The sequence below is a fragment of the Sphingomonas kyungheensis genome (assembly GCF_037120395.1).
Classification (GTDB): Bacteria; Pseudomonadota; Alphaproteobacteria; order Sphingomonadales; family Sphingomonadaceae; genus Sphingomonas; species Sphingomonas kyungheensis.
The window spans coordinates 1-56,372 of the sequence record NZ_JBBBDM010000003.1 but is presented as its reverse complement, the minus strand read 5'-3'; the positions used below and the strand labels follow the sequence as shown (position 1 = coordinate 56,372).

Genomic DNA, 56,372 nt, shown 5'->3' with positions numbered 1-56,372 from the left:
GCCTCGATCGGCCGCAGATAGGGATTGCGCGCCGACGCCTGGAAACCGTAACTGCCCGCGATGTTCGCGCCCGACGGCGTGACGCCGATATAGTTGCGCAGGTCGCCGAAATTGGGGCGCGAGATCGCCTTGGATGCGGCGAAGCGGAACAGCAGCTTGTCGTTGACCTGCAGCTTGGCGTTGAAGCTGGGCAACCAGTTGCCGAACTTCTGGCTGGCGACGTCCGGACGCGACCCGCCGTTGGAGAAGGCCTGGATGGCCGATTGCTGCGCCGGTGACAGCGTACAGATTACCGGAATGGTGCCCTGCTGCGTCGGATTGGCGATCGAATAGGCGCAGTAGCTTGCCAGATCCGTATAGCGCGCCGGGTTCTGCGTATCCGGCGTGAAGACGTTGTTCGGCGTCGGGAAGGTCAGCGCGCCGAACGATTCGTCCTTGGTGTGGACGTAGCGCACGCCGATATTGCCCGACAGGCTCATCCCGCCGCCGAAATCGTCGATACCGAAGTCGGCACGGGCGTAGGCGCTCCACGTCGCCTCGGTATTGCGGTAATATTCGTTGGGCAGGAAATAGCCGTCGGTGACGCCACTGCGATCCTCCAGCGGCGTGTAATTGCCTCCGCCCGCCTTGGTCACCGTGCGCAGCAGCGCGGTCAGCGCGTCGTGGTCGCGCATGATATTGTCGGGGATGTACCAGGTCGCCGGCGGCTGGACCGCTTGGTTGCGGTAGAAGTCCTTGTAGCCGAACAGCGAGGCCTGGTCGGTCGCCAGACTGTTGAAGCCGACCGGGCCGCCGCCCGTCCAGGTATCGGAAACCGCGCCCCAATTGTTGTAATCGTTGGTCCGCACGGTCTGGTCGCGCTTCGAATAGCGGCCGCCGACGCGCAGCTTGCGCAGGAAGCTTTCGTCGCTGACGTCATATTGCAGGTCGCCGCGGAAGGCCCATTCGTCGCCGTCATTGTCGGCGCGGTTGTTGAACGCGTCGCGGAAATAGGTCGACGCCTTGTCGCCGAAATAGCCGGCGGTGTCGCGTCCGTCCGGTCGCAGCGTGATCTGCGGCGTCTGGCCGCGCAGGTCGATATCGACGCCGGAGAAGGTCGCCATATCGACGATGTCGTCGACGTTCTTCGACTGCGACTTCACATATTGGCCGTCGAGGTTGACGTGCAGCCGGTCGGTCGGCTCGATCTTCGCGTTGAGCGAGAAATCCTGCGTCGTCGCCTTCTGGTAGAAATAGCGGTTGGAGAAGGTGGTGAAGATGCCGTTGGGGGCGAACTGGGTCAGCTCGCCATAGGTGCCGTCCGACCGATTGCCGAACACCGCGCCCGAACGCTTGACGATCGAGCCGCTGGTGAAGATGCCGTTATCGTCATAGGTGTTGGTGGTCCCGGCGCGCGGGAAGGTGGTGGTGACGTCGCCATAATAGACGTTCGGCTCGATCGTCTTCTCCAGCCAATTCTGTTCGCCGGTGGTGCGCAGATATTGCGCGGTGAGCAGGAACGTCTTGGCGGCATTTTCGAACTGCGCGGCGGCGGAGACGCCGATACGCTTGCGGTCGAAGGTCTGCGTCCGCGATCCGCCGCCGACCGGCGCGTAGACCGGGCCGGCGCCGCCATTGGGCACCGGATAGGTATCGAACAGGCTCGACGCATAGCCGGTGCCGGCGTTGATCGTCCGCCCCTCGCCCGCATCCTGGACGCCGTTGCCGTTGCGATCGTCATTGTAGCGCGGCAGCATCGAGGCGAGGAACACCGAATCCGATCGGCTGTATTGCTGCGAATAGCTGGCGCTGGCGAGTATTCCGAAGCGGCTGCCGCCGGCGGTATCCCATTGCTGGCTGTACAGGCCGACGACCGAGGGCGCGCCGCGCCGCTCGAGATCGCCCCAGTTCATGCTGCCCGACAGATAGACCAGCCGCTGGTCCTGATCGAAGGGCTTGCGCGTGTTGATGTTGACCGTGCCGGAGATGCCGCCTTCGATCAGGTCGGCGGTCAGGTTCTTGAACACCTCGACCGAGCCGATCAATTCGCTCGGCACGTCGTTGAAGCCGATCTCACGGCCGCCCGACACCGCGAAGGTGTCACGGCCGTTGAACTCGCCGCGCACGTAGCTCAGCCCGCGGATGACGACGCCCGAACCTTCGACCGAGAAATGCTGCGAATCGTTCGGCGCAGCGAAACGGCTGATCGCGACGCCGGGGACGCGCTGCAACGCTTCGTTGACCGACCGGTCGGGCAAGGCGCCGATGTCCTGCGCGGTGATCGCATCGACGACGGTGTCGCTGTTCTTCTTGATGTTCTGCGCGGTGGCGAGGCTCTGGCGGACGCCGGTGACGACGATTTCCTCGCGTTCGGTATCGGGCGGGGTGACCGAGCTGTCCTGCGACGCGCCGGAGGTGCCGGTGGTCGCCGCGGCCTGCCCCTCCGCGGTCGGCGCGGTGCCGGCAGCGACGGCGGGGGTGCCCGATGTCGTCCCCTGCGATCCATCCGTCACCGGCTTCGTCGGCGTTGCGGTATCCTGGGCGAAGGCAGGCTGCACCGCTCCGAACAGCGCGAACAATGACACACCGAGGCAAAGCTCATGCAGCGAGCTGCGAACCGCGCGACGCCTAGCACCAACCATCATCATGTCCCCTTTCAGTCCTCATCCCGCGACATTCCCACCGGTTTCGCCCGAGGTTTCCGGCTTGGCAAATGATCCGCCATTGTTGCCGATTATGTCTGACCTGGTGCGTATCGTGTCGGAAAAGCACCGACAAGACAAATATCGAAACTTGATATAAGAATTACAGCGTGTAGGTTTTGAGCAACAGGTATGGCCGATATCAATCTGTCGGCATCGCCTGAGCAGGGGGTGCGCTTGAGGCCCAACACGGAGACGCGGGCGCCATGCTCACCGCACGCATTGCGGCAGCCGGTGCATGTGTCGGATACGCCGCCTACCGCACACGCCGAACCGGTCCGTCCGTCGCGATGAAGGAGCAAGAGATGGCAAGGATCGACAGACGCACCGCACTGTTCGGCGGCGCCGCCGCGCTGGCCGGATGCACGACGGTAGCACGGCCAGGCGGCACGGCGGGCGCCTCGCGCTTCGTCACCGTCGACGGCCACCGCTTCCGGCGCGGGGGCAAGGCCTATCGCTATGCCGGCGCCAACATTTGGTATGGCGCGTGGCTCGGCGCGCCGACCGGTTACGGCGACCGGGCGCGGCTCGCGCGGGAGCTCGACCGGCTGCAGGCGCTCGGCATCCGCAACCTGCGCATCCTCGGCTCTGCGGAACTGTCGCCGCTCAGGAACTCGATCACGCCGGGATTCCGCGACCGCAGCGCGGTCTATAACGCCGATCTGCTGCACGGGCTCGACTGGACGCTGGCCGAGATGGCGCAGCGCGATATGACCGCGGTGATCTACCTGACCAACTTCTGGGAATGGTCGGGCGGGATGATGACCTATCTGTCATGGGTCAACGGCGACCGCTACATCGACATGAACGATCCGGCGCATCCCTGGCCGGCCTTCGCCGACTGGAACGCCGCCTTCTACGGCAATGCGCCGGCGCAGGCGCTCTATCGCGACTATGTCCGCGCGCTGGTGTCGCGGACCAACAGCGTCACCGGCGTCGCCTATTCCGACGATCCGACGATCATGGCCTGGCAGCTCGCCAACGAGCCGCGCCCGGCGGGATCGGCCGCCGTGGCGGTGGCGCATCTGCCGGACTTCTACCGCTGGGTCGACGAGACCGCGCGCTTCATCAAGACGCTCGATCGCCATCATCTCGTCTCGACCGGGTCGGAGGGGCTGAAGGGCGCGATCGAGCGCGAGGATATCGTGCTCGCGACGCACGGTCTCGCGTCGGTCGACTATCTCACCGCGCATATCTGGCCGAACAACTGGAGCTGGATGGATGCGGGCGATCTCGCCGGCACCTATGACGCCGGCGCCGCCAGGGTCGCCGATTATGTCGACGCGCATATCCGGATGGCGACCACGCTCGGCAAGCCGCTGGTGATCGAGGAGTTCGGCTATCCGCGCGACGGCGCGGCCGCCTATGATCCGGCGATCGGCACGACCTACAAGGATCGCTTCTACCGGCAGATCTATGCCGCGGTCGAGGCCGACGCCCGCCGCAGCGGGCCGCTCGCCGGGTCCAACTTCTGGGCGTGGAACGGCGAGGCGCGGGCACAGCATCCCGACCATCGCTTCCAGCGCGGCGACACCGCCTATATGGGCGATCCGCCCCACGAGCCGCAGGGCTGGTATGGCGTGTTCGACAGCGACCTCGCGACGCAGTCGGTCATCCGCGCCCATGCCGCGACGCTCGCCGCGCTGTGATACTGACTCGTCGAGCCGCGATCGCGCTGACCGCGGCTGCCGGTCTCGCGCCGGCGCTGCCCGCCCGGGGCGCTGCGCCCCGCACCCTGTCGAACCGGCGGGCGTCGCCCGCGGCGCGGCGGCTCTACGCCTATCTGTGGAGCCAATATGGCAGGCGGACGCTGACCGGCCAGCAGGAGCAGGGCGCGCTGCCGCCCAATCATAATCGCGAACTCGCCTATCTCGAGCAGATCACCGGCCGGCTGCCGGCGATCCTCGGGCTCGACTATATCAACCCGCGCGACAATGACGCGGTCAATGACCGTGCCACGGCCTGGGCGCGCGCCGGCGGCATCGTCACGCTCTGCTGGCATTGGGGCGCGCCCGACATCGGCACCGGCTACGAGAATGCCAAGCGCGATTTCGACGTCGCCGCGGCGCTTCGCCCCGGTACGCCGCAGCAGGAGGCGATGCTGCGCGATCTCGACGCCACCGCGGCGCGGCTCGCCGTGCTGCGCGACCGCGGCGTGCCGGTGCTGTGGCGCCCGTTCCACGAATTCAGCGGCGGCTGGTTCTGGTGGGGCAAACATGGCCCCGACGCCTTCAAGGCGCTCTGGGCGCTGATGTACGACCGCTATACCCGGCTGCACCGGCTCGACCATCTGATCTGGGTGCTCGGCTGGGCGGGCCAGAACGTCGATCCCGCTTATTATCCGGGCCGCGCCTCGGTCGATATCGCCGGAGCGGACATCTATGCGAAGGATCACGGCAATCTCGCGCCGATGTTCGCGCAGGTGAAGCGGATCGTCGGCGAGACGGTGCCGATCTGCCTGCATGAGAACGGCCCGGTGCCCGATCCGGCGTTACTCGGCCCGGACGCGGACTGGCTGTGGTTCATGACCTGGCATACGCGCTGGCTGATGGGCGACGACCAGAATCAGCCCGACCAGCTCCGCCGCGCTTTCGACTCGGCACGCTATGTGACGCGGGACGAGCTGCCCGCTTCGATCGGCTGGCGCCCTCCGAGGCGGCGCGATGCCGTCGCTCACCCGGCCAGATAGCGATCGCCGGGCAGAGCGTCGGGCACCGACACCGCCGGCGTCGGGAGCGCCGCTGCCGCCGCCAGCCACGCCGCGCCGCCGTCGCGATGCCGGGTCGAACCGTCGCCGCGGGTCGCCACCCGGCCATAGACGGGGCGGTCCCGATCGGACGGCGCCCCGCCGAACATCGCCGCGATATTGCCGTAGGTCGACGGGTCGCGCCCGTCGAGGCTCAGCCGGTCGTTGAGATAGCAGGCGGTCGCCCACGCCGTCTGCGGATCGGGCGTCATCGCGAGGATGCGCTTGCCCCAATACATGCGCAGATTGTTGTGCATCCAGCCGTGGACGAGGAACTGGCGCTGGCAGGCGTTCCACGTCTCGTCGCGCGTCTCCCCGCATAGCATCGCGGCGAGCGGCTCGAGTTCGGGTCGGGGATCACCCGCATGGTCGCTCAGGCTGTGCCGCGCCCAGTCGGCGACCCGGTCGTAATGCTCGGGCCGGGCAAGGCCGCGCGCCTGATAGTGGAACCATTCGCGCCAGCCGAGCAGCTCGTCGGCGAATTTGCGCTTGTGCTGCGCGCCGGCCCTGCTGGCGTCGACCGCCGCCATCACCTCGCGCGGTCCGAGCACGCCGAAGTGGAGATAGGGCGACAGGCCGCTCGCCCCGTCGGCGCGGGTCGCATCGTTGCGTGCGGAGGCATAGCCGGGGAGCACCTCCGTCGTCAGCCGCGCGAGCCGGATTAGCGCCGCCGCCCGCCCGGGCGCATGGCTGTCGCTCGCCGGCAGGCTGTGATCGATCGACAGGCGCGCGACCAGAGCGTCGAGATCCGCGTCGTCGAGCCGGTCGGCGACGAAGGGCAGTTCGCCCGCATACGGCGCGACCTCGCTGGGCTCGTCCGCCACCCCGCTCCAGCGCTCACGCTCGGGCTCGTGCCGCCGCAGGAAGCCCGACCGACCGCGAATCCCGTCGCCGATCACCGCGGGCGGGACGAGGCAGGCAGCCTCGACCAGATAGACCGGCGCGTCCGATCGTGCCGCGACCCGCTCCGCCTGCCAGCGCGCGACGAAGGTCGGCTGATCCTCGGCGACGATCGCCGCGGCGGCGGCGCCGAGCCGGTGAACGAGGCCAGGCTCGCGCCGCTCGGCACGGTCGACATGGCCGGCGAAGGCGAGCCCCCGCGCCGCGCAGCCGGCGCCCAGATCGCGGCCCGCACCGAGGATGAAGCGATGCAACCGGTCGGACGCATAGGGATAATCCTCGCGCACGCCGTGATAGACGAGCACCGGCAGGCGCAGCGCATTGCCGAGCCGCACCGCTGCGTCGATCACCGGATTGTCGCGGGCGCGCAAGGCCTGTTGCAGCCAGCACAATATGTACCGCCCGTCGTGTCGGACCGGCCGGTGATTCGCGGCGCGCACCCGTGGCGCCTCGCGCCAGTCGGCGAGTGCCGGCGGCAGATCCGGCGTCACCACCCCATGCTGCCCGGCGCGCCCTTGAACGGGCCGGCAAGGTCGCTGGTGATCCAGCCGCCGTAGAAGCCGCCCGGTTGCGGGCGTACCACCTCGCCGTCGACCGTGCATCGATCGAGCGGCGCGGCGTAGAAGGCGACGTGATCGCGTAGCATGGCGAAGGCGCGGGTCGGATCGGGATAGCTCCACGCGACGTCGCGCAGCAGCGTTCCGCCGACATCGAGATGCCAATAGACCGCCTCGCCCTTCCATTCGCACAGCGAGCGGCGATCGGAGGCGCGCAGCAGCCCCGGCGCGATCGACTCGGGCGGCAGATACCAGCTCGGCGGATGGCTGGTTTCCAGCGTGCGGACCGCGCGGCCTGTGTCGGCGACGCATTGGCCGCGATGCTCGATGCGGACGTGCCGGTCGCTGCGCTCGGCGACGGCGGGACGCGGGAAATCCCAGACGCTCTGCTGGCCTTCGCCGACCGGATCGCGATACGGCTTCATCGCCGTGGCGCCGCCTGCCCGGCGGAGTGCCCTGCCGCGCCCCAAAGTCTTCGCCCGATCGAACCCATGATCATCTCCTGCGAAACGTCGCGCCGCTACGGGTAAGCGCGAGGGACCCGCCGCGGTTCCCGATGCGACGGGCGAGCGGTGTGGCGGGCATATCGATGCCGCATTCGACCAAGGTCGGGATGGCCATATCCCGGCGGCGCCCCATCGTCGGCGCACCGTCCCCTCGCGCTGCCGACGAAGAGGAATGTCCGTGCGCTTTCTGCCCTCGATTGTCGCCCCGTTGCTTGCCCTCACCTCCGCCGCGGCGGCTGGGCCGACCTCGGGAGACGCCGCGGTCGCGATCTGGCCAGCCGGGGCGCCGGGGTCGGCGCGGCATGCGGACGAGCCGGAGCGGCTGGAGGCCGGCGTCTACGTCCACAACGTCCATCGCCCGTCGCTGACCGTGCTGCGGCCCGATCCGGCGCGCGCGAATGGCGTCGGCATCGTCATCCTGCCCGGTGGCGGGCACCGCATGCTGGTGTTCGAGAATGAAGGGCTCGTTCCGGCGCGCGCGCTCAACCGCTATGGCGTCACCGCATTCGTGCTCAAATACCGGCTCGCGCGCGAACCCGGCTCGCCCTACACGATCGAAGGTGATGCGGCTGCCGATGCGCGGCGGGCGATCCGCTGGGTGCGTGCCCACGCGCGCGACTATGGCGTCGACCCGCACCGGATCGGCGTGATGGGCTTTTCCGCGGGCGGCGAGCTGGTGTCGCTGGTCGCCGATCATCCGCCGCCGCCCGCGCGCACATCGGACGATGCGATCGATCGCGTCTCGGCACGGCCGGACTTTCAGGTGCTGGTCTATCCGGGGCCGCTCGGCATCCCGGCGAGCGCCGCCGCCGGCGCGCCGCCCGCGTTCATCGCCGGGGGATCGCGCGACGCCTGCTGCGCCGCGCCGGCCGTCGCCTTGTACACGCAATTGCGCGAGGCCGGCGTCTCCGCCGAGCTGCATATGTTCGCCGATACCGATCACGGCTTCAACCTTGCGGTCCATAACGACCGCATCTCGATCCTGCACTGGCCGGATCGCCTCGCCGACTGGCTCGCTGACGAAGGATGGCTGATCCCCCGACGGTGAGCCTGTCGCGATACCGGCGAAGGATGGACCGGTCCGCCGGCAGCGGGCATGATCGGGCGGCAATCGTGGCGGAGCCAGAGAGCGATGACGGGCATGGGATCCTTGCTGGCCTGCGCCGCGACCTTCGTCGGGACGCACCTTCTGCTGTCGCATCCGTTGCGACGACCCCTGGCCGGCAGGATCGGCGAGCGGGCGTTTCTCGCCGTCTATTCGCTGGTCGCGCTGGCGACGCTCGCGGCGATGGTCCACGCCTATCGCGCCGCGCCCGGCGATATGCCGCTCTGGCCGGTCGGCGACGGGCTTTGGGCGGTGGCGACCCTGGTGATGCTGATCGCGTCGATCCTGCTGATCGGCTCGCTGGTCGGCAATCCGGCGCTGGCCGGATCACCGCTCGCCCCCGCCGCCGCATCGGCGCGCGGCGTCTATGCCGTGACCCGCCACCCGATGCTCTGGTCTTTCGCCCTGTGGGGTGGGGCGCACGTCCTCGTCGACCCGATGACCAGGACGATCATCCTCGCGGGCGCGATCATCGGCCTGTCGCTGGTCGGCGCCGTCATGCAGGATCGCAAGAAGGCGGCGCGCGATCCGGACGGCTGGCCGGTCTGGCAGGCACGGACGAGCCTGCTGCCCTTCGCCGCGATCCTTACCGGACGCGCGCGGTTCGGCGGTTTCGGCGCGCCTGCGCTCCTGGGCGGGCCGATCCTGTGGCTCGCGGCGACCTGGGCGCATATCCCGCTCGCCGGCTGGCCTGCCGGCATCTGGCGCTGGATCGTCTGATCGCCCCCCGGCGCGGTGCGCTCAGCCGCCGACGCGGCTCGCCCGCTGTTCGAGGATGATGCGCAGGGCGCCCTTGGGCGTCGTCCCGGTGACGATCGCCTGCCCGGCGAACCCGGTCGCGTCATAGCTGCCGGTCCGGACGATACGGACCGGCGTGCCCTTCTTCTGCGGGCAGGCGAGCGTCTGCGCGTAGCGCCCGTCGGCGACGCTCTGGCTCTCGATCCGGCATTGCGCCTTGGGATCGGGTGCGAGCAGCGCCTCCACCCCCTGCCCCGCCGCCAGCTGCTTGCGCTCGGCCTTGGTCTTGCCGCGCGCCATGCGGATCAGGAAACCGGGGACGCCCGGCAGGGTGAGGTCGACGACCTTCGAGGAGACGTCCCACGCGCCGGGCTGTACCGCCGATGCGGCCGCCGCGACCGGTTGCAGGACGAGGGCGACGGCGAACAGGCTGATCATCCCCGGATGGTGAACCGCCAGCGCCATTGGCGCAACCGGCAATACCGGACAGATCAAGGCCTTGTCGACGATCCGCGCCATGCCTCGCCGAACCGGGTCGCGGCGCCGGTCCCCGACGGCAGCCTGCCTTGCCCGCCTCGGTCCGGTGCGGATAGATACGTGCCCCATCGACAGGAGTCGCCATGTCCCGCCCCTTCCGCCTCGTCGACGTCTTCGGCACCGAACCGCTGACCGGCAATCCGCTGGCGGTCGTCACCGATGCGGAGGGACTGACGACGGACGCGATGCAGGCCATCGCCGCCTGGCTCAACTTCTCCGAAACGGCCTTCCTGCTGCCGCCGACCGATCCGGCGGCCGACTATCGCGTCCGCATCTTCACCATGGCGCAGGAGCTGCCCTTTGCCGGCCACCCGACGCTGGGCAGCGCACACGCCTGGCTGGAAGCGGGGGGCGAGCCGAAGCGGGACGGCGTCATCGTGCAGCAATGCGGGGTCGGCCCGGTCACGCTGCGGCGCGACGGCGATCGGCTCGCCTTCGCCGCACCGCCGCTGCTGCGCGGCGGCCGGCCGGACGAGGCGGACATCGCCCGCGTCGCCGGCCTGTTGCGCATCGACCGCACGGCGATCGTCGATGCCGCCTGGGCGGACAATGGCCCCGGCTGGATCGCGGTGATGCTCGAATCGGCGGCGGCGGTGCTCGCGGTCGAGCCCGTGCGGCACCATCCCGAGCCGGTCGATATCGGCATCGTCGGCCCGCATCCGCCGGGCGCCGCCGTCGCGTTCGAGCTGCGCGGCCTCTTCACCGATGCCCACGGTGGCCTGATCGAGGATCCGGTGACCGGCAGCCTCAACGCTTCGGTCGGGCAGTGGCTGTTCGCCAGCGGCCGGGCACGCGGGAGCTATGTCGCCGCGCAGGGCACGCGGCTCGGGCGGACCGGACGCATCCATGTGTCGCAGGACGAGGCGGGACAGGTCTGGGTCGCCGGCGCGACGCGGACATTGTTCAGCGGCCGGACGCACGACTGAGGCGCGCCGCGGCCGTCGGCCGGCGCAACGTCATCCCCGCTCCGCCAGCAGCCGATCGAGCAGGGCGAGCCGCACCGCTATGTCGCGCCGATAGGAAGCCTGCGCCGGGGAGAGCGCCAGCGCGCGCGCCCAAGACCGCCGCGCCGCGACATAGTCGGCCGCCCGCACCTGTGCGAGGCCGAGAAAAAAGAGCGGCGCGGGATGCTCCGGCGCGAGGCGGATCGCCTGCTGGAAGGCGAACACGGCCGGCGGCGACAGCTGGTTGCCGTCATGCATCGCCAGCGTCGTGCCGAGCCCGGTCCACAGCATAAGGCTCTGCGGATAGCGGTTGAGCCCGCCGAGGATCGCGCGCGCCGCCGATCGCGTATCGCCGGCGCGGCTCATCGCATCCGCCGCGATCAGATAGGCGGCATCGGCGGTGAAGCGACCGAGCATCCGTTCGCGCAGATCGACCAGCGACGGGTCCTCGGCGACGCGCAGGCGATCGGGTTGCGCCGGGCTCGCCGCGAGCATCGGCGACCCCTGCCAGGCATAGCCCGCCGCGCCGAGCATCAGCGCCGCGCCGACCATCGACCAGAGCAGCCGGTCGACGCGCAGCAGCACCAACGCCGCCATCGCCGCCGCCGCAAGCAACAGGAGCGCGATCCAGCCCATCAGCGCCGCCGCCGGAAGCTGGACCGGGCGATCAGCGCGCCGACGACGAGCAGCGCCACCGGCGCCAGCCACAGCGGCCAGGTCGCCGGCCCCAGCGGCGGATCGTAGCTGACGTAATCGCCATAGCGTTCGACCAGCCAGGTGCGGATCGCCGCCGGCCGCTCGCCCGCAGCGATGCGGCTGCGCACCAGCGCGCGCATGTCGCCCGCCATGCTTGCATCGCTGTCGGCGATCGACTGGCCCTGACAGACGAGGCAGCGCAGCGTCGTCATCAGCGCGCGCGCCTGCGCCTCCTGCGCGGGATCGCGCAACTGCGTGTCGGCGAGCGCGGAGGGCGGCGTCGTCGGATCGGCGAGCGCGGGGGCGGCGAGCAGCGCCAGCGGAAGCAGCAGCCGCCTCATCGCGCGCTCCGCACCGCCGCCGCAATGGCCTCGACATCGTCGGCGCCAATGACGCCGACGTGCTGGAGCACGATCGTCCCGTTGCCGTCGATCACGAAGCTTTCCGGCACCCCCGCCGAGCCGAGCGCCAGTTGCACGCGGCTCTGCGCATCGTTGCCGATCGCGCGATAGGGATCGCCGTAGCGGGCGAGGAAGTCGCGCAGGTCGGGCGCCGTGTCGCGGATCGCGATACCGTCGATCGGCACGCCCATCGCCTTCAGCCGCAGCAATTGCGGCGTCTCGGCGGCGCAGGGGATGCACCAGCTGCCGAAGATGTTGAGCAGGCGTGGCCCCCCGTGGCGGAGGCTGGCGTTGGACAGGCCGGGCTTGCCGGGCGCGATCGCCGGCAGCGTCACGTCGGGGAGCGACTTGCCGATCAGCGCCGAGCGGACGGTGCGATCCGCCGGGCGGAACAGGCCGCTCGCCACCACCGCCAGTACGATCACGAACGCGACCAGCGGCGTCCACAGCAGCACGCGCCTCATGCCCAGGCCTCGCGCACCGCCGCGCGCCGCTCACGCCGCCAGCGTCCGACCAGCGACAGCAGCCCGCCCAGCGCGATCAACCCGCCGCCGAACCAGATCAGCGTCACGAACGGCTTCCACCACAGGCGCAGCTGCCAGCGCCCCTCCCCGTCCGGGCGGCCGAGCACGGTGTAGAGCTGGCCGTCGCGGAAGGTGGCGATCGCGCTCTCGCTCGTCGTCGTGACGGGGTCGGCGAAGAAGCGCGACTGCGGCCGCAGCACGATCGTGTCGTCGTCGCGCGTCGCGCTCAGCCGCGCCTCGAGCGCCGACCAATTGTCGCCGATCACCGGCTTGATCCCGTCGAGCCGCACGGTGAACGGCCCGACCCGCACCGGCTGGCCGACCCGCGCGGCGATCAGCGTCTCCGCGGTATAGGCGCTGTCGCACGCCATGCCGGCGAGGCTGACCGCGATGCCGAGATGTGCGACCACCATGCCCCAGGTGAACAGCGGCGTCCGCCACGGATTGCGCCCGATCACCGGCAGCACGCTCGCCACCGCCAGTCCCGCAGCGAGGCTCAGGCCGAGCAGCGGCATCACCCCCGGCGGCGCGAGCGCGACGAGCCCGGCGCCGGTGAAGCCCGCCGCGGCGATCGGCCAGATCATCCGGTCGAGCAGCGCCGCCGCATCGTCGCGTCGCCAGCGCAGCAGCGGTCCGACCGCCATCGCCACCACGAGTGCGAGCGCGATCGGCCCCGCCGCGGCGTTGAAGAACGGCGGTCCGACCGACAGCTGCACGCCGAACTCCGCCGCGACGAGCGGATAGAGCGTGCCGATCAGCACGACGCCGAGGATCACCGAAAGCAGCAGGTTGTTGAGCACCAGCCCGCCCTCGCGGCTGACGAGCGTGAAGGTGGTGCCGGCGCGCACCGTGCCGATCCGCGCCGCGAACAGGGCGAGCGCGCCGCCGGTATAGAGCGCGAGCAGGACGAGGATGAACCGGCCGCGCACCGGATCGACCGCAAAGGCGTGGACGCTGGTCAATATGCCCGAACGGACGAGGAAGGTGCCGATCATCGACATCGAGAAGGCGACCACCGCGAGCATCACCGTCCAGGCGCGCAGGCCGTCGCGCGTCGCCAGCACCGTCACCGAATGCAGGAGAGCGGTCGCGGCCAGCCACGGCATCAGCGAGGCATTCTCGACCGGGTCCCAGAACCACCAGCCGCCCCAGCCGAGTTCGTAATAGGCCCAATAGCTGCCCGCGGTGATGCCGAGCGTCAGGAAGATCCACGCCCCCAGGACCCACGGCCGCATCGCCTTGGCGAAGACCGGGCCGACGTCGCGCGTGATCAGCGCGCCGACCGCGAAGGAGAAAGCGACCGATATGCCGACATAGCCGATGTAGAGCGTCGGCGGATGGAAGGCGAGGCCGGGATCCTGCAACAGCGGATTGAGCCCGAGCCCGTCGCGCGCCGCGGGACTGACCCGCGCGAACGGGTTGGAGGCGGCGAGCAGGAAGGCGTAGAAGCCGAGCGCGATCACCGCCTGCGCGCCCAGCGTCGCGATCAGCGTCCGCTCGGGCAGCCGCCGCTCGAAGATCGCGACCGCGCCGCCGGCAAGACCGAGGATCGTCACCCACAGCAGCATCGATCCTTCGTGATTGCCCCAGGCGCCGGCGAATTTGTACAGCCACGGCTTGGCCGAATGGCTGTTCTCGACGACCAGTCGCACCGACATGTCGCTGGCGAGGAACAGCGCGATCAGCGCCGCCATCGCCAGCGCGGCGAGCCCGCCCTGGACGATCGCGATCGGCCGCACCGCCGCGGTCGGCGCCGCCTGCCCGCGCGCCAGCCCGAGCGCGGCCATCGCCACCTGCAGGGCGGCGAGCGCGGCGGCGAGCCACAGAGCGGCGAGACCGAGTTCGGCGGTCATCGTTCGAGCGTCCGCGTCTCGTGCATCTTGCCGGCGAGTTCGGGCGGCATGTATTTCTCGTCGTGCTTGGCGAGCAAATTGGTCGCGGTGAAACTGCCGTCGCGATTGAAATGCCCCTCGGCGACGACACCCGAGCGCTCGCGGAACAGGTCTGGGACGATGCCGGCGAAGGTCACTGGCGTCGTCGCGATCCCGTCGCCGACGACGAAATGCACCGTGACGCCGTCGCCGGCGCGGCGGATCGACCCCGCCTGCACCATCCCGCCGAGCCGCACCGCGCGCCCGAGCGGCAGGCCCTGTTTCGCCACGTCGGACGGCGCATAGAAGAAGCTTGCCTGATCCTTGAGCGCCGACATCGCCAGCAAGGCGGCGGCGACGATCGCCGCGACGCCGAGCAGCGCCAGCGTCAGCCGTTGATGCTTGGGGCTCATTTCTCGGCGCGCTTCATCGCCAGATAGCTCGCCAGCGCCAAAGCGGCGGCGGCGCCGAGCGCGATGGCATAAGCGGCGATGACGAAGGGCCAGGCGTTCACGACCGCGCCATCCGCCGCATCCGCGCCTCGCTGCGCAGCCGCGCCAGCGCCGCGCGCATCCGCATCAGCACGATGCCAGCGAACAACAGCGTAAAGCCGCTCATCGTGAAGCCGAGCGGCCAGAGAATGCTGCCGGCGATCGTCGAGCGGGTCAGGCCGATCGACGGCCCCTGGTGCAGCGTATTCCACCAGATCACCGAATAGCGGATGATCGGCAGCAGGGCGGTGCCGGCGATGCCGTAGAGCGCCGGGATCCGCCCGTCGCCGCCCCGTTCGGCATCGGCGCGGGCGAGCGCCATATAGCCGCAATAGACGAAGAACAGCAGCAGCATCGAGGTCAGCCGCCCGTCCCACTGCCACCACGTCCCCCAGGTCGGCCGCCCCCAGATCGAGCCGGTGACGAGGCACACCGCGGCGAACACCGCTCCCGGCAGCGCGATCGCGCGCGCGGCGACCGCGGCGAGCGGATGCCGCCAGACGAGGAAGGCGATGCTGCTCGCCGCCAGCCCGCTCCACCCGCCCATGCCGAGCCACGCCGCCGGCACATGGATATAGAGGATGCGGACGCTGTCGCCCTGCAGATAATCGGGCGGCGTCTGCGTCAGCCCGGCCCAGCAGCCGATGCCCAGCAGCAGCAATCCGGCGCAGGTCAGCAGCGGCGTCGCCGGTCGGGCGATCGCCAGAAAACGCGCGGGATTGGCAAGGGCATGAAGGCTCGGCACGGTTGCCGGCAGTCATAGAAAGCTTTGCGTGCCGCGTCACCCGTTATGGCAATGTCGGAGGAGGATGTCCGACGGACCCGACCGGCACGATCCGGCTCAGCCCATGTCGTGCGCCGTCCATCGCGCTGCGAAGGACAAGACGGCTTGGCTTAATCGCGCCGCTGTCCTCTTCGATTTCGGGTAGATCTGCTCCGGCAGAAGGGATCCGCCTCCCACGCCTCGTGTTTCCGCGAAAGTGGGACCCCAGTAGCCAAGCTGATCAACGACTTGCAACGGCGGGAACCGGGCGCGCGGCTTTCGCGAAACGCCTGCAGAAGCCGCGCCGTGATGCCGGACTTTGTCCGGCATCAACTGGTCAGGCGGCACGGTGGACCCCGGACCACGTCCGGGGTGACGGCAGGCGCTGGGCGGCGACGAAACGCAAGCACACGTCTCGCCTCGCCGCCCCACGCCTCACCCCCGCCCGATCAGCCGCTGCGCGATCGTGTCCGCGACCTCCGCCGCCGGGCGGCCGGTGCGCTCGCTCTCGTCCCACACCTCGTCGAGCCGCGCGGGGATTTTGGCGATCCGGGCCATCACCTCGGCCTCGTCGCCTTGGCCGAGATATTCGAGGCCGACGTTGATGATGCCGCCCGCGTTGATGACGTAATCGGGCGCGTAGAGGATGCCGCGCGCATGCAGCCGGTCGTAATCCTCGCGCGTGGCGAGCTGGTTGTTGGCGCCGCCCGCCACCACCTTGGCGACCAGCGTCGGGATCGTCGCCTCGGTGAGGATCGCACCCAGCGCATTGGGGCTGAAGATATCCGCCTCGACGCCGAGGATCGCGCCCGCCGCGACCGTCTCCGCGCCGAGTTCCGCCGCCAGCGCCTTGGCGCGCTCGGCATCGACATCGGCGAGCGTCAGCCGCGCGCCGTCCTTGGCGAGCAGCCGGGCAAGCCCGCCGCCGACCGAGCCGACGCCCTGGATCGCGACATGGACGCCGCGCATGTCGTCGCTGCCCAGCCCACGCTTGGCCGCCGCCTTGACGCCGAGATAGACGCCGTGCGCGGTGTAGGGACCGGGGTCGCCGCCCGCGGCGCCGCTCGCCACCGGCAGGCCGCTGACGAACTTGGTCTCGCTGGCGATCACCTTCATCCGCGCTTCGGACATGCCGACATCCTCGGCCGTGACATAGGTGCCGCCGAGCGATTCGACCGCGCGGCCGAAGGCGCGCAGCCGCTCGTCGCTGATCACCGCGCCGGGCTGGTCGGCGAGGATCACGCCCTTGCCGCCGCCGAGCGCGAGGCCCGCCATCGCATTCTTGAAGCTCATCCCGCGCGACAGGCGCAGCGCGTCGGTGACGGCGAGATCGCCCGCGGCATAATGCCAGAAGCGCGCGCCGCCCGCCGCCGGCCCGAGATGGGTCGAATGGACGGCGATGATGGCGCGCAGACCGGAGGCGCGATCGGTGAAGGTATGCACGCCCTCGTGCGAATCGAAGTCAGGAAGATCCCACACCGACGTCATAGCTTACTCCGCTGTCCGGCCCCACGACGGCTCGAGCCGTGCGATGGCACAAAATTGCTGCGTCTCGTAATATTGTTTCTCGACGCCGTTGACTAGCCCCGAAATGGACCGAGGGCGGAGAGATGGGGCGACCGACGGGACTTGAACCCGCAACTTCCGGCATCACAAGCCGGCGCTCTAACCAATTGAACTACGGTCGCCGCGAAGGATTGCGCCCCTAAGCGGACAGCACCGCGCCGTCAAGGCCGTCAGAAGCTGCCCTCGACCGAAAGTCGGTAACCGCCTTGCCCGGCGACGAACCCTGCCGCGGTCAGCCGCTCCCCCGCCGCCGGATCGGCCGGCACGAGGCGCAGCGCCGCGGTGTAGCGGCCGTTGCCGGTGATGCGCAGATCGATCGCCTCGTTCCCCGACTGGCTGGCGAGCGGCAGCAGCAGCGCGCCGCCGTCGCAGCGGGCATTGCCCGATACCTCGGCCGGCAGGGCGATCCCTGCCGCCTCGCCGATCAGCCGCGCGCGCACCCGCCCCTCCGCCGAATCGCACAGACCGTCGGTGAAGTGGACGGTGACCGCCTCGAGCGACAGCTGGCTCACCGGCAGCGGCGCGAAGGCGCCGCCGGTCGGCAAGGTCGCGGTCATCCCGTCGATTCCCTGGCCATGCCGGCTGAGCGTGATCGCGCCGTCGATCAGGCCGGGATCGCCATGGACCGACACGCGGGCGCGGCCGAGCAGCAGCGCGAAGGGCGACAGGCTGGCGTCGAGCGAGCCCAACGGCAGCGTGCCGAATCGCGCCTCGTTGAGCCGCCCGTCCCACACGCTGCCTTCGACGGTGCGGGCGGAAAATCCCTGCTGCCCCAGCCCGACGATGCCGAGCACCAGCCGCATCGGCAGGAAGATCAGCAGCGCGATCACCAGCGCCGCGCCGAACAGCGCGACCGGCCCGGTGCGCAGGCGGATGCGGGTCATGCCGCGCGCGCCCGCACGACGAAGTCGACCGCGACGCTGCCGTCCTGATTGTCGCGCCAGTTCGCCGATTCGATCAGGATGCCGCTCGCCTCAAGTCCGCCGAACCAGCGGGCGAGCGCGCCGGGCTTGGCCGCCTGGATCGTCGCATGGACGCGGCCCGCGCCCGATTCGTCGACGCTGGCGAGCGTCAGCCCGGCCGCATCGGCGCGCAGCCGCAGCGTGTCGGCGAGCGTTCCGCTCAGCGGCACGCGGCGCCCGGCGGCGCGCAGCAGGTCGATCTCGTCCTGCGTCGCGGCGAAGCGCACCGCCGCGTCGCCATAGCGTTCGCGCGCGCTCGACAGGCCGTCGCGCACCGGCAGGATGATCCCGCCCCACACGAGGGTGATCGCCAGCAGCGCGAGCATGACGAGGATCATCCGCCGTTCGCGCAGCGACCGTCCGGCGAACCAGGCGCGCATTCCCGTCATGGCCGGCTCACCGTCATCTCGCCCGTCACCCTTCCGTTGGCGGATTGGAACGTGCCCGCGGTGACGGTGAAACCCGCCGCCTCGAGCGCGCGCTTGAGGTCGGTCGGCAGCGATTCGCGCGCCGCGCCGACGCCGATCCGGACGCTACCGTTCGACTGGAAGTCGAGTGCGGTCAGCTCCGTCCCCGGTGTCGCGCGCACCGCCGCATAGATCGCCGCGACCGTCGTCGAAAAGCCGAGCCCCGGCCCGCGCACCGCCGACAGCCGCTCGGCGAGCTGGCGGTCGACATCGGTCACCGTCTCGCCGCGGGCGAGCCCGGTGCGGCCGAGCGCCTCGGTCCGCGCCTCGAGCGCATCCGCGCCGAAACTATATTTGGCGATGCGGACGAGATCGATGGCGAGCGTGACGAGCAGGATCGCCGCGCCGAGCAGCGCCAGCCGGCGCACCAGCGCCCAGTCGATGCCGATCCGCCGCCGCCGTCGCGCGAACGGCCCCTGCCGCAGGTCGAGCACCGGTGCCGCCGCCGCGGCGACCAGCGCCGACTCGACCATCCGCGCAGTCAGCGTCTCCTGCATCGTATCGCCGATCACCAGGTCGGCGAGCGGCGCTTCGTCGGCAAAGCCGGTGGTGCGGCTGCGCGCCACGCCGACACCGGCGATCGTGCCGCGGACATAGCCTTCGTCGGGACGCGGCAGCAGCAGCGGCGCCGGGACGATATGCTGCGGATCGATGCCGATCGCGGCGCAGTCGACCAGCCATTGCGCGATCACCGCATTGGCGACCACCGCGACCGGCCGCTCGGCGCTGCCCTCGACCTCGCCCTCATCGCCGACCGCGACATGCAATTCGCCGATCGGGGTGGCGCTCGCCTCGGCGACGAGCAGCCGTGCCGCCGCGATCGCCTGCGCCGGCGATCGGCTCGGCAGCTCCGCCCAGTGCAGCGCGACCGCGTCGGCGGGCGGCACGACGATAACCGGCGCCTCGCCCGCATCGGGGGGCACGCCCTCGCCCCAGCGCACCGCGCCTTGGTCGATGCGGCACCAGCGAAGGCCGAGGGTGCCGGCGGGAAGGAACAGGAGCGTCGTCATGAGTCGTCGCCCCATTGCCGTGCAACGAGCCGCGCGGGAAGCCGGCTTGCGTCGATCAGCGCGCTTTCCTGCAACCGCGCGGTGCCGTTGCTGACGTCGATCGCCAGCGCGAACCAGGTCGAGGTGAGGCTGAGGCCGCCGCGGTCATCGGGCGTCGCGCCGCTGCCGGCGGCGTTGAGGAAGGTGTCGACGCTGCTGAACCCCTGCGGCGGACGGCGCAGCAGCAGCGCCTGCGCCTGCGCGACCGACAGATTGCCGGGGAAGAGCATCGCGATCAGCGGCGCCTGTTCGGGGAGCAAGGTGTTGATGTTGATCGGCGCCGACACCGGCTTCGGCAAGGTGCACAGCCATGGACGCAGTGTCGCGTAGATCTCCGGCGTGACGCCGTCGACCGCGCGCAGCTCGCTGGGGTCGGCCATCAGCGTGCCGGCGGTGCGATACGGCACCGCGCGCCCCAGATAGACCGGGTCCTCGGCGCCATTGCCCTGCTGATCCTGATCGGTATCGATCCAGTCGGCGCTCGCCGCGGCGATCCGCTCCGCCGCCTGCGCCGGCACGTTGAGCGATCGCATCAGCCGGACGAACTGGACGCGCTTGATCGCACTTTGTGTCGACGTGTAGACACCGGGGCCGAGCCGGCTGACCAGACTGTTGAGGTTGAAGCAATTGCCGCCGTCGCGCACCCGCGCCACCGCGAGGCCGCCACCGGGCAGCGGCAGGCCGAACGGCCGGTTGCTCCAGCCGCCGGCGAGCGTGACGCGGTCGCGACTGGTGCCGAGCATATCGGTCACCTTGCTCGTCGCGAGCGCTTCCGCGGCGCGGGCATAGCCGCGCGCCTGTTCGCCGGCGAGGGCGTTGCCGGCGAGCCGCGTCGTCAGCCGCAGCCGTTCGAGCGCGGTGCCGGCGAGCACCGCGACCATCGCGACGAGCAGCAGGACGGTGAGCAGCGCGGCGCCGCGCTCGCGATGGTCCGTCACGGCGTCGCGGCTGGGTTGGGAATGTTCTGCGCGCCGGGCGGCGGTTCGCCGCTGCCCGCGCCGACCAGCAGCATCAGGCGGAAGGCGTCGCCGTCGGCGCGTCGCACGATGATCTCGGCGGCCTGCGGCAACGGCGCGCCCTGCGTGCCGTCCCAGCGGTCGCTCCACGCGCCGCGATAGCGATAGCGCGCGCTCAGCCCGGCGACCTTGTCGAGCAGCGTCACCGCGGGCAGCGGTGCCGCGCCGTCGATCATCGGATAGGCGATGCGCACCAAGGCGCCGTCGCTCAACTGATAGGCGACCTTCTGCGCGCTCGCGCGCGGCGCCGCGTCGACATTGGCCCAGCCGGCGCGGACGAAGCGCATCCGCCCGTCACCCTCGCCGGTGAAGGCGGGCAGCAACGTGCCGCCCTCGTCGCGCGCCGGCCGCTCGACCGCCTGGCCGAGATCGCTGGCGAGCAGTGCCGCGGTGCGGTTGAGCGCAGCGATCTCGTCGAAGCGCTTGCCGGTCGCGGTCTGCGCGCGCACGCTGAAGGTCAGGATCGCCACTCCCGCCGCGGCGAGCAGGCCAAAGATCATCAGCGCGACGAGGACTTCGACGAGGGTGAAGCCGGCCTGCGCGGGGCGTGCGACTGGATTGCGACCGGCGGTGGGGGCGCTGGTGGAAGGTGCAAGGCCAGAGGGTGTGGAGGTTGTGCCGGATCGCCTGCCGGCGATGCCGTCACGCCGCCCGGTCGACGGCTGCGTGCCGCCGATCAGCGCTCCCGCGCAGGCGCGAGCCCAGTGGTCTTGCCGCAGGCGGTTGTCCTGTTCGGCCACCGGATTCCCGCCGGCGCGGGAACACGGGTGCTGTTTGACAGGCCCCACACTGCCAGTCGGATGTCCGCGCACTTGGGGAAATCGGCGACCGATTTCCGGCAGATACAATCCGAGGCCGAAGACGAGGCGGCAGGCCCTTCCCCCACCATGCCCCACCCCGGCGACGGCCGGGGCCCAGTTGGGGGACCTCGATAATCTGCGGCAAAACTCCACCCAGCTGGACCCCGGCCTCCGCCGGGGTGGGGCATGGATCGCGGTGATCCGGTCCCCACGCAGAGGCTCGACGCACTCTCCGTCGCAGACAACCTCCCTCACCGACGGCCCCCTCACGACGGCTGATCCGGCGGCCGGATCGCGGTGGTCCGCCCGACGATCTGCCCGGCGCGATTGCTCACCGCGACGTCGATCCGGACGATCGCGGCATTGCCGGTGCCGCGCACCTCGCGCACCCAGGTCCAGCTCTGGCCGCCGTTGACCTCGCTGCCCGTGGTGCGTCCCGCCACGGGCGGGCGGGCATCGGTAATCGCGTCATTGGCGACGTTGCGCGCGACCAGCCCGGCGAGGAGGCTGTCGTCGAGCGTACGTGCGCCGCGGATCGTCGCGCTCTCGAGTCGCAGCAGCGCCAGCACGGCGAGGCTGAACACCGCCAGCGCGACCATGATCTCGATCAGCGTGAAGCCGCGGTCACGCATCAGCTCGCCACCCGCACCGTGCCGTCGGCGGCCATGTCGATCACCGCACGCGCGCCGCTGCGGCTCAGCGTGATCTGCGCGGGCCGGTCGGCGAGCCCGGTCGGATCGAAGACGATGCGCAGCCGCCCGCTCGCCTCGCCGGTCGCGGCGGTGGTGCCCGGCGTCCAGCGCTCGACGCGCAGCGGCTTGTCGGCGACCGCGATCCACTGGCCCGCGCCGCGCCGGTCGAAGCCATAGCCCGCCGCCGTCACCCACAGGCTCATCGGCCGCGATTCGACGATCGCCGCGTCATGCGCCGCGCGCGCGCGCAACGCGAAGCGTGCCGCCTCGTCGGCCAGCCGGCCGCGCGGATCGGGCATGTTCCATACCGCCACCGCCGCGGCGAGGCCGATGATCGTGACCACCACCATCAGCTCGACGAGGGTAAAGCCGCGCTCCCCGGCGCGGCGGCGACGCGGCGTCATGGTTATTGCCAGCTGGTGATATCGGCGTTGACGCCCTCGCCGCCTTCCTTGCCGTCGGCGCCGAGGCTCCACACGTCGGCCTCGCCATGCTGGCCGGGCGAGGCGTAGAGGTACGGCCGGCCCCAGGGATCGGGCGGCAGCTTCTTGATATAGCCGCCGCGCTGATATTCGGCGGCATTGACCCCGGCGGGCGCGGTCACCAGCGCCTGCAGTCCCTGCGAGGTGGTCGGATAGCTGTTCATCTGCAGCCGGTACATCTCCAGCGCGCCTTCGATCGTGCTGATGTCCGACTTGGCCTTGGTGATCTTGCCCTTGTCGCCGGCGGGCAGCACGTTGAACGTGACGATCGCGGCGAGCAGGCCGATGATCACGATCACCACCATCAGTTCGACGAGCGTGAAGCCGTGTTCGGCGGAGCGCCTCACGGGGGTGACACCCCCCTCGCGACGGTGGCGTTTCTGTTCGGGTCTACGCATGACTTCCCTCATTGGCCCCTCATTGTCCCGCCAGCGTGTTGAGCTGGAGGATGGGGAGCAGGATCGATAGCACGATCGTCGCGACGACGCCGCCCATCACGACGATGATCGCCGGTTCGAGCAGCGACAGCGCGGTGGCAGTGAACCGGTCGAACTCGCGCTCCAGATAATCGGCGGCGCGTTCGAGCATTTCGTCGAGCCGCCCCGCCGCCTCGCCGCTCGCGGCGAGATACGTCAGCAACGGCGGAAAGACGCCGGCGCGGCGCATCGCCGCCGACAGGCTGCCGCCGCCGCGGATCGCGTCGACGATCTCGTCGGAGGCGACGCGCAGCCGCCGGTTGTGGATGGTCGAGGCGGTGAGCGCGAGCCCCTCCAGCAGCGGCAGCCGGCTGGCGATCATCGTGCTCAGCGTCCGCGACATCCGCGCCGCATGCAGGTCGCGCAGCAGCCGCCCGAGCAGCGGCAGCCGCAGCAGGCCGGTGTCGAAGGCGAGGCGCAACGCCGGATCGCGCAGCGCATACCAGCCGCCGACGCCGACCACCGCGACGACCAGCACGATCAGCCACCAATAACCGACCAGCAGCGCGGACAGGCCGATGACGATGCGGGTGAGCAGCGGCAACTCCTGTCCGACCGTGTCGAACTGCTGCACCACCTGCGGCACGACGAAAGCCATCAGCGCGGTCACCACGCCCATCGCCACCACCGCGAGGATCGTCGGATAGGCGAGCGCGGTGATCAGCTTGCCGCGGATCTCCGCCTGCCGTTCGAGCAGCGCGGCGAGCCGGTCGAGGATCGTCGGCAGGCTGCCCGAGCTTTCGCCCGCCGCGACCATCGCGCGATAGAGCGGCGGAAAGCTCTTGCCCTCGCGCGCCATCGAATCGGCGAGCCGGCGGCCTTCGACGACGCCGCCATGCACCTTCTCGACGATCGCACGGACACTGTCCTGCTCGGTCTGGCGGGTGATGGTGCGCAAGGATTCCTCGAGCGGCGAGACGCGGTTGAGCGTCGCGAGCTGGCGGGTGAACAAGGTGAGCTGCTTGCCGCTCATCCGCGCACGGCCGAGACGGATGCCGAACAGCGGCCGGCTCTGCGCCGGCGCAGGCGCGCCCGGTTCGAGGCGGACGACGTAGAGCTTGCGCCGGTCGAGCTGCGCGCGCGCCGCATCGAGCGACGCGGCGGCAACATGACCGCGCTGCTCCTGCCCGCGCGTGTCGATGGCGAGATAGTCGAAGTCAGCCATCTATTTCTCCCCGCTACGGGGAGGTGGCACCGCGTACCGGTGACGGAGGGGGGCTTCCGCGAACGCTACTCGGCGTGAATAGCCCCCTTCACCAGCCTCAGTATAGTGAAGGGGAGCCTTCCAAAGATGGTGCGCTGCGTGGAGAGCCCCCTCCACCAGTCTTCGGCTGGCCCCCAGCAGCGGGTTGACCATGCCCCGCATGGTCAAGGATCGTCCGGGGGACGATCCGACCCGCTGCTCCGTGCCGGGGAGGAATTGCCGCCCCTCACGCATCCTCGGTCACCGGCTCGCTCGCATCGCGCCGCGACACCCGCACCGCCTCTTCCGCGGTGGTCAGCCCCTTGCGCACCAGCGTTTCCGCCGCCTGCGCAAGGTTCGGCGTCCGCGCGAAGGCATGCGCGGCGATCGCGGTCTCGTCGGCGCCATCGTTGATGTAGCGGCGGATGGTATCGTCGACGCGCACCGCCTCGAACACGCCGATCCGCCCCTTGAAGCCGGTATGGTTGCACGCCGCGCAGCCGACCGCCTCATAGACGACCGCCTCGGGCTCGATGCCGAGCAGCCCGGCGACGCCGTGCGCGCCGGACACCGGCCGCCGGCAGGCGGGGCAGAGCCGCCGCACCAGCCGCTGCGCGATCACCGCGCGCAGCGTCGAGGCGAGCAGGAACGGCTCGACCTTCATGTCGCGCATCCGGGTGATCGCGCCGACCGCGTCGTTGGTATGGACCGTCGACAGCACGAGGTGGCCGGTCAGCGATGCCTGCACCGCGATCTCGGCGGTCTCGCGGTCGCGGATCTCGCCGACCATCACCACGTCGGGATCCTGGCGCAGGATCGCGCGCAGCCCCGCGGCGAAGGTCAGCCCGACCTTGGGATTGACCTGCGTCTGCCCGACGCCCTCGACCGCATATTCGACCGGATCCTCGACGGTGAGGATATTGCGGCTGCCGTCGTTGAGCAGCCGCAGCGCCCCGTAGAGCGAGGTGGTCTTGCCCGAACCGGTCGGCCCGGTGACGAGGATGATGCCGTTGGGCTCGGCGAGCGCGCCGCGCAGCAGCGCATACATGCCCGCATCCATGCCGAGCGCGTCGAGGTCGATCCCGGCATTGTCCTTGTCGAGGATACGCAGCACGACGCGTTCGCCCGCCCGGCTCGGCAGCGTCGAGACGCGCACGTCGAGCAGCTTGCCGCCCAGGGTCAGCCCCATGCGCCCGTCCTGCGGCACGCGCCGCTCGGCGATGTCGAGCCGCGCCATCACCTTGATGCGGCTGACCACGACCGGCGCGACGTGCGGCGGCATGCGCAGCGTCTCGCGCAGCACGCCGTCGATCCGCATGCGCACGATCAGGCCGGTCTCATAGGGCTCGATATGGATGTCCGACACGCCGTTGCGCGCGGCATCGGCGATGATGCCGTTGATCAGCCGGATCGCCGGCGCGTCGTCGGCGGTGTCGAGCAGGTCCTCGGCGGTCGGCAGGCCCTCGGCGAGACTGTCGAGCTCGTCGCCCATGCCGACCGCGGCGAGCGCATTGGCCTGGCCGTCCATCGCATACTGATCGGACAGCAACCGGTCGAACTGCGGCGCCTCGACCACCGCGACGTCGAACGGGCGGGCGAGATAGCGCCGCACCTCGATCAGCGCCTTGGGATTGGCGCCGGCGCGCAAGGCGACGGTGAGATGCGTATCGCTCTCGGTATGGGTGACGACGACGCCGTGCCGCCGCGCGAAGCCATAGGGGATGGCGAGCATCGGCAGCGGCTCGACCGGCGCGGTCGCCGCCGCGTCGATAACGAGCTGTTCGGGCGCGGCGAGCGCCTCGCCAGTGCGGATGATCATGCCGATACCTCGCCTTTCCGCGTCACGCTCGACCGATGCCGGGACGCCAGCAGCCAGATGGGGAGGCCCCCATCCCTCGTCATCCCCGCGGGGGCGAGCCGCGATGGGCCCACGAGGTCCGCGCCTCCGGTTTTCCGGCGGCGTCGGGACGATATAGCGACGGAGCACACCATCCCCTCTTCTGTCATCCCCGCGCAGGCGGGGATCCATAGACGCAGATGCGGCGACAAAGCCGGGAGATTAGCGTGTCTGGATCCCCGCCTGCGCGGGGATGACGATCCGGGGGGAGGAAGCCAACACCCTCCCCTCGGCGTTGCGCGGGACGAAACGGTGCGAAGGCATCCAACCGTCCGCCCGCGCTCCGCCATCGGCCGGTCCGAGCGACGGACCGCCGGCCCGCGCCGGCCTGCCGATCCGCGCGTCCTCACCGCTCCCTCGGCCGGATGACCTTGGTGGTGTTGTGCTGGATCGGCACCGCGATGCGCGGATCGTCGATATTGCCAGGCACCGGCGCGGAGGGGATCGGCGCCGCCGCCCCCAGATAGTCGCGGACGAGCTGGTCGATCGACGGCTCCTCGTCGGGCGACTGCAATCCCTGTTGCAGCCGGATATAGCCGTAACGCTGCTCGGCGAGCTTGCGGCTGTCCGCCGCGCTGCGCAGGATGGTCGGTCGGATGAAGATCATCAAATTGGTCTTGTTGCGCGACTTGGCCTTCGACTTGAACAGGTTGCCCAGCACCGGAATGTCGCCGAGGAACGGGATCTTCTCGATCGTCCGCCGCTCCTCGTCGCTGAGCAGCCCGCCCATCACCGCGATCTGCCCCTCGTCGACGGTCAGCGTCGTCTCGATCTCGCGCTTGTTGAGGATCAGGTCGCTGTTGTCGCTCGACACCGGCCCGGCGATCGAACTCACCTCGAGGCGCAGGATCAGCTTGACCGTGCCGGACGAATTGACCTGCGGCCGCGCGGTCAGCTCGATGCCGACATTCTCGCGCTGCGTGGTGCGGAAGGTATTGTCGAAATTGTTCGACAAGGCCTGCCCGGTGGTGATCGGAATCTCCTGCCCGACGAGGCTGTGCGCCTCCTGATTGTCGACGGTGACGAGGTGCGGCACCTGCAGCAGGTTGGAGGTGGTGTCGCTCTTCACCGCATTGATGATCGCGCCGAACAGCACGTCGCCGATCTTGCCGCCGAAACCACCGAAGCCGCCGGTCGAGCTGAGGATCGAATTGAGCGCCGACTGGGTCAGCGTATCCGACGCGGTATTGTTGGTGACGGTGGTGACGACGCCGTTGGCGACCGTCGTCGTCGTATTGTTCGACAGCTCGCGCGCGCCGATCGCGCCGGCGATCTGGAGGATGTTGGGCGCGCTGTTCGAGAAGGTCGAGGCGGCGAAGGCGCCGCCGGACGGATTGGCGAGCACGAATTGCGCGCCGAGCTTGTTGACCGTCGCGTCCGAGACTTCGGCGACGATCGCCTCGATCAGCACCTGCTCGCGGCGCGTATCGAGCTGGCGGACGACATCCGACAGCTGCCGCTGGATATCGGCGGGGGCGGCGATGACGATCGCATTGGCGCCCTGGAAGCGCGTCACCACCGCGGCGGAGCGCCCGCCCTCGGTCGAGATCGCCGGGCGGCCGTTCCCCGTCGTCGTGCCGGAGCCGGCGTTGCTCGCCTGCTGCACCGGTGCCTGCGTCACCTGCCGCTGCTGGCTCGTGCTGCTGCTGCCGCCGGTGCTGCTGCCGAAGCCGGTCTGGGTGCGCGACAGCTGCGTCTCCTGCACCGCGTCCGGCGTCTGGCCGACGAGCTGCTGGAGCACGGGCAGCAATTGCGCCGCATCGGCGTTTTCGAGGAAGACGACACGGATCTCGGTGCCGTTCTTCGCCTTCTGGTCGAGATCCTGCGCGACCTGGACGAGCCGCGCGACGCTGTTGACGTCGCCGCGGATCACCACCGAATTGCTGCTGTCGACCGCGGTGACGGTGGTGCCGACGCCGCCCTGCGCGCCGCCCTGCCCGCCCGGTGCGCCGGTGGCGAGCCCTTGCAGCGCCGCGGCGATCTCCTTGGCCGAGGCGTTCTTGAGCGCGACGACGCGGGTCGAGGCATTGTCGGCATCGACACGGCGCAGCACTTCGCGAATGCGGCGGATGTTGTCGCCGAAATCGACGATGACGAGGCTGTTCGAGCCGCGGTTGGCGCTCACCGCGCCCTGCGCACTGACCAGCGGCCGCACCGTCTCGATCGCCTGCGCCGCGTCGATCGAGCGCAGGCGGATGATCTCGGTGACGAAGCTGTTGCGGTTGGCGCCCGCCGCGCCGATGCGGCTCGGCTGCGAGGCGGCATTGTCGATCGGCTGGATGCGGAAGGCGCCATTGCCGGTCGGCACCGCGACCAGGCCGTTGGCGCGCAGCGTCGACAGGAAGGTCTCGAAATATTCGGACCGGCTGAGCGGCCGGTCGGTGACGACCGTCACCTTGCCGTTGACCCGCGCGTCGATGATGAACGTCCGCCCGGTCACCTTGGCGGCATCGGCGATGAAGGCGCGGATATCCGCATCGCGGACGTTGAGCGTGGTCTGCGCGGTCGCCGCCACCGGCAGCGCGAGCGATGCGGTGGACAGCAGCAGGGCGGAAGCGAAAGTCTTCATGTGGGTCTTCATCGATTGGGCGCGATCGTGATGGCGAGCGCGAGCGTCTGCGACCCACGTTCTACGGTGATGGGGATGTTGCCGCCACCGGCGAAATCGGCGGTGACGCGGTCGAGGTCCTGCGGGCCGCTGACCGGCCGGCCGCCGATCGCGGTGACGACGTCGCCGTCGCGCAGGCCGGCGTTGCGGAACAGCGCGCCCGAACCCTGCGGCCGGACGACGAGGCCGGAGATACGCCCCGAATCGATCCGCGGGATGAAGCCGATCTCGCTGCGGATCTGGTCGGCGCGGATCGGCGCCGCGCCGCCGGGCGGCGGCGCGAGCGGCGCACCGGGGATCGGGCCGGTCTGGCCGAGCCCGCCCGATCCGACCGGCGGCGGTGGCGGCGCGTCGGACTGGACGAGGAACAAATCCTCCGCCGTGCCGCCGCGATCGATGGTGATATGGTCGAAGGCGACCGCCTTGAGCCGCACGCCCGGCTGGATCTCCTCGCCGACCGCGACGCTCTTCTGGACGTTGTCCGGCCCGGCGAGGATCGCGGAGCCGCGCCCCGACGCCTCGTCGACGCGGATGCCGAACAGCGTCAGTTGCAGCGCGGTCACCGTCGCCGGCCCCTGCGGCGCGCCACCGAGCCGGAAGAAGGGATCGAAGCCGGCGAGCACATCATAGGGCCGCCCCGGCACGCTGACCGTCGCCGGACGCCAGTCCCCCAGCGGCGACACCGGCGTCACCAGCGTCCACACCAGCCGTGCGCTCTGCGTCGCCAGCCCTGCGATCAGGAGCAGCTCGGCCAGCGAATAGACGTTCACGACGGGCAGGCGGCGCACCAGGCGCCGCGTGCGCGCGTCGAGTTTCAAGCGCATGAAGTCATCCCGTCCCGCAGCGTCGGCCTACGCATGGCATGTTACGGTTTAGCGGCAAAGGGGGATCATAGCGTGACGACGCGGGTCGCGAGCCGTTCGGCCTCCTCGGGATCGTGTGTCACCATCAGCATCGGCAGCCGCGCCTCGTCACGCACGCGGAGCAGCGCGTCCATGATCTCGGCGCGGCGCGGCCGGTCCAGCGACGACAGCGGCTCGTCGAGCAACAGGAAGGCGGGATCGCTGAGCAGCGCCCGGCCGATCGCGACGCGCCGCGCCTCGCCGCCCGACAGCGTCCGCGGCCAGCGATCGAGCAGATGCCCGATGCCGAGCATCGCCACCGTCGCCGGCAGCGCCCGCTCGTCGCGCGCGCCGTACAGCAGATTGGCGCGGACGCGGCGATGCGGGAACAGCCGCGGGTCCTGGAAGACATAGCCGGCGCGGCGATGCTGCGGCGGCACGTCGACCCCGGTCGCGGCGTCGAACAGCACGCGCCCGGCCACCGAAATGCGACCGCGGTCGGGGCGGAGCAGCCCGGCGACCATGTTGAGCACGCTCGTCTTGCCCGTCCCCGACGGACCGAACAATATGGTCAGCCCGTCGCCGGCGACGCAATCGAGCGCGATTTCGGCCTCGCCCAATCGCTTGGCGACCTGGATCTCAAACGCCATGCAGCCCCCGGCGGACGCGGCGCGTGAGCCATTCGGAGGCGAGCAGCGCGGCGAAGCTCACCGCGACCGCAATTCCCGACAATCGCCATACCGTCGCCTCGGCGCCCGGCTGCTGCAACGCCGAATAGATCGCCAGCGGCAGCGTCTGCGTCTCGCCGGGAACGTTGGAGACGAAGGTGATCGTTGCGCCGAACTCGCCGATCGAGCGCGCGAAGCCGAGCACCGCCCCGGCGAGCACGCCGGGCAGGCTGAGCGGCAGCGTCAGCGTCCAGAACACCCGCCACGGCCCTGCGCCGAGCGTGCGCGCCGCATTCTCCAGACCCGCGTCGACGGCCTCGATCGACAGCCGCATCGCCCGCACCATCAGCGGCAGCGCCATGATCGCCGCCGCGATCGCGGCGCCGGTCCAGCGGAACAGCACGCTGATTCCGAACCAATGCTGCAGCAGGCTGCCGACCGGCCCGGCCGGCGCGAAGGCGAGGAGCAGCAGCCAGCCGGTGACCACCGGCGGCACCACCAACGGCAGATGGACGAGCGCGTCGACCAGCACCTTGCCCGGAAACCGCACCCGCGCGAGCAGCCAGGCGAGCGCGAACGCCGGCGGCAGCGCCGCCGCCATCGCCACCGCGCCGACGCGCAGCGACAGCGCGAGGATCGTCCATTCGTCGGCGGACAGCATCAGCGCGGCGCGAAACCGTATCGCGCGAAGATCGCCTTGCCCGCGCCGCTGACGAGGAAGCGGCGGAAGCGCTCGCCCTCCGGGTTGCGCGACGCGGTGAGCCGCGCGACCGGATAGGTGATCGGCGGATGGCTCGCTTCGGGGAAGACGCCGGCGATGCGGACGCCGGGCGCGGCGCGCGCATCGGTGGCATAGACGATGCCGAGCGGGGCCGCGCCGCGTTCGACCAGCGTCAGCGCGGCGCGCACGCTGTCGCCGCGGACGACATGGGGCGCAACCGCGCTCCAGACGCCGAGCGCCCGCAACGCCGCCTCGCCATAGCGCCCCGCGGGCACCGGCGCATCCGCCATCGCGAGCGGCCCGCGGCTCAGCACGCGCGCGAGGGCTGTGGCGGGGCGCAGCGGGATGCGCACGCGGTCGTTCCTGTCGGCGACGACGACGAGGCGGTTGCCGAGGAAGGTGACGCGGCTGCCGGTGACGATCAGACGCCGGGCGGCGAGCTCGTCCATCCACTGCTGGTCGGCGGAGACGAAGAGATCCGCCGCGCCCCCCGCCTCGACCTGCCGCGCCAGCGCCGAGGAGGCGGCGAACGACACCACCGGCCGCGGATGCCCCTGCTTGGCCCAGGCATCGGCGGCGGCGTTCATCCCTTCCTGCAGGCTCGCGGCGGCGAGCACCAGCGGCGCGCGCTGCGCGACGGCCGGCGCGGCGAACGTCAGCGCGAGGATGAGCAACAGCGGACGGATCATGACGGCACCCGAATAGGAAGACTGTATTCCGCCGTATACAAGGCGCTGCGCCGACGCGACCGTCCTTTTGTCAGTTTGGCTAGGTGACGCCCAACGCCTGCGCGACCAGCTCCTGACTGCGGTCGACGATCAACCGCAACGCCCTGGACGCCCGAAGCCGGCGTCAAAGGCGTCATGACGCTCATCAATTCAACCACTTTGCCCTACATGCCGCGACTTACGGTCAGTCCTGCGATTGAAGTTGCCCCAAGCAGGAAAGGGGCAGGCTCATCCTGTCTCCACCCCGCTCACGACGCGCTCACCCGCCCGGTCCGCTGCAATTTGCCCCAACCAACCATCGGTCCACGCAGCGCCTGCGCGATCGCCTTGAGCACGACATAATACATGATCTGGCGATAGCCGATCCGCTGCGGCACCAGCAGCCACAGCAGGCGCCAGCGCTCGCGCCGTTCGAGCGCGAAGGCGATCGTCGCGGCGAGCAGATCGATCGCGGTGAACACCAGCCAGAAGGCGAGCATCGTATAGACGTCGTGGCTGGTCTGCGCCCAGCCATGCGCCTGGATGTCGAGATAGGTGACGACGAAGCTGACGAGCAACGCGAGATCGATGATCGGGCTGATCGCGGCGAGCAGGATCTGGAAGACGATCGCCTGCGGCAGGCCGATCCAGCCCAATCCGCGAGGGCTGCTGCGGCCGATCGCCGAACGATGCTTCCACAGGCATTGCAGCGTGCCGAACGCCCAGCGGAACCGCTGTTTGGCGAGCGCGCGGAACGTCTCGGGCGCCTCGGTCCAGGCGATCGCATATTGATCGTACTGGACGCGCCAGCCGGCACGCTGGATGGCGATGGTGAGGTCCTGATCCTCCGCCAGCGTGTCGTGCGGATAGCCGCCGACCTGGCGGATCGCGGCGAGCCGCCACGCGCCGACCGCGCCGGGCACGACGGTGATCGCATCGAGCCGCGCGAAGGCGCGCCGTTCGAGATTCTGCGCGGTGATATATTCGAGCGCCTGCCATTTGGTGACGAGATTGACGCGGTTGCCGACCTTGGCATTGCCCGCGACCGCCCCCAGCCTGGGATCGTCGAACCAGCGCGCCAGCCGCGCGATCGTCGTCGGCTCGAACTGCGTGTCGGCGTCGAGCGCGATGACGATCTCGCCCTTGGCGTGCTCGAGTCCGGTGTTGAGCGCGCGCGCCTTGCCGCCGTTGACGAGCGTGAGCAGCCGCACGCGCGGATCGTCGCCGAAGGCGGCGCTGACCACCGCGGAGGTCGCGTCCTTCGATCCGTCGTCGATCACGATCACCTCGACCGCGACATCGACCGAGGCGAGCACGCCGCGCACCGCACGCTCGATCACCCGCTCCTCGTTATAGGCGGGGATCAGCACGGTGACGAAGCGGGCGGGATCGATCGCCGGGAACACCGTCCGGCCCTCGCGCCGCGCCTGGATCAGCGCCAGCGCGGAGAGCGCCAGCGCGCGCAGGATGCCGATGGTAATCGCGATCATGAACAGCCAGCGCAGCCCCACCGCGATCCCGCCGAGTGCGCTGAACAGCGCGAGGTCGACGTTGGCGGCAAGCTGGTCGCTCGCGCTGATCGGCGGCATCGAGGCATGGCGCGACAGGCCGGCGAGCGTCGAGACGGGCACGAATCGATACCCGAGCGCGCGCAGCCGGTCGATGATCACCGGCAGCGCCGCGACCGTCTCGGCACGATTGCCGCCGGCGTCGTGGAGCAGGATGACGTTGCGGCTGCAATCGGCATCCGAATCGCCGTCGCAGCTCTTGGGGCCGCTGGTCACGCGGTCGATCGTCGCGTCGATGATCTGCTGGACGCCCGGCCGCTTCCAGTCGCCGGGGTCGACGTGCAGGCCGACCGAGACATAGCCGCGCTCCTGCGCCTGCAGCGCCGGCTCGATCTCGTCCGCGGTCGACGGTTCGGCGTCGCCGAAATAGGGCGCGCGGAACAGCCGCAGCGAATGGCCGGTGAAGGCTTGGAACAGCCGCTGCGTCGCGTTGAGCTCGAACCACACCTGCCCCGGCGAGACGGTGGCGAGATTGGGATGGGTGTAGGTGTGGCTGCCGATCTCATGCCCCTCCGACACCATGCGTTGCAGCAGCGACCGCTGGGTCAGCGCATTCTCGCCGATGATGAAGAAGGTCGCCGGGGCGTGCTTCTGCTTGAGCACGTCGAGGATCTGCGGTGTCCATTTCGGATCGGGGCCGTCGTCGAAGGTCAGCGCGAGCAGGTTCCTGCGATAGCCGGTGCGATCGACCTCATAGGCCTTGGGCAGACGCTGGAACTGGACGTCGGCGATCGTTCCGCCCGGCCCGGCGATCGCGCGGCGCTCGCCCGGCACGGGGGTGGCGGCGATCTTCAATATCTCGCCGGCGCCCTCGATGTCGGTGATCGTGCCGGCGGGGATCGAGTCGATCGCCGAGACCGCCGGCAGGCTGCGATGATCGCGCCCGAACACGGACCACAGGCCCGGGTCCTCGGCGCCGAGCCGCCACAAGGCGACGCTGCCGATCCCGGCGCGATGCAGCAGCGCGATCTCGTTATAGGCGGAGGCGGCGTCGAGCAGCCAGACGACATGGCGGCTGCCGCCGTCGCTATAGGCGAAGCTGCTGTTGCCGCTCGCCCGGTCGAACGCCGGCATCGCCCCCGAATCGCGCGCATTCTGCCACGCCTCCTCGACGCCGAGTGGATCGCCACCGCCGTCGTGCCAGTCATAGGCATAGGAGCCGATCGCGACGACCAGCTTGGCGGCGGGGATGCCGCGCGCGGCGCTGGCGACGCTCTCCGCGAACCAATGTTGCGAGGCGATCGGGCCGGCGGGGCCGCTCGGCTCGTGCTCGTCATAGGCCATCAGGAAGATCTTGTCGGTGACCTTGGCATAGGCTGGCAGGTTCCAGTCGGGATCGGCGACCGGCGCGGCGATCGAGACGCTCCAGCCGTGCGGGGCGAAGCGTCGCTGCGCCTCGGCGAGGAAGGCGCGGTAGTTGGCCTGGGCGCTCGCCGGAAGTTCCTCGAAGTCGAAGAAGGCGCCGCCGGCGCTGTTGGCGGCGAGCCACGGCACCAGCCGGTCGAGGAACGCGGCGCGCGCCCGCGGGTCGGCGAGCATCGCGGCGGTGCCCGCACCGTCCCATTCGCCGTTGCTGGCGTTCTGGACCATCGGGATCACCACCGGGCGATGCACCGCGCGGTTGAGGATCGCCCGCCCGGCGGTATCGCGCAACACCTGGATGCGATGATCCTGCCCGGTCACCGACACCCAGCCGGGGATCACCCAGTCGAGCTGATCGACATGCCGTTCGAGGCTGGCGGCGCTCGACTGGTCCCAAGGCGTATGGAAGGCGATGGCGAGATTGGGGTTGCCGGCGCTCGCCTTGCCGCCGCGACCGGTGCCGAACAGCTGGCCGGCATAATAATCGAGCCCGCGCTTGGCCCGGCGGATCACGCCATGCGGCGGCGCGAGCCGGCGCAGCGCCGGCCGCTCGACCTCGACCGGCAGCAGCGGCGCGCGGGGCACCGCGCCGATCGACACCGCGAACACCGCCACCGACAGCACCAGCAACGCCACGAACGCGACGACGCCGAGCGTGAAGCGCCGTTTGCGCCGACCACTGGCGTCATAGAATATGGGATGCTGGGGCATGAACGAGGAACTCCGGATAGATCGCTGTGCAGCGGGATGGATGGCGGATCCGCGTCAGCGGCGTGACAAAGCCGTCACCCGCCGCGATCGGCCCGCCCCTGCGCACCCGTCCCCGTCGTCCATCGCTCATTCCCCTGCGGCCACGTCGCCGTCAGCGCGGCTTATCCCAGCGCACCGGCGCGAGGGCAATATGCCGTGGCGGGGTGCGACTGTCGTAGCAACTGTCCGCTCCGAAGCGTGACCAGTATTCCTGCGAACGCAGGAATCCAGAGCAAAACAAAACACCGGCGGTTCCGTTCGCCGCCCTGGGCTCCTGCGTGCGCAGGAGCACGGGACGCCCGTTGGAGGGCAATGATTCCCTCGACGGTCCGCGCGATCTCCGACGACGTTCGGATCGAGCGGCCTTGGCGACCGCCACCCCGCGCATCGTCGCGCGTCACCCCACCGTCAGCACCGTACTCCCCCGCGTCTCCCCCTGTTCGAGCGCGCGATGCGCGTCCGCCGCCCGTTCGAGCGGGAAGCGTTGGCCGATCTGCGGCCGGATCGCGCCCCGCCGCAGCATCGCGAACACGCGGTCGACGCCCGCGCGCCGCTCTTCCGGCGTCACATAATAATCGAACAGCGTCGGCCGGGTGACGAACAGCGACCCCTTGGCCGCCAGCGTGCCGAGCGACACGCCCGTCACCGCGCCGCCGGCATTGCCGTAGCTGACGATCAGACCGCGCCGCGCCACCGAATCGAGCGACGCCTGCCACGTCGCCTGGCCGACGCCGTCGAACACCGTCGCGACGCCCTCGCCGTGCGTGATCTCGCGCACCCGCGCCGCGACATCCTCGTCGCGATGGAGCAGCACGCGGTCGGCGCCGGCGGCACGGGCATGATCGGCCTTGGCGGCGGTGCCGGCGGTGCCGATCACCGTCGCGCCGATCGCCTTGAGCCAGCCGACGAGCAATTGGCCGACGCCGCCCGCCGCCGCCCAGACCAGCACCGTCTGCCCCGGCTGGACGCGCGCGCAGCGATCGACGAGGCATTCGGTGGTGCAGCCCTTGAGCAGCAGCGCCGCCGCGGTCGCGTCGTCGATATCGTCGGGCAGGTGCAGCAGCTGCCGCGCCGCGACGTTGCGCGCGGTCGCATAGGCGCCGCGCGCCGGGCCGAAGGTGCCGACGCGGTCGCCGACGGCAAAGCCCTCGACGCCCTCGCCCACCGCCTCGACCACGCCCGCCGCCTCGCTGCCGAGGCCGCTCGGCAGATCGACCGGATAGACGCCGCTGCGATGATAGGTGTCGATATAGTTGAGCCCGACCGCATGGTGCCGCATCCGCACCTCGCCCGCGCCGGGCGGCGGCAGGTCGACGTCGACCCATTCGATCACTTCGGGGCCGCCGGTACGGGTGATTCGTGCCACGCGATCGCTCATCGTCTTCGCTCCTTCGTCCGCCGCTCCGAACCGTTCGGGGCGGGCGCCGGTTGCACGACTCAGCGCGGCACCGCAAACCAGATGGTGTGCATCGCGCCCTTGCCGTTGCTGCGCGCGCGGACGGTGACCTCGTCGACGGTGAAGCCGCCCTCGCGCAGCCGCCGGGCGAACGCCGCATCCTTCGCCGCCGACCAGATGGCGAGCACACCGCCGGGGGTCAGCGCCGCGCGCGCCGCGGCGAGGCCGCGCGCCGCATAGAGCCGGTCGTTGGCGGCGCGGACCAGCCCGTCGGGTCCGTTGTCGACATCGAGCAGGATCGCGTCATAGGCGCGCGGGGCTGCGGCGATCACCTCGGCGACGTCGGCGAAGGTGACGGTGACGCGCGGATCGTCGAGGCAGCCGTCGGTCAACGCCGCCATCGGCCCGCGCGCCCAGTCGACGATCTGCGGCACCAGCTCGGCGACGGTGACGCGCGCCTGCGGCCCCAGCCGGCCGAGCGCCGCGCGCAGGGTGAAGCCCATGCCATAGCCGCCGATCAGCAGATGCGGCGCCGGCCGCCCCAACCGCTCGATCGTCATCGTCGCGAGCGCCTCTTCCGATCCGCTCATCCGGCTGTTCATCAGCTCGTTGCGGTCGAGCACGATCATGTAATCGGCGCCGCGCCGGAACAGCCGCAGCGGCTCGCCGCCCGGCACCTCGGCGGTGTCGATCAATTCGCGTGGCGTCATCGCGGCTCCCTTCGCGTGCAAAGCCGGCGCTTTATCGCGGCTGATGGCGCGCCGCGACGGGCGTTTTTGCCAATTCGGGCGTTTTGCAGTAACGGCCACCGCCGAGACACTCTCACAATCGACAGGATCATCACGCCTCACATGTCAGCCTACAAGCCCCAGACGTTCCAGGAGCGCGCCGCGCTGTCCGCCAAAGCCAAGCAGGCGGCGCTCGAGAAGCTGCGCGCCAAGCCACCGCTCGACCCGGCGATCGTCGCCGCCCGTGTCGCCGCCGCCGAGGCGAAGGAAGCCGCGCTCGCCAAGGCGCGCGCCGAGAAGCAGGCAGCGCGCGAGCAGGCGATCGCCGAGAAGAAGGCCGCCGCCGAAGCCGCCGCCCTCGCTGCGGCCGAAGCCGCCGCCAAGGCCAAGCCCAAGATGCCGACCGAAGCCGAGATGAAGGCGGCGCGCGACGCCCGCTACGCCGCCCGCAAGCAGCGCGCCGGCAGGAAATAACGCGACGTCCTCCTAGCCTGTCGAAGCGGCAGGGCATTTACCTGCCCTTCGTCAGGTCAAGGTGAGGCGGAAGAGGCGGCGAACGCCCCACCTTCGTTTGCGCTGAGCCTGTCGAAGCGCACTGTCCCACAAGGGCGCGCGCCTGCGGAGACCCGCCTTTCGACAGGGTCAGGGCCAATGGTCAGATGACCTCATCCCCTCCTTGCACTGTCGGTCGAGGCGCCGCGGGGCGAATGGGTCCCCCGCCTTAATAATCCTTCGACACCCGCACGTTCGCGCTCTGCCGCCCGAGCGTCGAGATGCTCGACAACAGCGACAGCCAGCGCGTCACCTGGAACTCGACCTGGGTCGCCGAATAGCCCTGCCCGTCGGTGACGATCTCCGCATAGAGCCGGCGCGTGACGTATTTGCCCGCGGCGATCGACGTGCTCTGCCCGGTCTGCGGATCGGCGGGCAGGATGCGCAGCCGGTCGAGTCCCGCGGCGCGGCGCACCGCGTTGATCGGGTTGAGGCCGTTGCCGCCGTTCTGCAACGCCGCCACCGCCGCGGCGAGTTGCAACGCCTCGGGCGCGGACAATTTGGTGATCGAGGTGCCGAACAGCAGCCGCGACAGCAATTCGTCCTCGGGCAGCGCCGGCGTGCTGGTGAAGCCGATCTCGGGCTTGAGCGCGGTGCCGGTAACGCGGATCGTCGCGGCAAGGCCGGTGCTGTCGGCATTGGCCTCGATGTCGAGCACCGGATTGGCCGGCACCTCGCCGGCGAAGCGGATCACGCCGCGCGACAGCTGGAACTTGCGCCCGGCGAATTCATAATCGCCGCGGATCATGTTCGCCTGGCCGGTGATCGCCGGATTGCCCGGCTGGCCGGCGATGCCGAGGTCGGCGGACCATTCGCTCGACAGGCCGAGGCCGCTGACGATCACCTTGTCGGGCGCGCGCGCCTTGATCGCCAGCGTCCACGGCGTGACGGGCGTATCATCCTCCTCGCCGCCGTCGGGCAGGTTGATCTCGCGGACGTTGAGCCGCGGCAGCGCCGCCGCCGCGCTCGCCTGGCCGAGCCGGTAGCGGCTGCGGTTGAGCACGATGTCGCCGGCGATCGTCCCGCCCTTGCCGTCGGAGGTGAAGGTGAGCGGGCCGGTGACGGTCGCGCCGATATCGTCGCGGTTGATCATCACCGCATGATCCGCCTGAAGCTTGAGCGCGAGGCCGATGCCGTGCGGCGCGGCGAAGTCGAAATCGCCGCTGCCGGCGACGCGGCCGCCCTTGCCGGCGTCGGCGGTCAGCCGGTCGATGACCAGCCGCGATCCGTTGAAGCGGCCGTTCGCCTGGACGTTGGTCAGCACGGTGCCGGTGTTGGCGCTCTCGATCCGCGCGCCATTGGCCTGCAGCACGCCGCGGATCAGCGGCGCGCCGATCCGGCCGCTGACGTCGGCGCCGATCGCCACCGGGCCCGACAGGTCGAACAGTTCGAGCCCGGTCAGCCGCCACACCGTATCCGCCGGCCCCGAATAGCGCAGCTGCGCGAACAGCGGCGCCGCCGCGATCCGGCTGGCGAGGTCGCCCGAGCCGAGCGGCTTGAGCAGCGCCTGCGCGCGGCCGATCGTCTTGCCGCCCGACGCCATCACCACGCGCACGCCCAATCGGTCGGCGGAGAGGATGCCGGCGAGACCGAGGTCGATCGGCCGCGACGACAGCACCAGCCCGGCGCGGCTCAGCCCGCGGACGGTCAGGTTGGCCTTGCCGGTCGGCGCCCGATCGGCGCCGGTCGCATAGCTGAACGTCCCCGACGCGGTGCCGCCGAGGCCGAGCCGCGGATAGCCAATATCGAGGATCGCCAGCGGCATGCCCGTCAGCGCGGCGTCGAGCGACAGCGCATCCGCAGCATAATGGCCGCCGACCTCCGCCTCGCCGCCGGCGAAGCTCAGCCGCGTCGGCGCGAGCCGCCAGCCGTCGCCCTCACGACGGATGTCGGCGGGCGCGAGCAGCCGCAGCGGGCGGCGGTCGAGCGTGCCCTGCGCGGCGACGGACAGATGATCCTGCGCCACCTGCGTCACCGTCTGGATGTCGAAGGCGCGCCCGCGCGATCCGGCGATCGACGCGCGCACCTCGCCGACGCCGCCGCGCAGCTTCGCCGTGCCGGCGAAGCGCGCGAGGCTGAGTCGCCCGAGCCGCACGCCCGCACCGCTGGTGGTGAGATCGAGCGCGGTGCCGGCGGGATCGAGCAGCAGCGCCGCGTCGACGCGGCCGCGGCGCAGCGTCGCGCTGCCGAGCTGCGCGTCGGCCGCGCTGAGATGCGTCTCGATCCGCTGCACCGTGCCGACCGGGCGGAACAGCAACTCGCCCGCCAGCCCGCCGCCCGCCACCGCGAGCCGCCCGGTGAAGCCGCCATGGCCGATCGTCAGCCTGCCGCTCGCCGCGGTGCCGCTCACCGCCAGCCGGTCGACGACCAGAATGTCGTCGACGCCCGGCGGCAGCAGCAGGATCGATCCCGCCAGCGTGAACGGCCCGAGCCGCGATTCGCCCGCGGCGCGATAGGTGAAGCCGCTCGCCGTCGGATCGAGATGCGCGCGCACCTGCGACAGGCCGAGCGCCGCATTGGGGCTGGCGAATTGCAGGTCGAGCGTCGGCCGGTCGATCTTGCCGTCGAGCCGCAGCACCACCGGGCCATAGGTGGCATGTCGCCCGCTCGCCTCGATATGGAAGGTATCGTCGGGACGGCGATAGCCGTTGCCGCGCAGGCTGAGCAGCGGCGAGGTCAGCACCATGTCGGTGAAGCGCAACAGGCCGTCGGGGGTGCGTTCCAAGCCGGCGCTGATCCGCGGCAGGCCGCCGGTCAGGCCGCGCAGGAAGCCATTGTCGAGCCGCACGACCTGCGCCGTGCCGCGCCCGACGATGCGCGTGCCGCGCCCCCCCGCCCCCGGCACGACGCGCAGGTCGGAGCGCAGGTCGACGATGCCGAGCCCCTTGATGAACAGACGGTTGAGCGTGCCGTTGAGCCCCACCTCATAGCGGCCGGTGGCGAGATCGAGCGCGACCATCAGCCGCCCGTCGAGCTGGTCCGAGCGCAGCCGCAGCGAATCACCGGTGAGCAGCGAGCCCTTCAGCATCAGCGGCCCGTCGAGGCTGAAATGCCGCAACACGCCGCCCGCGACGGTGCCGACGCCGGTGACCTGCGCCGCGGTGAAGCGCGTCGGCAGCACGAGCTGCCGCTGGCCGAGCCGGCCGCTGCCGGCGAGCCGCACCTCTTCGAGGCCGGTCCGGTCGATCGCCAGCCGGTCGGCGCGCAGCCGGTAGTCGAAGCGGGCGCTGCGGAAATCGCCGTCGATCACCGCGCGCGCGGCGACGCCGCTGCCGGTCATCGCCGGAATGATCGCCGCCGGCCGCAGCAAACGCGCGCTGAGCCGCAGATTGCGCCACGCCCCCGCACCGAGATCGGCGAGGCCGGTCGCCTCCAGCGCCAGCGCCGGGCTGCGCAGCGTCAGCCTGCCGTCGAGCCGCCGGTCGGCGAAGCGCGCCTGCCCCTGCACGCGCAGCCGCGGTGCGGCGAGCCGCAGCGCCGCGCCGCTCAGCAGACCGGTCGGCACCAGGTCGCCCGCCAGCGTATAGCGGCCATCGTCGGCAGCGAGCGCGAGATCGAGCGCGCGCGCGCTACCGATCCGGCCGACCGCCCGCCCGCGCCAGCGCGTCCAGCCGCCCGACCCGTCGATATCGAAGGCAACGGCACGCCGCAGGCCGAGGCTGCGCGACAAGACGCCGCCGGCGCGCCCCGCCGCGCTGGCATCGAGATCGAAGCGACCGGCATCGGGCTCGGCATCGAGGCGCAGCGTGAGCCGATCTGATCCGGCGACGCTGGCGGCGAGCCGCACCAGCGCACGGCCGCGGCGGATGTCGGCCCGCCCGGCGATACGCCCGACCCGCGCGGTGCCGAGCACCGGCTTGGCGAGCACCAGCCGCTCGACGTCGAGCGCGCGGATGCGGATGTCGAAATCGGGCAGGATCGGCCCGGTGCGCGGCATCGCCCGGGTATGCGGCGCGTGGAACAGCACCGCCCGCGGGATCGCCAGCCGATCGATGATGAGCTGATGCCGCAGCCAGCGCCATGGCGACCAGTCGAGCGCGACGGTCGGCGCCTGCACCAGCAGGCCGTCGAGATCATAGACGCGCACGTCGCTGAGCCGCGCCCGGTCATAGAGCGAGCCGTCGATCCGCCCGATGGTGAAGCGCAGGCCGTTGGCGGTGCGGATCGCGCCGATCCGCTGCGCCACCCAGCGATGGCCGACGCCGGTATCGACCACCGCCAGCGCCAGCGCCGCAAGCGCGAGCAGTCCGGCGAGGGCGAGCGCGATCCGGCGCAGCGCGCGGCTCAAAAGGCCTGCCCCAGCGAGACGTAGACGGCGATGCGGCTGTCGCCCGGCTGCGGATTGAGCGGCGTGCCGATGTCGAAGCGGATCGGGCCGAAGTTGGAGTAATAGCGCACGCCGACGCCCGCGCCATATTGGAAGTCGCCGAGCCCCGGCACCGCGCTGGTATAGATGGTGCCGCCGTCGAGGAACGGCACGATGCCGAAATTGCCGAAGGCGCGCACCCGCGCCTCGATCGAGAATTCGGCGAGGCTGCGCCCGCCGATCGGATCGTTGTTGACGTCGCGCGGCCCGATCGCCTGATAGCCATAGCCGCGCACCGACGCGCCGCCGCCGGCGTAGAAGCGCCGCGACGGCGCGATGCTGTCGCGCGAGGCGCCGAGGATCGAGCCCAGCCGGATCCGCTCGGCGAGCACCAGCCCGCGCCGCGCCGGCTGATAGGCGCTCGCGTCGATCTGCACGCGCGCATAGCCGAACGCGTCGTTCTCCAGCGAGAATTCCGGGCTGACCCGACCGCCGAGGCGGAAGCCGCGGGTCGGGTTGAGCAGATCGTCCGATCCGTCGTAATTGAGGCTGGTCGGCGCGGCGGCGATATAGAAGGTGCGGCGGCGCGGCTCGCCGGTCGCGGCGATGACGTCGCGCTCGTCCGAACTCAGCACCTCGCCGCCGAGCGACCAGGTCCAGGCCTTCTGGAAGAAGATCGTCGTCTGCCGCTCGATATTGGCGGCGACGGTATAGGTCTTCGCCTCATAGGCATCGCGCTGGACGTGGCTCGCGGAGATCTGCGCGGTCAGCACGCGGTCACGGTCGCCGAAATTGTTGCGGCGGAAGACGACGCTGCCGAGCTGCTCGCGCGTGCCGAGCACGCTGCGCAGGGTGAGCGCGCCTTCGGGCGGGAACAGGTTGCGATGCGTCCAGTTGAGTTCGGCACGCGCGCCCTCGCCGGTGCCATAGCCGAGCTCGCCGGCGATCGTATGCACCGGTGCGGCGCCGAGCTTGACGCCGATGTCGACCACCCCCGGCGCGTCGGCCGGGATCGGCTTGACCTCGACCGAGGAGACCAGCCCGGTCTGCACCAGCGCGCGGCGCAGATCGTCGAGCGTCGTCGCGTCGAACGTGTCGCCGGGGGCGAGCCGCGAAATCTCCTGGACGTGATCGGGGCCGAAGACGCGGTTGCCCGGCAGCGCGACAAACTTGCCGAACCGGCTTTGCGCGCCCGGCGCGACCTGGAGGTCGAGCGTCGCGGTCTTGCTGGCATGGTCGACGACGATCTGCGGTTCGCCGACATCGGCGAAGGGGAAGCCGGTCTGGCCGATCCGCGTCGTCAGCCGCGCGGTGCCGGCGACGATCGCATCGGCATCGACCGGGTCCGAAGGTTTGACCCCGAACGCCTCGCGCAGCGGCGCCGCCTTGTCGCCCGCCGCGGCAAGACCGCCGAGCGTTACGTCCCTGAGCCGGTACAGCGTCCCCGGTTCGGCGGCGAGCACGACGAGCGGCTTCGTCCCCGGCTCGACCCGCGTCGTCACCCGTGCGTCGTAATAACCCGCGCCGCGCAGCAGCGTCTGCAACAGATCGGCATCCTCGCGCGCGCGGCGATCGAGCTGCGCGGCGTTGGCGGCGCTGCCGTCATTGGCGCTGAGCGTCGACAATTCCTCGAAGCGCTTGCGCAGCAACGGCGTCGCGCTGGTGTCGATGCCGTCGATCCGCCACGCATAGCGGCGCTCCGCGGCGCCGTCGGTCGCGGCGGCAGTGGTGCCGGCGGGATCGTTGCCGAGCTCTGGCCAGGCGACGCCGATATCGGGCAGGGGCGCAAGCGGGGCATTGGGATCGAGCGGCACCTCCGCCGGTGCCGTCTGCGCCGCCGCCGGGCCGGGAAGAAGGAGCACGGCAGTCGCGCCAAGCCCGAACCACCCCAAACGCAACAGCATGGCGCCGTCCTAGCGTGCGTCGCCGGCCTGCAACAGTCCCATATCCGGCGGTTTCGGCCTCAATCGGCCCCGCTTATCGTTCGCCCGGGCGCGCCGCCGCGGCAGCCGCCAGCCCGACCAAAGTGGCGCTTGCCTCGGCCCGCCACGCGCGCGAAGCCGGAAACCATGAGACCGATGCTGACGATCGCCGCGCTCGCCGCGACGCTGACCGCCGCCCCCGCCGCGGCGGAGGACCAGTTCAAGCTGTTGGTGATCGCCGCGCCGAGCACCTACCATTACGAATATATCCCGGTCGCGCGCGACAGTATCGAACGGCTGGCGCGGCTGCATGCCTTCGCCGTCACCTGGTCCGCCGACGGCGCACCGTTCGACGGCGACCTCGGCCCATATGCCGCGGTGATGTTCCTCAACACGCCGCCCGAGACGCTGAGCGAGCCGCGCCGCCGCCGGTTCGAGGCCTATATGCGCGGCGGCGGCAATGCGATGGTGGTGCACCGCGCCGCGATCGTCCCGGCCGCCGCCTGGCCGTGGTATGAGCAGATGGTCGGGCGCAGCTTCGTCAACCACCCCAAGCTGCAGACCGCAGCGGTCACCAAGCTCGACCCGCGCTTTCCCGCGACCTTCGCGCTGCCCGACCGCTGGATCTGGAGCGACGAATATTACGTCACCACCAATCCGTATCGCGTCACCATCCACCCGGTGCTCGGCGTCGACGAGACGAGCTACGACCCGACGCTGATCTGGCCCGGCCAGGTCGGCCGGCCGATGGGCAAGGACCATCCCGAGGCCTGGTATCATACGTACGAAAAGGGCCGCGTCTTCGTCACCCTGCTCGGCCACAATGCCGACATGTACCGGAACGGGCGATATCTGGATCACCTGCTCGGCGGGATCTGGTGGACCGCGACGGGGCGCGGGATCGGCTGAGACCGGCATGCGGCGCTGCTGGCGCCGCGCCTAGTGCACCGTCCCCACCGCCGTATCCGCCACCAGCAGCGCGACCAGCCGGCCGGTCTGTCGCCAGCGGCAGAAGTGGACGACATTGCCGATGTCGCGCATCCGCCCGGCGCGGATAGCCGCCTCGACCGGCGCGTCCTCGCCGAAGCGGGCGATCAGGTCGGTCGCCTCCGCCACCTGCTGTGCGTCGTCGAGGTGGATGGCGATGGCGGGATCGGTGTGCATCCCCGTGCCGTTACACGCGCCGTGCCATATGGTGAGGATGCGCGGAACTGGCGGAGGACGATGGTAAACCGCCGCCGCGTCGCCGTCCCGCCCGTCCCGTCGGGGGACGCTGGCGTCTCGCCGCGGGACGTGGCAGGGACGGGCATGGCCGAAACCCCTCCCTCCGCCGCGGGCGGCATCCTCGTCGCGATCTGTTCGATCGGGGGTGCGATCGTCGGCCTCATCCAGGGGCAGGTGACGATCGGCTTTCTCGCCGGGCTGGCGATCGGCGCGGCCGGCGCGATCGCGGTGTGGCTGCGCGACAGCCGCCGCTGATCAGCGCGGCGCGCGCATCAGCCAGACGACGCGTCCGATCACCTCGACCGCCCCCGCCGGCACCGGCGGCGCAGCGGGATTGTCGCTGGTGACGGTGATCCGCCCACCCCGCCGCGCGACGCGCTTGACCATCACCGTGCCGTCGATCCGCACGACGTGCACGCGCGGTTGCGCATCGGGGCGCGCACGGGCGCGGTCGACGACGATCAGATCGCCGTCGATCAGCCCCGGCTCCATCGAATCGCCCCGCACCCGCACGATCGCCGCCATGCCGTCGCGCAGGCCGAGCTGCGTCGCCAGCGCCGGATCGAGCGCCGCCGTGCCGAGCACGATCTCGGTATCGACGAACGCGCCCGGCCCCGCCGAGGCGGCGACGTCGAGCCGCGGCAGCGGGAACAGGCGCGGCGCGGCCGGACCGCCCAGCTCGCTGTCCGCCACGCCGAAATAGTCGCTCAGCCGCCGCCGATCGTCGTCGGCGAGCCGGCGTGGCGATCCGCGCGCGACGAACTGCTGGAGATAGGCATCGTTGCGCCCGAGCATCCGCGACAGCGCGGCGAGGCTGTCACCACGCGCCGCGGCAAGGGCGGTCAGCCGCCGGCGGGGATCCTCCGCGTCCATCGCCCGCGACCGTATCGTAGGAAATTTTCCTAGACAAGTTGGAAAGACAGGAACAGATCAGGAACGTAATCGCCGGACTCGGGAGGGAAGCCATGTCATTGCTGCTCAGGATCGATCGCTATCTCCGCCGTTCGCGCATGTCGCGCAGCGAGTTCGGCAAGCGCACCGTCAACGACCCGCGACTCGTCACCGACATGGTGCGTGGGCGCGTCGTCGGCCCGTCGGTCGAGGCGCGGATCATCCGGTATCTCGACGGAGCGGGGGCATGATGCACATGACGCTGCCGCACCGCCGCCTGCACCGCGCGCTCGCCGCGAGCGCCGCCTGCCATGGCCTGACGTTCCATCCGCTCGGGCTGCACGAACGCCCCTGGTCGAGCGCGACCTTCACCGGCGTGCGCCTGACGATCGACCTCGCCATCGCCGGCGGCGACGCCGCGGCGTGGCTGGACGCTCTGCCCGAGGAGGATCTGCCCGTCCCCGCCGCGATCGTCGCCGACCTGATCGTCACGCGCCGCCGCGGCGACCGCGCGACGCTGGAGGTGCTGCTGCTGGAGCAGTGAGGCCGGTTGCGATAGGCTGCCGCGATGACGATCACCTATCGCAGCTACCTGCGCCTGCCCGAGCTGCTCGACCTGCAATCGCCGCTCAGCGGCGTGCATGACGAGCTGCTGTTCGTGACGATCCACCAGGCGTCCGAATTGTGGATGAAGCTCTGCCTGCACGAACTGGGCGAAGCGCGGCGGCGGATCGCGGCGGACGATCTGCCGCCCGCGCTCAAGATGATGGCGCGGGTCAGCCGCATCCAGACGCAGCTGATCCAGTCGTGGGAGGTGCTGGCGACGATGACGCCCGCCGATTATGCCGCGATGCGCGGCAGCCTCGGCCAGAGTTCGGGCTTCCAGTCGGATCAATATCGCTGCCTCGAATTCATCCTCGGCAACCGCAATGCGGCGATGATCGACCTGTTCGACGAGCCGGCGGTGCGCGAGCGACTCGCCGCCGAACTCGCCGTGCCGAGCCTCTATGACGAGGCGCTGCGCCTGCTCGCGCGCCGCGGCCTGCCGGTGCCGGCCGAGCGGCTGGCGCGCGACTTCACCGTCACCGCGCCGCCTTCGCCGGCGGTCGAGGCCTGCTGGGCGACCGTCTATGCGCAGCCGCACGCCTATTGGGACCTGTACGAGCTGGCCGAGAAGCTGGTCGACCTCGAATATCACGTCCAGCTCTGGCGCTTCGGCCACCTCAAGACGGTCGAGCGGGTGATCGGCTTCAAGTCGGGCACCGGCGGCACCGCGGGCGTGCCCTATCTCGCCCGCGTCGTCTCGCACCGCTTCTTCCCCGAGCTGCTCGACGTCCGCACCAGCCTGTGACGCAGGGCTTGCCCCGCCCCGCCTTCCCCCGTACCGCGCCTTCCAAAAGGAGATGATGATGGCGGGCATGGGCAAGTTCGACTGGGCCGATCCCTTCCTGCTCGACGACCAGTTGAGCGAGGACGAGCGGATGATCCGCGACACCGCGCGCGGCTATGCGCAGGACCGGCTGGCGCCGCGCATCGTCGCCGCCTTCCGCGACGAGCATACCGATCCGGCGATCTTCCGCGAAATGGGCGAACTCGGTCTGCTCGGCCCGACCCTTCCAGAAGAATATGGCGGTGTCGGCGCGAGTTACGTCGCCTACGGCCTCGTCGCGCGCGAGGTCGAGCGGATCGATTCGGGGTACCGCTCGATGATGAGCGTCCAGTCGAGCCTCGTCATGTATCCGATCTTCGCTTATGGCTCCGAGGAGCAGAAGCGCAGCCTGCTGCCGCGCCTCGCCAGCGGCGAGTTCATCGGCTGCTTCGGCCTGACCGAGCCCGATGCCGGCTCCGACCCCGGCGGGATGACCACCCGCGCGCGCAAGGTCGACGGCGGCTACGTCCTCAATGGCGCCAAGACCTGGATTTCGAATTCGCCGATCGCCGACGTCTTCGTCGTCTGGGCCAAGTCGGACGCGCATGGCGGCGCGATCCGCGGCTTCGTCCTCACCAAGGGAATGAAGGGCCTGTCCGCGCCCAAGATCGAGGGCAAATTGTCGCTGCGCGCGTCGATCACCGGCGGCATCGTGATGGACGATGTCGAGATCGGCGACGATGCGCTGCTGCCGCATGTCGAAGGGCTGAAGGGCCCGTTCGGCTGCCTCAACCGCGCGCGTTACGGGATCAGCTGGGGCGCGCTCGGCGCCGCCGAATATTGCTTCCACGCGGCGCGCCAATACGGCCTCGACCGCAAGCAGTTCGGCACGCCGCTCGCCGGGCGGCAGCTCTATCAGAAGAAGCTCGCCGATATGGAGACGGAGATCGCGCTGGGCCTGCAGGCCAGCTTGCGCGTCGGGCGGCTGATGGACGAGGGCCGGTTCGCGCCCGAGATGGTCTCGCTGGTCAAGCGCAACAACGTCGGCAAGGCGCTCGACATCGCCCGGGTCAGCCGCGACATGCACGGCGGCAACGGCATTTCCGGCGAATATCAGGTGATGCGCCACCTGATGAACCTCGAAACGGTCAACACCTATGAGGGCGCGCACGACGTCCACGCGCTGATCCTCGGCCGCGCGATCACCGGGATTGCGGCGTTTTGAGCGAGGCGGCGGGGCGCGCGCATCCGCTCGCCGGCCTCAAGGTGCTCGAGCTGGCGCGCATCCTCGCCGGCCCCTGGGCGGGGCAGGTGCTCGCCGACCTCGGCGCCACCGTCACCAAGGTGGAGAGCCCCGCCGGCGACGATACGCGCAGCTGGGGCCCGCCCTTCGTCGACTATCCCGACGGCGGCCGCGACGCCGCCTATTTCCACGCATGCAACCGCGGCAAGACCAGCCACGTCATCGACTTCACCACCGCCGCGGGGCAGGCGCAGGTCCGCGCGCTCGCCGCCGGGGCCGACGTGCTGATCGAGAATTTCAAGGTCGGCGGCCTCGCCAAATACGGCCTCGATTATGCCAGCCTGTCCACGCTCAATCCCCGCCTCGTCTATTGCTCGATCACCGGCTTCGGGCAGGACGGCCCCTATGCGGCGCGCGCCGGCTATGACTTCATCGTCCAGGGAATGAGCGGGATGATGGACCTGACCGGCGATCCCGACGGCGCGCCGCAGAAGATCGGCGTGGCGATGGCCGACATCACCACCGGCCTCTATGCGGTGATCGCGATCCAGGCGGCGCTGGCGATGCGCGAGCGGACCGGGCGCGGCCAGTGGATCGACATGGCGCTGCTTGATTCGATGACCGGCGTGCTCGCCAATCAGGCAGCGAATTATTTCGCCAGCGGCGTCACTCCGGCGCGCGTCGGCAACGCCCACCTCAACGTCTGCCCCTATGCGGTGTTCGAGACGGGCGACGGCTGGTTCATCCTCGCGGTCGGCAACGACGGCCAGTTCCGCCGCTTCTGCGCGATCGCCGGGATCGACGCCGACGATCCGCGCTATGCCAGCAACGCGCTGCGCCTCGCCAACCGCGAGGCGTTGTTCGCGCAGATCACCGCGGCGACGCGGACCTTCGCGCGCGACGATTTGCTCGCGCGCCTCGCCGCGGCCGGCGTGCCGGCGGGACCGATCAACTCCGTCGAACAGGCGCTTACCGATCCGCAGATCGCCGCGCGCGGCCTGGTGATCGGGTCGGACCCGATCCGCGGCCTGCGCACGCCGATCCGCTTCTCCGACGCCGCGCTCGCCTGCGACCGCCCTGCCCCCCGGCTCGGTTCGGGCGATGACGAGCGGTGACGGTCTGGCGACATGCCGGGCTTTGCGGCTAAGGGCCGGACATGGCGCGCCTTACCGTCAACAACCAGCCGGTCGAATATCGCCTCGATCCGGAGACGCCGCTGCTCTGGGCGCTGCGTGACGCATCGAACCTCACCGGCACGAAATATGGCTGTGGCAGCGGCGATTGCGGCGCCTGCACCGTCGATGTCGACGGGCGGGCGGTGCTGTCGTGCCAGGTCGCGATCGGGCGGATCGAGGGCAGCTTCGTCACCACGATCGAGGGCCTGTCGCGCGAGCGCAACCACCCGTTGCAGCTCGCCTTCCTCGCCGCCAACGTGACGCAGTGCGGCTTTTGCATCCCCGGCATGCTGATGGCGGCGTCGGTCCTGCTCAACCATCGTCCCGACCCGAGCGAGGCGGATATCCGCGGTGCGATCCGCAACCTGTGCCGCTGCGGCGTCTATCCGCGGCTGATCGAGGCGATCCAGCGCGCCGGCCGTGCCGCGCGGGGTGAGGAGACGATCCCCGCCGGCGCCCGCCCGGGTATCGACCCGGCCGATGCGGCGCGCGTCGTCCGAGCTTTGGTCCCGCCCAAGCTTTCGCAACGCTGACAGAGGTATTCAGCTTCGTCACAGCGGCTGTGGTGCAAGTATCGGTCATCATCCGGGCCGGCTCGTGCGCCGGCGGACGAGGACGAAGGACGATGAAGACCGTGATCAAGGCGCTGCTCGCCGCATCGATGCTGATGCCCGTGGCGGCACAGGCGCAGGATGGCCGGCGCAACTGGGATCAGCGTGGCCCCGACGGACCCGGCCGCCCCGGCCCGCGGCCGGATGACCGCGGCCCACGGCCGGACGACGGCGGTCCGCCCCGCGTCGCCGATCGTGGCTGGCAGGGCCGTGGAGATCGCCCCGCCCCCGCCCCCGATCGTCCCCCCGCCCCCGATCGCGGGCCGGGCGGTGATCGCGGTCCCGCCGCCGATCGCCCCGGACCGAATCGTGGCCCCGGACCCGACCGCGACGGCCCGCGCTGGGCCAATCGCGGGCCCGGCGACGATCGCGGCTGGGATCGCCGCCGCGACGACGGTCCGCAGCGACGGGACTGGCAGGACGGCCGGCGCCTCGCCGAGCGGGGCGGCTGGGACCGCGGCTGGCGCAACGACGGCCGTTACGACTGGGGCGACCATCGCGCGAGCAACCGCGGCGCTTATCGCCTGCCGCGCTATTACGCGCCGTCCGGCTGGGGGCGCGGCTATCGCCGCTTCGGTGTCGGCGTGTCGCTGTCGCCGGTGCTGTTCGGGCGCAGCTATTGGATCAGCGACCCCTATGCCTATCGCCTGCCCGAGGCCTATGGCCCCTATCGCTGGGTCCGCTATTATGACGACGCGCTGCTCGTCGACCTGCGCAGCGGTCAGGTGATCGATACGGTGTACGACATCTTCTACTGAGCATGTTGTTTTTGTCGGCGGGCGACGGCATCTCTGCTGCCATGTTCGCCCGCCGCAAGAAAGCGCCCGCCCCCTCGCCGCTCCGCCAGCAAGCCGGCGTCGCCGTCGCGCAGCGGCTCGACGCCAATCCGGCGGTGACCCGCGCGGAGGTGCCGGCGATCCAGATCTATTATCATCTCGACTTCCTCGACGCAGCGCAGTGCGAGACGCTGGTCGCGATGATCGACGCCAATCGCCGGCCCTCGTCGCTGCTCTCGGATCGCGCCGATCCCGGCTTCCGGACGAGCGAAAGCTGCGACATGAACCGCTACGCCCCCGAGGTGCAGCCGATCGACGAGGCGATCGCCGGGCTGCTCGGCCTCCCGGCCGATCACGGCGAGACCCTGCAGGGCCAGCGCTACGCCCCCGGCCAGCATTTCCGCGCCCACCACGATTATTTCCACGAGACCGAGAGCTATTGGCAGCAGATGCAGGCGTCGGGCGGGCAGCGCACCTGGACGACGATGATCTACCTCAACGACGTCGCCGACGGCGGCGCGACCTGGTTTCCGCAGGCGGGGTTCAAGATCGCGCCGCGTCGCGGGCTGCTGCTCGCCTGGAACAACATGAACCCCGACGGTACGCCCAATACCGCGACGCTGCACGAGGGGACGGCGGTGGTGGAGGGGACGAAATATATCGTCACCAAATGGTTCCGCGAGCGCTCCTGGCTCAAGCGGTAACGCCCTTGCAGCGATGAAGAGGGTGGGAGCCGGGACGACCCGCGGCGAAATCGTTGCGGCTGCTTCCTTCCGGACCTGACCGGGTTGGCGACGACCACGTCCGCCCGACTCCCGCGCAAGCCTATGGCGACGTCGGCGGGCGGGATCAAGAGCCGAGTTACGTCAACGCCCTGCGCGATTGAGCGCGACCAGCCGCTCGAACACCTCCGGATCGAGCGCCGTCATGAAGCGGCAGCCGGCGGCGAACTCCTCCGCCCAGCGCACCTCGGCGGCAAGCGATCCCGCCTCGGGCAGGGTGAGCCAGATCATGCTATGGGGGATGAGGGGGCAATAGGTCAGCAGGCGGGCGCCGTGGATCGAAATGTCGACCACCTTGCACAGGGTGCGGCGCGCCTTGCCGATATCGCCGTCGATCGACACCGGCGCGCGCTCGGCGACACGCCGACCGTGCGACACTGCAGGTTCGAACTCTGCCGCGAACATAACCTATGGTCGTAACCGACCATGGTTATGTTCGGGTAAATACGTGTCTTAGCTCTTGCGCAGGGTGAGCCCGCCGCCGAACCGCTTGTTGAAGCGCGCGACCTGGCCGCCCGCGTCGAGCATCGTGCCGCGACCGCCGGTCCATGCCGGATGCGCCAGCGGGTCGATGTCGAGCTGCATCGTGTCGCCTTCCTTGCCCCAGGTGGAGCGGGTCTCGAACACGGTGCCGTCGGTCATCTGCACCTTGATCATGTGATAGTCGGGATGGGTATCTTTCTTCACGCGTCTGCGCTCCTGATGTGGCTGGTTCCGACCAGCCTTTGCGAAGCGGCGCCCGTAGAGGAGCGCCGCGGTAAAGTCAAAACGTGATGCTTTCCCCGTTCGCACCGCGCCTGTCGGAGGACAGGTGGGATTCACCTGCCCCCCTCGGGGGTCACGGCAGAGGGGAAAGCCGGTTCGCCGCCTACGCCTTGGGCGGATCGGCGATCATTGCGGTGAAATTCGCCTCGGCGACGATCTGCCCGTCGATCCGGGCGACGCCGGCGAATTTGCAGACCGAGCTGCGCTTCTGGACGAAGCTGACCTCGAGCCGCAGCAGCACGCCGGGTTCGACCGGCTTGCGGAACTTCGCGCCTTCGATCGCCATGAAATAGACGAGCTTGCCCGATCCGGCGAGACCGAGGCTCTCGACCGCGAGGATGCCCGCGGCCTGCGCCAGCGCCTCGACGATCAGCACGCCCGGCATGATCGGCCGGCCGGGGAAATGCCCCTGGAAGAAGCCTTCGTTGATCGTCACCGCCTTGATCGCCGCGATCGACCGGTCGAGGAGCAATTCCTCGACCCGGTCGACCAGCAGCATCGGGTAGCGATGCGGCAGCGCCGCCATGACCCGCCCGATATCGAGCGGGCCGAGGGTACGGCCCTGCGCTTCGGTGTCGTCGCTCACCCGGTTGCGCCTCAGCGGCCCTGCGGGGTCGCGCGCGGCGTCGCACCGGCGGCGGGGGCCGGGGTGCCGGCGGCGGGCGCGGGCGCACCGGCCTGCTGACGACGCGCGGCGTTGGCGTAGACGAGCTGGCGGTACTGCTGCAGCAGCTCAACGGTCTGCTGCTGCGGCTGCCAGTTGGCCGGCGGGGTGATCGAGACGGTCGGCGTGCTGCGGTCGATCTCGGCGATGATGTCGCGGGTCACGTCGGTCGCCGGCGGCGCATATTGGATCGCATTGGGCGCGAGCACGATGCTGATCTTCTTGGCGGCGACGACGGCGCGCAGCGCCGGGTCATATTTGGCGGTGACCTGCTCGAGCGCATAGGCCTGCGCCTTGATCGCCGGGCCCTGCGCGGCCTCGATCGCCGGCTGCGCCTTCGCCTGCGCGGCGCGGACCTGGTTGGCGACCGCGCCATTGCCTTCCGCCGCGGCGGCCTCGGCCTGGCTGATCTGGCCGTCCTTGTTGGTGTCGAGCAGCGTGCGCAGCTGCGTGTTGAGCGTGTTCTGCGCCGCCGCAGCCTGATCGAGCTGGGCCTTGTAGGTGGTCGAGATCTGCTGGTTGGCAGCATCGAACGCCTTGGCGCTGAAGATCGCCGCATCGGCCTGCGCGGTGGCGATACCGGCGGTCTGCGCGGTCGCCGCACCGGCAAGCGCGATCGAGGCGCCGGCGAGCGCCGCCAGCGAGGTCTTGGTGATCGTCTTCATTAGAACTGAGTCCCCACATTGAAGGTAACAAGCTTGGGATCGTCACCCTTTTGCGTGACGAGCGCCTTGGCAAGATCGATCCGCAGCGGACCGAAGGGCGATGTCCAGTTGACGCCGATGCCGATGCTGACGCGCGGCGTCGGGCTGCTGCCGTAATAGGTTTCCTTGAACGGCGAGATCGACGCCTGATAGGAGATGGCGTTGGTCGACGAGCCGGCGCAGGTGCCGCCCAGCGTCGCCGAATAACCGATCGCGCAGGTGGTATAGGTACCTGCCCCGGTCGCGGCGTCGGACGGCACCTGATACAATTGCCGACCCGACGAATCGACCAGCAGCCGCTGGATCGGCAACACCGTGGTGTTGCCGTTGGCATCGGTGATCGTCGGGAAATTGGCGGTCGGCAACGGCCGCGTCAGCCCCCACAGGCTGCCCGCCTGGACGTAGATCGACGGCCGCAGACCGAGCTCGCGCGCACCGGCGCCGAGCGGAATCTCCAGCTCGGCGCGGGCGAGGTAATAGGCCCGGCCGCCGAGCGCATCGTCGACCAGCTGGTTGCGATCGGTGACGAGAATCTGCTTCCCCGTCGTCGTATCGACCGTATAGGCCTGCCGCTGCACGCGCGGGCCGACGCCGCGGATATCGAAGCCGCGGAACTGCGGTTCGCCGAGATAGAAGCGGTCGGTGATGCGGATCCGGTCGACGCCGGGGCCGCGGCTGCCTTCGAGCGAATGGATATAGCCCGCCTCGCCGACCAGCGAGCCGATGAAGCCCGAGCCGACGTTGACGAACTTCGATCCTTCGACGCGGGTGCGGATATATTTGACGTCGCCGCCGAGCCCGGCGAAATCCTGGCTGAAGCTGAACCGCTGGCCCGCGGTCGGTCGCAGACGGCTGTTGAGGCTGTCGTAGATCAGCGAATAACCGACCGACGAGGTCCAGCGATTGCCGATCGCCTCGCACAGATAGCGGCCGGCCTTGAGCGGATCGCAGGCGCCGTCGGTGAAATAGGTCGCCTCGTCGAGTCCGACCTCGTCATAGGACAGGCCGTAGCGGCCGGCAAGCGACCAATATTCGGTCAGCGGCACACCGGCGCGCACCTGGAAACCGGTCGACACCTGCGAATAGGTCGTCTGCCGCTGCGTACCGATATAGTTGAAGGAATTATAGTCGCGCCGGAACACGTCGACGCCGATCGCGACGTTCTTGTCGAACAGGTACGGCTCGGTGAAGCCCAGCTCGACCGACTTTGAATAGGTCGAGTAATTGACGCCGGCGCGCAGCACCTGGCCTTTGCCGCGGAAGTTGTTCTGCGTGATATTGGCCTGGATGATGAAGCGTTCGAGGCTCGAATAGCCGACCGACAGCTGCAGCTCGCCGGTGCTCTTCTCTTCCAGCGTGGTGTCGAGGATGATGCGGTCGGGGGACGAGCCGGGGACCTGCTTGATCTCCATCTTGTCCTGGAAGAAACCCAGGCTGTTGATGCGATCCTGCGAGCGCTTGACCTGGAAGCTGTTGAACGCGTCGCCTTCCGCCAGACGGATCTCGCGGCGGACCACCTTGTCCTGGGTCTGCGTGTTGCCGTTGATGTCGATCCGCTCAACATAGGTGCGCTGCGCCTGCGCGATGTGGAAGTTCATCCCCATCGTCAGCGTTTCGGCGTCGCGGTTATAGTCCGGCTGCACGTCGGTGAAGGCATAGCCGAACAGCCCGGCCGCCTCGCTCAGCTGGTCGATCGAGGTTTCGACCAGCTTGGCGTTATACCAGTCGCCCTTCTTGACCGGCAGCGACGCCGCCAGCTTCTTGTTGTCGAAGTCGCGGATCTCGCTGTCGACGGTGACGTCGCCGAACTTGTAGCGCTTCCCTTCCTCGACCACGTAGGTGATGATGAAGTCGCGTTTGTCGGGGGTGAGTTCCGCCACCGCGCTGGTGACGCGGAAATCGGCATAGCCCTCGGTCAGGTAGAATTGCCGCAGCTTCTGCTGGTCGTAGTTGAGCCGGTCCTGATCGTAGCTGGTGTTCGACGACAG

Annotated in this window: 54 protein-coding genes, 1 tRNA gene and 1 other RNA gene (1 of these 56 running past the window's edge); 16 read left to right on the top strand and 40 right to left on the bottom strand. The window is 70.2% G+C overall.

Annotated elements, in window-relative coordinates; genetic code table 11:
- Positions 1-2,564: the 5' portion of a TonB-dependent receptor gene (locus tag V8201_RS08025; RefSeq protein ID WP_336544955.1), read on the bottom strand. 715 nt of this gene lie to the left of the window's left edge; the window shows 2,564 of its 3,279 coding nt (coding positions 1-2,564); its start codon is at positions 2,562-2,564; the stop codon falls past the left edge of the window.
- A gap of 422 nt (positions 2,565-2,986) precedes the next feature.
- On the opposite strand from V8201_RS08025, the gene V8201_RS08020 reads away from it, so the two are divergent.
- The gene (locus V8201_RS08020; RefSeq protein WP_336544954.1) at positions 2,987-4,330 is read left to right on the top strand and encodes a glycoside hydrolase 5 family protein; all 1,344 of its coding nucleotides are present in this window, start codon (positions 2,987-2,989) and stop codon (positions 4,328-4,330) included.
- A complete protein-coding gene (locus V8201_RS08015; RefSeq protein WP_336544953.1) occupies positions 4,327-5,370 on the top strand; it encodes a glycosyl hydrolase in 1,044 nt (347 codons plus the stop codon). Before V8201_RS08020 ends, V8201_RS08015 begins: the two co-directional genes overlap by 4 nt.
- Here the strand turns inward: V8201_RS08015 and V8201_RS08010 are convergent.
- A complete protein-coding gene (locus tag V8201_RS08010; RefSeq protein WP_336544952.1) occupies positions 5,355-6,818 on the bottom strand; it encodes a deoxyribodipyrimidine photo-lyase in 1,464 nt (487 codons plus the stop codon). The two genes, V8201_RS08015 and V8201_RS08010, sit on opposite strands and share 16 nt — an antisense overlap.
- Entirely contained in the window at positions 6,815-7,309 is a 495-nt protein-coding gene (locus tag V8201_RS08005) for a DUF427 domain-containing protein (RefSeq protein WP_336544951.1), read from the bottom strand. Before V8201_RS08005 ends, V8201_RS08010 begins: the two co-directional genes overlap by 4 nt.
- Positions 7,310-7,562: 253 nt before the next feature.
- Here V8201_RS08005 and V8201_RS08000 point away from each other — a divergent pair, with 253 nt between their 5' ends.
- Both V8201_RS08000 and V8201_RS07995 read left to right on the top strand, forming a co-directional pair.
- Positions 7,563-8,438 carry an alpha/beta hydrolase gene (locus V8201_RS08000; protein ID WP_373276468.1) on the top strand — a complete coding sequence of 292 codons (876 nt, stop codon included), beginning with the start codon at positions 7,563-7,565 and terminating at the stop codon, positions 8,436-8,438.
- Between the two features lie 84 nt (positions 8,439-8,522).
- Positions 8,523-9,215, top strand: a complete 693-nt coding sequence (locus tag V8201_RS07995; protein ID WP_336544949.1) for an NnrU family protein — start codon at positions 8,523-8,525, stop codon at positions 9,213-9,215.
- A gap of 21 nt (positions 9,216-9,236) precedes the next feature.
- Here V8201_RS07995 and V8201_RS07990 read toward each other — a convergent pair whose 3' ends face one another.
- Positions 9,237-9,752 (bottom strand): DUF3617 domain-containing protein, encoded by a 516-nt coding sequence (locus tag V8201_RS07990; RefSeq protein ID WP_271300730.1) that lies wholly within the window; start codon positions 9,750-9,752, stop codon positions 9,237-9,239.
- Between the two features lie 101 nt (positions 9,753-9,853).
- Between V8201_RS07990 and V8201_RS07985 the strand changes: the two genes are divergently transcribed.
- A complete protein-coding gene (locus V8201_RS07985) occupies positions 9,854-10,696 on the top strand; it encodes a PhzF family phenazine biosynthesis protein (protein ID WP_271300729.1) in 843 nt (280 codons plus the stop codon).
- Between the two features lie 30 nt (positions 10,697-10,726).
- On the opposite strand, the gene V8201_RS07980 is transcribed toward V8201_RS07985, so the two are convergent.
- The 26 genes from V8201_RS07980 to V8201_RS07855 form a co-directional block, all read right to left on the bottom strand.
- Positions 10,727-11,350, bottom strand: coding sequence for a tetratricopeptide repeat protein (locus V8201_RS07980; RefSeq protein ID WP_336544948.1), 624 nt, complete (start codon positions 11,348-11,350; stop codon positions 10,727-10,729).
- Positions 11,350-11,751, bottom strand: a complete 402-nt coding sequence (locus tag V8201_RS07975; RefSeq protein ID WP_037534879.1) for a cytochrome c-type biogenesis protein — start codon at positions 11,749-11,751, stop codon at positions 11,350-11,352. The genes V8201_RS07980 and V8201_RS07975 overlap by 1 nt, the downstream gene beginning before the upstream one ends.
- Positions 11,748-12,275: a redoxin family protein gene (locus tag V8201_RS07970; RefSeq protein ID WP_336544947.1), complete on the bottom strand. Its 528-nt coding sequence runs from the start codon at positions 12,273-12,275 to the stop codon at positions 11,748-11,750. The genes V8201_RS07975 and V8201_RS07970 overlap by 4 nt, the downstream gene beginning before the upstream one ends.
- Positions 12,272-14,188, bottom strand: a complete 1,917-nt coding sequence (locus V8201_RS07965; RefSeq protein WP_336544946.1) for a heme lyase CcmF/NrfE family subunit — start codon at positions 14,186-14,188, stop codon at positions 12,272-12,274. Before V8201_RS07965 ends, V8201_RS07970 begins: the two co-directional genes overlap by 4 nt.
- Entirely contained in the window at positions 14,185-14,619 is a 435-nt protein-coding gene (gene ccmE / locus V8201_RS07960) for a cytochrome c maturation protein CcmE (protein ID WP_037534882.1), read from the bottom strand. The genes V8201_RS07965 and ccmE overlap by 4 nt, the downstream gene beginning before the upstream one ends.
- A 97-nt stretch (positions 14,620-14,716) precedes the next feature.
- Complete coding sequence (gene ccmC, locus V8201_RS07955) at positions 14,717-15,442, bottom strand: heme ABC transporter permease CcmC (RefSeq protein ID WP_037534883.1); 726 nt, start codon at positions 15,440-15,442, stop codon at positions 14,717-14,719.
- Between the two features lie 453 nt (positions 15,443-15,895).
- Positions 15,896-16,948 (bottom strand): Glu/Leu/Phe/Val dehydrogenase family protein, encoded by a 1,053-nt coding sequence (locus V8201_RS07950; RefSeq protein ID WP_037534884.1) that lies wholly within the window; start codon positions 16,946-16,948, stop codon positions 15,896-15,898.
- 123 nt (positions 16,949-17,071) lie between these two features.
- Positions 17,072-17,148: transfer RNA gene (locus V8201_RS07945), tRNA-His, on the bottom strand.
- 48 nt (positions 17,149-17,196) lie between these two features.
- Complete coding sequence (gene gspN, locus V8201_RS07940) at positions 17,197-17,910, bottom strand: type II secretion system protein N (protein WP_037534885.1); 714 nt, start codon at positions 17,908-17,910, stop codon at positions 17,197-17,199.
- A complete protein-coding gene (locus V8201_RS07935) occupies positions 17,907-18,377 on the bottom strand; it encodes a type II secretion system protein M (RefSeq protein WP_037534886.1) in 471 nt (156 codons plus the stop codon). Before V8201_RS07935 ends, gspN begins: the two co-directional genes overlap by 4 nt.
- Positions 18,374-19,465 carry a type II secretion system protein GspL gene (gene gspL / locus V8201_RS07930; RefSeq protein WP_336544945.1) on the bottom strand — a complete coding sequence of 364 codons (1,092 nt, stop codon included), beginning with the start codon at positions 19,463-19,465 and terminating at the stop codon, positions 18,374-18,376. The genes V8201_RS07935 and gspL overlap by 4 nt, the downstream gene beginning before the upstream one ends.
- Positions 19,462-20,442 (bottom strand): type II secretion system minor pseudopilin GspK, encoded by a 981-nt coding sequence (gene gspK / locus V8201_RS07925; protein WP_336544944.1) that lies wholly within the window; start codon positions 20,440-20,442, stop codon positions 19,462-19,464. The genes gspL and gspK overlap by 4 nt, the downstream gene beginning before the upstream one ends.
- Entirely contained in the window at positions 20,439-21,260 is an 822-nt protein-coding gene (gene gspJ / locus V8201_RS07920; RefSeq protein ID WP_336544943.1) for a type II secretion system minor pseudopilin GspJ, read from the bottom strand. The genes gspK and gspJ overlap by 4 nt, the downstream gene beginning before the upstream one ends.
- 326 nt (positions 21,261-21,586) lie before the next feature.
- Positions 21,587-21,952 (bottom strand): type II secretion system minor pseudopilin GspI, encoded by a 366-nt coding sequence (gspI, locus tag V8201_RS07915; RefSeq protein ID WP_037534889.1) that lies wholly within the window; start codon positions 21,950-21,952, stop codon positions 21,587-21,589.
- Positions 21,952-22,416 (bottom strand): GspH/FimT family pseudopilin, encoded by a 465-nt coding sequence (locus V8201_RS07910; RefSeq protein ID WP_081793082.1) that lies wholly within the window; start codon positions 22,414-22,416, stop codon positions 21,952-21,954. Before V8201_RS07910 ends, gspI begins: the two co-directional genes overlap by 1 nt.
- A 2-nt stretch (positions 22,417-22,418) precedes the next feature.
- Positions 22,419-22,892 (bottom strand): type II secretion system major pseudopilin GspG, encoded by a 474-nt coding sequence (gspG, locus tag V8201_RS07905; RefSeq protein WP_271300719.1) that lies wholly within the window; start codon positions 22,890-22,892, stop codon positions 22,419-22,421.
- A 19-nt stretch (positions 22,893-22,911) separates the two neighbouring features.
- On the bottom strand, positions 22,912-24,135 hold the full coding sequence (gene gspF / locus V8201_RS07900; RefSeq protein ID WP_037534890.1) for a type II secretion system inner membrane protein GspF: 1,224 nt from the start codon (positions 24,133-24,135) through the stop codon (positions 22,912-22,914).
- A 265-nt stretch (positions 24,136-24,400) separates the two neighbouring features.
- Positions 24,401-25,972, bottom strand: a complete 1,572-nt coding sequence (locus V8201_RS07895) for a GspE/PulE family protein (RefSeq protein WP_336544942.1) — start codon at positions 25,970-25,972, stop codon at positions 24,401-24,403.
- Positions 25,973-26,396: 424 nt separating this feature from the next.
- Entirely contained in the window at positions 26,397-28,619 is a 2,223-nt protein-coding gene (gspD, locus tag V8201_RS07890) for a type II secretion system secretin GspD (RefSeq protein ID WP_336544941.1), read from the bottom strand.
- 8 nt (positions 28,620-28,627) lie between these two features.
- On the bottom strand, positions 28,628-29,482 hold the full coding sequence (locus tag V8201_RS07885) for a type II secretion system protein N (protein ID WP_037534891.1): 855 nt from the start codon (positions 29,480-29,482) through the stop codon (positions 28,628-28,630).
- 65 nt (positions 29,483-29,547) lie between these two features.
- A complete protein-coding gene (locus V8201_RS07880; protein WP_336544940.1) occupies positions 29,548-30,150 on the bottom strand; it encodes an ATP-binding cassette domain-containing protein in 603 nt (200 codons plus the stop codon).
- Positions 30,140-30,829, bottom strand: a complete 690-nt coding sequence (modB, locus tag V8201_RS07875) for a molybdate ABC transporter permease subunit (RefSeq protein ID WP_037534893.1) — start codon at positions 30,827-30,829, stop codon at positions 30,140-30,142. Before modB ends, V8201_RS07880 begins: the two co-directional genes overlap by 11 nt.
- Complete coding sequence (gene modA, locus V8201_RS07870; protein WP_336544939.1) at positions 30,829-31,578, bottom strand: molybdate ABC transporter substrate-binding protein; 750 nt, start codon at positions 31,576-31,578, stop codon at positions 30,829-30,831. The genes modB and modA overlap by 1 nt, the downstream gene beginning before the upstream one ends.
- A gap of 287 nt (positions 31,579-31,865) precedes the next feature.
- Positions 31,866-35,237: a glycosyltransferase gene (locus V8201_RS07865; RefSeq protein WP_336544938.1), complete on the bottom strand. Its 3,372-nt coding sequence runs from the start codon at positions 35,235-35,237 to the stop codon at positions 31,866-31,868.
- A gap of 436 nt (positions 35,238-35,673) precedes the next feature.
- Positions 35,674-36,654 (bottom strand): quinone oxidoreductase family protein, encoded by a 981-nt coding sequence (locus V8201_RS07860; protein WP_336544937.1) that lies wholly within the window; start codon positions 36,652-36,654, stop codon positions 35,674-35,676.
- A gap of 59 nt (positions 36,655-36,713) precedes the next feature.
- Complete coding sequence (locus tag V8201_RS07855; RefSeq protein ID WP_037534897.1) at positions 36,714-37,382, bottom strand: spermidine synthase; 669 nt, start codon at positions 37,380-37,382, stop codon at positions 36,714-36,716.
- Between the two features lie 141 nt (positions 37,383-37,523).
- Here V8201_RS07855 and V8201_RS07850 point away from each other — a divergent pair, with 141 nt between their 5' ends.
- Positions 37,524-37,874, top strand: coding sequence for a DUF6481 family protein (locus tag V8201_RS07850; protein ID WP_037534898.1), 351 nt, complete (start codon positions 37,524-37,526; stop codon positions 37,872-37,874).
- Positions 37,875-38,121: 247 nt separating this feature from the next.
- Here V8201_RS07850 and V8201_RS07845 read toward each other — a convergent pair whose 3' ends face one another.
- Both V8201_RS07845 and V8201_RS07840 read right to left on the bottom strand, forming a co-directional pair.
- Positions 38,122-42,240 carry a translocation/assembly module TamB domain-containing protein gene (locus V8201_RS07845; RefSeq protein ID WP_336544936.1) on the bottom strand — a complete coding sequence of 1,373 codons (4,119 nt, stop codon included), beginning with the start codon at positions 42,238-42,240 and terminating at the stop codon, positions 38,122-38,124.
- Positions 42,237-44,162 (bottom strand): autotransporter assembly complex protein TamA, encoded by a 1,926-nt coding sequence (locus tag V8201_RS07840; RefSeq protein ID WP_336544935.1) that lies wholly within the window; start codon positions 44,160-44,162, stop codon positions 42,237-42,239. Before V8201_RS07840 ends, V8201_RS07845 begins: the two co-directional genes overlap by 4 nt.
- A gap of 165 nt (positions 44,163-44,327) precedes the next feature.
- On the opposite strand from V8201_RS07840, the gene V8201_RS07835 reads away from it, so the two are divergent.
- On the top strand, positions 44,328-45,089 hold the full coding sequence (locus V8201_RS07835) for a ThuA domain-containing protein (protein WP_336544934.1): 762 nt from the start codon (positions 44,328-44,330) through the stop codon (positions 45,087-45,089).
- A 30-nt stretch (positions 45,090-45,119) separates the two neighbouring features.
- Here V8201_RS07835 and V8201_RS07830 read toward each other — a convergent pair whose 3' ends face one another.
- Complete coding sequence (locus tag V8201_RS07830; protein WP_037534901.1) at positions 45,120-45,344, bottom strand: hypothetical protein; 225 nt, start codon at positions 45,342-45,344, stop codon at positions 45,120-45,122.
- 144 nt (positions 45,345-45,488) lie between these two features.
- Between V8201_RS07830 and V8201_RS07825 the strand changes: the two genes are divergently transcribed.
- Complete coding sequence (locus V8201_RS07825) at positions 45,489-45,659, top strand: hypothetical protein (RefSeq protein WP_200870427.1); 171 nt, start codon at positions 45,489-45,491, stop codon at positions 45,657-45,659.
- Here the strand turns inward: V8201_RS07825 and V8201_RS07820 are convergent, their stop codons facing one another.
- Complete coding sequence (locus V8201_RS07820) at positions 45,660-46,277, bottom strand: S24 family peptidase (protein ID WP_336544933.1); 618 nt, start codon at positions 46,275-46,277, stop codon at positions 45,660-45,662.
- A gap of 92 nt (positions 46,278-46,369) precedes the next feature.
- Here V8201_RS07820 and V8201_RS07815 point away from each other — a divergent pair, with 92 nt between their 5' ends.
- From V8201_RS07815 to V8201_RS07780, 8 genes are all read left to right on the top strand, one after another.
- Positions 46,370-46,546, top strand: coding sequence for a hypothetical protein (locus V8201_RS07815; RefSeq protein ID WP_200870428.1), 177 nt, complete (start codon positions 46,370-46,372; stop codon positions 46,544-46,546).
- Positions 46,543-46,839: a hypothetical protein gene (locus V8201_RS07810; protein WP_336544932.1), complete on the top strand. Its 297-nt coding sequence runs from the start codon at positions 46,543-46,545 to the stop codon at positions 46,837-46,839. Before V8201_RS07815 ends, V8201_RS07810 begins: the two co-directional genes overlap by 4 nt.
- Positions 46,840-46,863: 24 nt before the next feature.
- Positions 46,864-47,646 carry a tryptophan 2,3-dioxygenase gene (locus V8201_RS07805; protein ID WP_037534904.1) on the top strand — a complete coding sequence of 261 codons (783 nt, stop codon included), beginning with the start codon at positions 46,864-46,866 and terminating at the stop codon, positions 47,644-47,646.
- 58 nt (positions 47,647-47,704) lie between these two features.
- On the top strand, positions 47,705-48,889 hold the full coding sequence (locus V8201_RS07800; RefSeq protein WP_336544931.1) for an acyl-CoA dehydrogenase: 1,185 nt from the start codon (positions 47,705-47,707) through the stop codon (positions 48,887-48,889).
- Positions 48,886-50,022 carry a CaiB/BaiF CoA transferase family protein gene (locus tag V8201_RS07795; RefSeq protein WP_336544930.1) on the top strand — a complete coding sequence of 379 codons (1,137 nt, stop codon included), beginning with the start codon at positions 48,886-48,888 and terminating at the stop codon, positions 50,020-50,022. The genes V8201_RS07800 and V8201_RS07795 overlap by 4 nt, the downstream gene beginning before the upstream one ends.
- A 41-nt stretch (positions 50,023-50,063) precedes the next feature.
- A complete protein-coding gene (locus tag V8201_RS07790) occupies positions 50,064-50,615 on the top strand; it encodes a (2Fe-2S)-binding protein (protein WP_336544929.1) in 552 nt (183 codons plus the stop codon).
- A gap of 92 nt (positions 50,616-50,707) precedes the next feature.
- Positions 50,708-51,451, top strand: coding sequence for an RcnB family protein (locus V8201_RS07785; protein WP_336544928.1), 744 nt, complete (start codon positions 50,708-50,710; stop codon positions 51,449-51,451).
- Positions 51,452-51,453: 2 nt separating this feature from the next.
- Positions 51,454-52,173, top strand: a complete 720-nt coding sequence (locus V8201_RS07780; protein WP_373276467.1) for a 2OG-Fe(II) oxygenase — start codon at positions 51,454-51,456, stop codon at positions 52,171-52,173.
- An 18-nt stretch (positions 52,174-52,191) separates the two neighbouring features.
- Here V8201_RS07780 and ffs read toward each other — a convergent pair.
- From ffs to bamA, 6 genes are all read right to left on the bottom strand, one after another.
- An RNA gene (gene ffs / locus V8201_RS07775) (signal recognition particle sRNA small type) lies at positions 52,192-52,289 on the bottom strand.
- 46 nt (positions 52,290-52,335) lie between these two features.
- On the bottom strand, positions 52,336-52,656 hold the full coding sequence (locus V8201_RS07770; protein ID WP_336544927.1) for a PilZ domain-containing protein: 321 nt from the start codon (positions 52,654-52,656) through the stop codon (positions 52,336-52,338).
- A gap of 48 nt (positions 52,657-52,704) precedes the next feature.
- Positions 52,705-52,938, bottom strand: coding sequence for a 50S ribosomal protein L31 (gene rpmE / locus V8201_RS07765; RefSeq protein ID WP_037535430.1), 234 nt, complete (start codon positions 52,936-52,938; stop codon positions 52,705-52,707).
- A 181-nt stretch (positions 52,939-53,119) separates the two neighbouring features.
- Positions 53,120-53,602 carry a 3-hydroxyacyl-ACP dehydratase FabZ gene (gene fabZ, locus V8201_RS07760; protein WP_336544926.1) on the bottom strand — a complete coding sequence of 161 codons (483 nt, stop codon included), beginning with the start codon at positions 53,600-53,602 and terminating at the stop codon, positions 53,120-53,122.
- 11 nt (positions 53,603-53,613) lie between these two features.
- The gene (locus tag V8201_RS07755) at positions 53,614-54,345 is read right to left on the bottom strand and encodes an OmpH family outer membrane protein (RefSeq protein WP_037535428.1); all 732 of its coding nucleotides are present in this window, start codon (positions 54,343-54,345) and stop codon (positions 53,614-53,616) included.
- Positions 54,345-56,372, bottom strand: a 2,028-nt coding sequence (bamA, locus tag V8201_RS07750) for an outer membrane protein assembly factor BamA (protein ID WP_336544925.1), incomplete at its 5' end; no start/stop codon positions are given. The genes bamA and V8201_RS07755, both read right to left, overlap by 1 nt.

What these genes read in the sequence shown, in the direction of transcription:
- V8201_RS08020 (WP_336544954.1), top strand. Translation starts at nt 2,987, where the DNA reads ATGGCAAGGATCGACAGACGCACCGCACTGTTCGGCGGCGCCGCCGCG.
- V8201_RS08005 (WP_336544951.1), bottom strand. Translation starts at nt 7,309, where the DNA reads ATGAAGCCGTATCGCGATCCGGTCGGCGAAGGCCAGCAGAGCGTCTGG.
- V8201_RS08000 (WP_373276468.1), top strand. Translation starts at nt 7,563, where the DNA reads ATGTCCGTGCGCTTTCTGCCCTCGATTGTCGCCCCGTTGCTTGCCCTC.
- V8201_RS07995 (WP_336544949.1), top strand. Translation starts at nt 8,523, where the DNA reads ATGACGGGCATGGGATCCTTGCTGGCCTGCGCCGCGACCTTCGTCGGG.
- V8201_RS07990 (WP_271300730.1), bottom strand. Translation starts at nt 9,752, where the DNA reads ATGGCGCGGATCGTCGACAAGGCCTTGATCTGTCCGGTATTGCCGGTT.
- V8201_RS07985 (WP_271300729.1), top strand. Translation starts at nt 9,854, where the DNA reads ATGTCCCGCCCCTTCCGCCTCGTCGACGTCTTCGGCACCGAACCGCTG.
- V8201_RS07980 (WP_336544948.1), bottom strand. Translation starts at nt 11,350, where the DNA reads ATGGGCTGGATCGCGCTCCTGTTGCTTGCGGCGGCGGCGATGGCGGCG.
- V8201_RS07975 (WP_037534879.1), bottom strand. Translation starts at nt 11,751, where the DNA reads ATGAGGCGGCTGCTGCTTCCGCTGGCGCTGCTCGCCGCCCCCGCGCTC.
- V8201_RS07970 (WP_336544947.1), bottom strand. Translation starts at nt 12,275, where the DNA reads ATGAGGCGCGTGCTGCTGTGGACGCCGCTGGTCGCGTTCGTGATCGTA.
- V8201_RS07965 (WP_336544946.1), bottom strand. Translation starts at nt 14,188, where the DNA reads ATGACCGCCGAACTCGGTCTCGCCGCTCTGTGGCTCGCCGCCGCGCTC.
- ccmE (WP_037534882.1), bottom strand. Translation starts at nt 14,619, where the DNA reads ATGAGCCCCAAGCATCAACGGCTGACGCTGGCGCTGCTCGGCGTCGCG.
- V8201_RS07950 (WP_037534884.1), bottom strand. Translation starts at nt 16,948, where the DNA reads ATGACGTCGGTGTGGGATCTTCCTGACTTCGATTCGCACGAGGGCGTG.
- gspN (WP_037534885.1), bottom strand. Translation starts at nt 17,910, where the DNA reads ATGACCCGCATCCGCCTGCGCACCGGGCCGGTCGCGCTGTTCGGCGCG.
- V8201_RS07935 (WP_037534886.1), bottom strand. Translation starts at nt 18,377, where the DNA reads ATGACGGGAATGCGCGCCTGGTTCGCCGGACGGTCGCTGCGCGAACGG.
- gspL (WP_336544945.1), bottom strand. Translation starts at nt 19,465, where the DNA reads ATGACGACGCTCCTGTTCCTTCCCGCCGGCACCCTCGGCCTTCGCTGG.
- gspI (WP_037534889.1), bottom strand. Translation starts at nt 21,952, where the DNA reads ATGCGTGACCGCGGCTTCACGCTGATCGAGATCATGGTCGCGCTGGCG.
- V8201_RS07910 (WP_081793082.1), bottom strand. Translation starts at nt 22,416, where the DNA reads ATGACGCCGCGTCGCCGCCGCGCCGGGGAGCGCGGCTTTACCCTCGTC.
- gspG (WP_271300719.1), bottom strand. Translation starts at nt 22,892, where the DNA reads ATGCGTAGACCCGAACAGAAACGCCACCGTCGCGAGGGGGGTGTCACC.
- gspF (WP_037534890.1), bottom strand. Translation starts at nt 24,135, where the DNA reads ATGGCTGACTTCGACTATCTCGCCATCGACACGCGCGGGCAGGAGCAG.
- V8201_RS07895 (WP_336544942.1), bottom strand. Translation starts at nt 25,972, where the DNA reads ATGATCATCCGCACTGGCGAGGCGCTCGCCGCGCCCGAACAGCTCGTT.
- gspD (WP_336544941.1), bottom strand. Translation starts at nt 28,619, where the DNA reads ATGAAGACTTTCGCTTCCGCCCTGCTGCTGTCCACCGCATCGCTCGCG.
- V8201_RS07885 (WP_037534891.1), bottom strand. Translation starts at nt 29,482, where the DNA reads ATGCGCTTGAAACTCGACGCGCGCACGCGGCGCCTGGTGCGCCGCCTG.
- V8201_RS07880 (WP_336544940.1), bottom strand. Translation starts at nt 30,150, where the DNA reads ATGGCGTTTGAGATCCAGGTCGCCAAGCGATTGGGCGAGGCCGAAATC.
- modB (WP_037534893.1), bottom strand. Translation starts at nt 30,829, where the DNA reads ATGCTGTCCGCCGACGAATGGACGATCCTCGCGCTGTCGCTGCGCGTC.
- modA (WP_336544939.1), bottom strand. Translation starts at nt 31,578, where the DNA reads ATGATCCGTCCGCTGTTGCTCATCCTCGCGCTGACGTTCGCCGCGCCG.
- V8201_RS07865 (WP_336544938.1), bottom strand. Translation starts at nt 35,237, where the DNA reads ATGCCCCAGCATCCCATATTCTATGACGCCAGTGGTCGGCGCAAACGG.
- V8201_RS07860 (WP_336544937.1), bottom strand. Translation starts at nt 36,654, where the DNA reads ATGAGCGATCGCGTGGCACGAATCACCCGTACCGGCGGCCCCGAAGTG.
- V8201_RS07855 (WP_037534897.1), bottom strand. Translation starts at nt 37,382, where the DNA reads ATGACGCCACGCGAATTGATCGACACCGCCGAGGTGCCGGGCGGCGAG.
- V8201_RS07850 (WP_037534898.1), top strand. Translation starts at nt 37,524, where the DNA reads ATGTCAGCCTACAAGCCCCAGACGTTCCAGGAGCGCGCCGCGCTGTCC.
- V8201_RS07840 (WP_336544935.1), bottom strand. Translation starts at nt 44,162, where the DNA reads ATGCTGTTGCGTTTGGGGTGGTTCGGGCTTGGCGCGACTGCCGTGCTC.
- V8201_RS07835 (WP_336544934.1), top strand. Translation starts at nt 44,328, where the DNA reads ATGAGACCGATGCTGACGATCGCCGCGCTCGCCGCGACGCTGACCGCC.
- V8201_RS07830 (WP_037534901.1), bottom strand. Translation starts at nt 45,344, where the DNA reads ATGCACACCGATCCCGCCATCGCCATCCACCTCGACGACGCACAGCAG.
- V8201_RS07825 (WP_200870427.1), top strand. Translation starts at nt 45,489, where the DNA reads ATGGCCGAAACCCCTCCCTCCGCCGCGGGCGGCATCCTCGTCGCGATC.
- V8201_RS07820 (WP_336544933.1), bottom strand. Translation starts at nt 46,277, where the DNA reads ATGGACGCGGAGGATCCCCGCCGGCGGCTGACCGCCCTTGCCGCGGCG.
- V8201_RS07815 (WP_200870428.1), top strand. Translation starts at nt 46,370, where the DNA reads ATGTCATTGCTGCTCAGGATCGATCGCTATCTCCGCCGTTCGCGCATG.
- V8201_RS07810 (WP_336544932.1), top strand. Translation starts at nt 46,543, where the DNA reads ATGATGCACATGACGCTGCCGCACCGCCGCCTGCACCGCGCGCTCGCC.
- V8201_RS07805 (WP_037534904.1), top strand. Translation starts at nt 46,864, where the DNA reads ATGACGATCACCTATCGCAGCTACCTGCGCCTGCCCGAGCTGCTCGAC.
- V8201_RS07800 (WP_336544931.1), top strand. Translation starts at nt 47,705, where the DNA reads ATGGCGGGCATGGGCAAGTTCGACTGGGCCGATCCCTTCCTGCTCGAC.
- V8201_RS07790 (WP_336544929.1), top strand. Translation starts at nt 50,064, where the DNA reads ATGGCGCGCCTTACCGTCAACAACCAGCCGGTCGAATATCGCCTCGAT.
- V8201_RS07785 (WP_336544928.1), top strand. Translation starts at nt 50,708, where the DNA reads ATGAAGACCGTGATCAAGGCGCTGCTCGCCGCATCGATGCTGATGCCC.
- V8201_RS07780 (WP_373276467.1), top strand. Translation starts at nt 51,454, where the DNA reads ATGTTGTTTTTGTCGGCGGGCGACGGCATCTCTGCTGCCATGTTCGCC.
- V8201_RS07770 (WP_336544927.1), bottom strand. Translation starts at nt 52,656, where the DNA reads ATGTTCGCGGCAGAGTTCGAACCTGCAGTGTCGCACGGTCGGCGTGTC.
- V8201_RS07755 (WP_037535428.1), bottom strand. Translation starts at nt 54,345, where the DNA reads ATGAAGACGATCACCAAGACCTCGCTGGCGGCGCTCGCCGGCGCCTCG.